The sequence below is a fragment of the Mesorhizobium sp. P2_B5 genome (genome assembly GCF_056404775.1).
In genome coordinates this window covers 57,672-113,876 of record NZ_JBFUDJ010000011.1, presented here as the reverse complement: position 1 = coordinate 113,876, position 56,205 = coordinate 57,672, and the positions used below count along the sequence as shown (strand labels likewise).

The window sequence follows — 56,205 nt, the reverse complement described above, 5'->3', positions numbered from 1 at the left end:
AGCCGCCTTCTTCATTGCCTGCAAAGATCGGATCAGAACGCCTTCTTGACCTTTTCCTTCACGTCGCCATAGGCCTTCTGCACCTTGCCGGCGATCTTGTCGGCCGTGCCTTCGGCCTCGGTCTGCCTGTTGCCAGTCGCCTTGCCGGCAGCCTGCTTGACGGAGCCTTTGACCTGTTTGACCACGCCGGCAACCTGATCCTTGTTCACCATCTTTGCATCTCCTGGGATTTCATTTGCAGGAGGCAAACGGGCAGGCGTGGCTTAGGTTCCCCGGACAGCAAATCATCGTCGCATTGGTTGCCTATCTGGTCGCCTGGATGCTTGCCGCCATCGTATGAGCGGCTAGTGTGACGAAAATCTTGGGGGAAGACCGTCTTGGCCGAATTCACGCTCATCATCGCCAACAAATGCTTTTCATCCTGGTCGCTGAGGCCATGGGTGGCGATGAAGCATCTGGAGATACCGTTCGAGGAAGGCTTCGTGCGCCTGCGTACGCCCGAGACCTTTGCCAACCTGGCGAAAGTGTCGCCGACCGGCCTCGTGCCGATCCTGAATCACAATGGCAGGATCGTCTGGGAAACCCTTGCCATCCTTGAATATCTGGCCGATCTGTTTCCGGAGAAAAAACTCTGGCCGCAGGATATCGGCGCTCGTGCCTTGGCCCGTTCGGTGGCGACCGAGATGCATTCCGGCTTTCGCGAGGTGCGCTATGGCTGGCCGATGAATTTGCGCCGGCGAAAGGGGCACAAGCCGCTCGACGCCGAAGGCGAACTGCAGCGGGCGCGCATCGAGACGATCTGGCGCCAGTGCCGGAAACAATACGGCAAGGGCGGTCCGTTCCTGTTTGGCCATTTCACCGCGGCCGATGCCATGTACGCGCCGGTCGTCACTCGCTTCGACACCTATGGCGGGGAACTGGCGCCGGACACACGCGCCTATGTCGACGCGGTGCTGGCAACGCCGGCGATGCGGCACTGGTATGCGGAAGCGGCGAACGAGACGTGGCCGGAACCCGGCCCGGACGAATAGGCCGACAGATGGTCGACTGACGACATCCCTGGGGAGGGACCGATGGCCAGCAATGACGGACCGCGCGAAACCAAGGCTCCATCAATCTTCCACTGCCGGCTGATCCCGCCTCGGCCGGACTTCGCCTTCACCATGACGGAGGAGGAGAGGGAACTGATGGGCCGGCACGCCGACTATCTGCGTGGCAAGCTGCGCGAGGGCACCATGATTTTGGCCGGCCCGGTCGCCGACCTGGCCGGCCCTTGGGGTCTGCTGATCCTGCGTGTCGAGAACGAAGCCGAGGCGAGGGCGGTGACCGACGGCGATCCGGTGTCGAGCTCGGGCCGTGGTTTCCACTACGAGATCCTGCCGCTGATCAGCGCGATCCTGTAGGCCGCTAGAGCAATTCCAGGAAAAGTGTGAGCGGTTTTCCGTCCGGAAATTGCGAAAAAACAGAGAGATAGAGTGAGCTAACGCTTCGGCTCCGGCCACAATATGTCCAGCATCTGCGGCAAAAGCTCGTCGAGCAGGTGCTGGGACTTCGCCTCCGGTGTGAGCTTCGAAAACTTGCCGCTGAGCGCCAGATGGGCAAATCCGTGCACGGTTGACCAGGCGGCCAGCATCGTGGCGCTCGTTGGCGCGTCAGCTCGGCATCCTCGGGCAGTCCGCGCAAGGCAAGGATCGTACGGGCGATTGGTACCTTGGCCAGTTCGGACGCCGCCGCCAGCCGCGCATCATCGGGCAGCAGAAGGTCATACCGGAACATCAGCTGGAAGCGGCCGGTGCCGCTGCTTGCGAGCCCCGCCCGGCCGCCGGCGATCACGATGATCCGGGAGAGAGTGTAAGGGCAGTCGGTCGAAGGCAGCCGAAAAAGCCCGGCACATACAAGAACGCCTCTCGCACCGTTTAATGTGCGGGAGGCGTCCTGTTGCCAGCATTCTGAGATTGCTCTCTGTACTGCTGACACCATAAAAATGCGCCGGCTTGGGATTGGTTCCGCGCCCGGCGCATTTTTTTTACGCTTGCCTTACCCTGCGCCGGCTCGCCAGTTGAGGCGTCGCGGCCCGGCATCCCCAGGTTGAATTCTGGCCGCGGGAAAACCAGAAATTGACTCGGCGCCAAAAGAAGTCTACAAGACATATGTCGATATTTGTTTGACTGACTTTTGTTATCCGCGCACGCATGCGCGCCTTTGACGAACTTCCCCATCAAAAATCGAGACAAACGCTGTTGTGCAGTCGCACAATGGTGAACGAATATTTGCCAGGGAAAGGGTTCTTCATGGCCACCGGCACAGTGAAATGGTTCAACGCCACCAAAGGTTTTGGTTTTATTCAGCCTGACGACGGCTCCGCCGACGTTTTCGTCCACATCTCGGCCGTAGAGCGCGCCGGCATGCGTGACATCGTCGAGGGTCAGAAGCTCGGCTACGAGATGACCCGCGACAACAAGTCGGGCAAGATGTCCGCCGACCAGTTGAAGGCGGCCTGATACGAAATTCGGCCTTCCGGTGACCACGGATGTACTGGCACCGGTGAAAGGCTGAAAGGAGTGCCTTGCGCATCCAATTGGGATGCGCGGCGCTTCCATGGAAGGTCAGGCGGTGCCTGGCCTTTTTCATTTTGCGTGTCATGCCGCGAAAAGTGCGCTGCACGCCGGCCGGAACGTGCTAAGGGACGCTCCAGCAATCTGAACCGCCCGTATTGCCCCGATGCCGTACTGCTTTGGTCGTGACCGAAGACCGGTCTCGCTCTATCGGCATCAGGCTCCCGACAGGAGAAAGTTTTGACCACTCAATCGAAGACCGCCGACCAGGCCGGCTCGCTGTTCAGCAAGACGCAAACCCAGTCGATGTCGCTCAACCGCATCCTGTCCGAGCGTGATGCCGTCAGCGAGGCGCGCGAAGCCAAGACCGCGCGCCTGCGCGAACTGCGCAAGGAAAAGGAAGCCGACGAAATGGCAGCGGCCGCCGCCCTTGCGGCGCTGCCGAAGCGGGCAGGCAAACGTTGATGGCCACCAAGCGCGTACCGCCTACACCGATCGATGCCGATTCGACCATTGCGTCCATGGTCGAAGGCCTGGACAAGCCGGTCGAATACGTCCGCCGCGTGCTGGAAAAACTCGAGCGCTGCAAGCGCGCGCATGGCGATGCCCAGGTGCGTGTCGGCGTGCGCGGCCGCGCCGAAGCCCCGAACTACCTGATCGAATATGTCCGCGAGGACAAAAAGACCCTGGAGCGGGTGACCTATCAGGATGCCGCCTACAGCGGCAGCACGCATCGCGAACTGGCGGCGCACCACATCGCCGAGGCGAGGAACTGGTCGCCGGAGGAAATGAACATCACAGCGGTCTCGGCCCTGATCGGCCGCTTGCGCAATCCGCGCGCACCATCATCGCGTTTTTCCGACGAGGACTGACATGGCCATAAAATTCTCTGCCAAGGACCAGCCGGCAGCACCGGCTGCAGCTGCAAAGCCGGCCAAGCCCGCTGCCGCGCCGAAGGCCGCTGAGGCCACGGAGGCCGCGACCGACCTGTTCAAGTCGCCGGCGGACGCGCCGAAGGGCAAGGCAGGCAAGAAGAAATAGCGCCTTGCCGCAAGCTGCCGGTCATCCCGCCATCGCGCCCGCCGACCTGGCTGACGCACCAGACTTTTTGTCTGGCGATGAGGGCGCGGTCGTAATCTTCGACTGTCAGAGCTGCGGCGCCTGCTGTTCCTACTCCGCCGAATGGCCACGCTTCTCGATGGAAGACGATGCGCAGCTCGACCGGATCCCGGAAAAATTCGTGGCGGCTGACCTGTCCGGCATGCGCTGCGAGGGCGTGCGCTGTACGGCGCTGACCGGCGAGGTTGGCAAGCACACGGCCTGCGGCATTTACGAGATCCGCCCTGATGTCTGCCGCGCCTGCATGCCCGGCGGCGACGATTGCCTGATGGCGCGCAAGGCGCACGGAATGCCGACAATCTAGCCAATCGCCCAGCTTGCCCTGTCTTACGTCACCCGATAGCTTCCGATGCGGGCAGGGCGTTGGAGGATCCATGAGCATCGAATTCCTGTTGACGTCGCTGATCGTCGTGGCTTCGCCCGGCACCGGCGTTCTCTACACGCTGAGCGCCGGGCTTTCGCGCGGCGTGCGCGCCTCGATCATTGCCGCGTTTGGCTGCACGCTCGGCATCATCCCGCACATGGCCGCCGCCATCACCGGCCTGGCGGCGCTGCTGCACACGAGCGCTGTCGCCTTCGAGACGCTGAAATATCTCGGCGTCGCCTATCTCCTCTACATGGCCTGGAACACGTTGAAGGAGAAGGGCGGCTTGAGCGTCGATGAAAACGCAGCACCCCGCTCCGCAGCCAAGGTCATCACCTCAGGCATTCTGATCAACATTCTCAACCCGAAACTGTCGATCTTCTTCTTTGCCTTCCTGCCGCAATTCGTCAGTACGACCGAACCAAACGCATTCTCGAAGATGCTGGAACTGAGCAGCGTCTTCATGTTTTTAACCTTCGTCGTGTTTGTCGCTTACGGCATCTTCGCCGCCTCGATCCGCAGCCACGTCGTGTCGCGGCCGAAGGTGCTGACCTGGATGCGCCGCACCTTCGCCGGCGCCTTCGTCATGCTCGGCGCCAAGCTGGCGCTGGCCGATCGGTAGGAAAGACGGGCGCAGCGCTACCCCTTCACATAGCCCATCGCCTCGACGATCTGCCCATCTGCGACGCGCATCAGGTTGACGCCGCGGATGGAGTTGCCGTCGGCCATGAAATAGCGCCAGCGGATCGTTTGCCCGTTCACCGGAGACAAACGTTTCCTCGAGGTCGAAGCGCGTGCCGGGTTGGGTGGCGATTGCCGACCATAGGGCGACGCATGCCTCTTTGCCGGCATGCCGGGCGCCGTCCGGCGCCGGCACCGTGTTTTCGATGACGCAGTCCTCGGCGACCAGTTCGCCGAGCGCCGATGGATCGTGCAACTGGAACACATCGTTGAAGCGCTGCATGATTTCGGCTGTCTGCCTGGACTGGTCGTCCGGATGAATGCTGGTGATGCTCTTCTGGCTCATCTCATATCTCCTGGTTTCATTGTTCCGTGGCAGCGGTGTCGACCAGCTCGGCCTTGAGCGTGATGGTTGCTACGCCAGCCAAAGCGCGAGAGACGAGGCAGGTCGTCTTCGCCGTCTCCGCCATGCGCTGGAATTCGGCAGGCTCGAGGCCCGGGATATCGGCTTGCGTTTCGAGCTCGATGCGGGTGATCGTCGGCCCCGCGGCGGTCGCGCCGAGATGCACCTTGGCGGTGGTGCGAATGCTCCGGGCAACATGGCTGTTCTGGCCGAGGATGAAGGTCAGCGCCATTGAGAAGCAGCCGGCATGGGCTGCCGCGATCAGTTCTTCCGGGTTGGTGCCTGGACCGTTTTCAAAGCGCGACGGAAAGGAATAAGCGCCTTCGAAGACGCCGCTGCCAAGCCGCAGGCGGCCGCCGCCTTCCTTCAGCGTGCCTTGCCATTCTGCGAAAGCTTCACGGATTGTCATGGTCGTTCTCCTTCGTTGGGGTTCAAAATGAAGAGCTGGCAAACGGGTCAGGGCCGTCGATAACAACCTTCCCGAACACGTCGCCCTGCTGGAAATAGCGGTAAGCATCGCCGGCTTCGGGGAACGGGAAGACCTTGTCGATGACGGGCTTCAGGCGATGCTGCGAGACGGCGCGCAGCATTGCTTCGAGGTTCGTCCGGCTGCCGACGAACAGGCGGCTGATGGTGACGAGGCTGCGCTGATAAAGCGCTGCCGGCATCTCGATCGATCTGCCTTTGGCGTCCTGCAGCGTCAGCTGCACGATGTGCCCGTAAAGCGTGCTGGCAATCAGCGACTGCGCGAAGGTGGCCGGACCGCCGGTTTCAACGACAAGGTCGATGCCGCCTGTCTGTTCGCGCACCCAGCCGCCCCATTCCGGCGTGTCGGTGCTGGAGACAACGAGGTCAGCGCCCAGCGCTCGCAGCCTGTCGGCCTTCTCGGCGCGCGATGTGACAGCCACGACGCGGCAACCGGCGAGCTTGGCGAACTGCAGCGCAAACAGCGCGACGCCACCCGAACCGATGACCAGAACCCATTGACCTGGTTTGAGAATTCCGGGACCCGTCACCGCATTCCAGGCCGTTACGCCGGCGCAGGTCAGCGTCGCCGCCTCATGCCAGCTTAGATGGTCGGGCAACCGCACCGCCCATTGCTCATCGAGCACGGCATATTCGGACAGCATGCCGTCCAGCGTGCAGCCGAGCTGGTCGATCAGCCCGGCATTGATGCGCCCGTCAATCCAGCGGGCGAAGTAACTGCCGGTGACGCGATCGCCGACGGCAAAGCGGCTGACCTGATCGCCAATAGCGACGACCTCACCGGCGCCGTCGCTGAGCGGCACGACTCCCTGGCGCGGCGTCAGCGGATAGGTTCCGCCCAGGATCATCGTGTCGCGACGGTTGAGCGAGGTGGCACGAACGCGGATCACAATCTCATGCGGTTTCGGTTCTGGCCGAGCCTCGTCGCGCATCGCCAAGGAATCGGCCCCCCCGGAACCTTCGAGACGGTAGCTGCGCATATCGCTCTCCAAAAGTATGTAGACTGATCTACATATTATGTAGACCGGTTGTCATATTTTGCGCAAGGCCTATAATGGCCGCTCCTGACAGAGGCTGACATGGCAAACGACACCCGCACCCGCATACTCGAGACGACGGCGCTGCTGCTCAGGCAGCGCGGCTATCACGGCACTTCGCTCAACGATATCTTGAGCGCCAGTGCTGCACCGCGCGGTTCGCTCTACTTCCATTTTCCTGGCGGCAAGGACCAGCTGGTCATCGAGGTGACGCGCGACAGCGTCGCGGACGTGACGAAAAGGCTGGGCGAGGCGCTTGCCGCCGAGAGCGACCCGGCGGTGGCCGTCCACCACATCTATCAGTCGGTAGGACGCATGCTGGAGGAAAACGAGTTTTCACTGGGCTGTCCGATCGCGCCGGTGGTGCTGGATTCGCCGACCGACGTGCCGGAACTGGCGGAACTTTGCCGATCGGCTTTCGAGCAATGGATAGGTCTTCTGCAACAGGCCTTTGTCAGGGCAGGGGTGACCGAGCGCCGCGCGCATGCCCTGGCGCTGCTGGTCGAATCCTCGCTGGAAGGGCTGATGGTGATTGCGCGGGCCACCCGCGACCGCTCGGCGCTGGCTGTCGTCGCCGACGAGGTCGCGGCTCTCGTCAAAGGCGCTGTGCTGACTGGAGGAGAGACGCAGCGACGTGCGGATGCCGCCGTCTGAACCTCGGTAGCCAACCTAAACGCAGAAAGGGCGCCTTTCGGCGCCCTTTCCGTGTGCATAAGCCAGGTTGGCTGGATCAGAAATCCATGCCGCCACTCAAGCCCGCTTGCGRGCTTGAGCAACTTTAGYTCATGGGCGTGCTTTATGGACTTCTTAGAAGTCCATGCCGCCACTCAAGCCCGCTTGCGRGCTTGAGCAACTTTAGTTCATGGGCGTGCTTTATGGACTTCTTAGAAGTCCATGCCGCCCATGCCGCCCATGCCGCCGCCGCCCATGCCGCCGGGCATGCCGCCGCCAGCCGACTCCTTCTTCGGAGCCTCCGCGATCATGGCTTCGGTGGTGACGAGCAGGCCGGCGACCGAAGCCGCGTCCTGGAGAGCCGTGCGAACGACCTTGACCGGGTCGACGATGCCCATGGCGATCATGTCGCCATACTCGCCGGTCTGGGCGTTGTAGCCGTAGGTCGCGCCCTTGTTGTCCAGGATCTTGCCGGCAACGATCGAAGCTTCCGCACCGGCGTTCGAGGCGATCTGGCGGGCCGGAGCCTGCAGCGCACGACGAACGATGTTGATGCCGGCAGCCTGGTCGGCATTGGCGCCGGCAGCCTTGATGTTGGCCGAAGCGCGCAGCAGGGCGACGCCACCACCAGCAACGATGCCTTCTTCCACGGCCGCGCGGGTCGCGTTGAGGGCGTCATCGACGCGGTCCTTCTTTTCCTTGACTTCGACTTCCGTCGCGCCGCCGACGCGGATCACCGCAACGCCGCCCGCAAGCTTCGCGAGACGTTCCTGCAGCTTCTCCTTGTCGTAGTCCGACGTGGTCTCTTCGATCTGCTGCTTGATCTGGGCAACGCGGCCCTGGATCTCGGCCTTCTTGCCGGCGCCGTCAACGATGGTGGTGTTCTCCTTGGAGATCGACACCTTCTTGGCGCGGCCGAGCATGTTGAGGCCGACGTTCTCGAGCTTGATGCCGAGGTCTTCCGAGATGACCTGGCCACCGGTGAGGATGGCGATGTCTTCCAGCATGGCCTTGCGGCGATCACCGAAGCCCGGTGCCTTGACGGCGGCGATCTTCAGGCCACCGCGCAGCTTGTTGACGACCAGCGTGGCCAGAGCCTCGCCTTCGACGTCTTCCGAGATGATGAGCAGCGGCTTGGAGGTCTGCACGACGGCTTCGAGAACCGGCAGCATGGCCTGGAGGTTGGAGAGCTTCTTCTCGTGCAGCAGGATGTAGACGTCCTCGAGCTCGGCAACCATCTTGTCGGCGTTGGTGACGAAGTAGGGCGAGAGATAGCCGCGGTCGAACTGCATGCCTTCGACGACTTCCAGCTCGGTCTCGGCGGTCTTGGCTTCTTCAACCGTGATGACGCCTTCGTTGCCGACCTTCTGCATCGCTTCGGCGATCATGGCGCCGACCGACTCGTCGCCATTGGCCGAGATCGTGCCGACCTGGGCAACTTCCTCGGAGGTCTTGATCTTCTTGGCAGCCTTGCCGAGAGCCGCGACGACTTCGGTCACGGCCAGATCGATGCCGCGCTTCAGGTCCATCGGGTTCATGCCGGCGGCAACCGCCTTGTGGCCTTCCTGGACGATCGACTGCGCCAGAACGGTCGCGGTCGTGGTGCCGTCGCCGGCGATGTCGTTGGTCTTCGAAGCAACTTCGCGGACCATCTGCGCGCCCATGTTCTCGAACTTGTCTTCAAGCTCGATTTCCTTGGCAACGGTGACGCCGTCCTTGGTGATGCGCGGTGCGCCGAACGACTTGTCGATGACGACGTTGCGGCCCTTGGGGCCGAGCGTGACCTTCACCGCGTCGGCGAGGATGTTGACGCCGCGCAGCATGCGCTCACGGGCATCGCGGGAGAATTTTACGTCTTTAGCAGCCATGTTTTAGCTCCTGGCAGGGGCTTGCGATCAAGCCCGAAATTCAGTTGACGGTGAGGCCGATAATCAGCCGATGATGCCCATAATGTCGGATTCCTTCATGATCAGAAGGTCTTCGCCATTGAGCTTGACTTCGGTGCCCGACCACTTGCCGAACAGGATGCGGTCGCCAGCCTTGACGTCCAGGGGAACCAACTTGCCAGCTTCGTCACGAGCGCCGGAGCCGACGGCGATGATCTCGCCTTCCTGCGGCTTTTCCTTTGCCGTATCCGGGATGATGATCCCGCCGGCGGTCTTGGATTCGGATTCGACCCGGCGAACGACCACGCGGTCATGAAGCGGGCGGAACTTCGACTTTGCCATTTTTTCTTCCTCGAATGAGAACGGTGAGAACAGTTCCTCCATCCGGCGATGCCGGACATGCGTTAGCACTCACCAAGGGAGAGTGCTAACGTGGCGCTGAAATAGGCGCGTGGCTTTCGAGAGTCAAGGCGAGCGGTGGGCTCAATTTGCTCTAATTTGAGCCCACCGTGGTCTGACGGGAAGCCTAGCGACGCCTCGGCGATCCAAGCACCAGCAGAGGGCATCGTTCCGCCAGCGGATAGGAGCCGCTCGACACGACGCGCACTTCGCCGAACCACGCACTCGCCTCATCGACCAGCACGGCCAGCGTCGCGAAGCTGTAGCTTACGTCGGAGCCGGCATAGACGTCGATCGTGTTTATCGCGGCGATGCTCCATCCCGTCCGCGCGGCAAGGGCCTCGCGGTCGGGGAACAGGCCGTCGAATGTGTCGCGGATCATTCGCACCTGGATCGCGAAATCCGGGCCGCCCGTGGTGCACGCCATGGCGATCCGCCATTTGAGCGCATGGAAATTCTCGATCGCACCGGCCAGCACCTGGGCTTCAATGCTGGCCAGATCCTCGGTCGTTTCCGGAGCCGCGAAAACGCGGATCGCGGCACGCCCGCCGGGTCTCAGGACCCTGGCGATTTCGCCGTGCAGGCGATTGCGCGCCGCCTTCGAGGCGACGGCGGACAGGCATCCGTCGCCAATGACTGCCTCGGTGCTGGCCCCGGCAACCGGCAGATCCAGCCAGTTTCCAGCCATCGCGCTGCGCGAGGCATTGTCGCCAGCCCATACGCCCGAGATCATGGCCGCCGACTGGTCGACCGCCAGCATCGATCTGCCAAGCACGGCAAGTTCCGGCGTTACCCCAAGGAGCAGGACATCGGCATTTGCCAGGCTGACTTCACGCTCGAATATACCAACGGTTTCCGGCGTCGGCCGAAGCGGCGCGTCCAGCAGCCTCCAGTGACGGTGATAATTGTCCCAATGATTTCTCATGCTGCCTTGCAGAGTCCGAGACGTCTGGCTTTTGGTGTTCACAGTCGCCTATTAGAAAATTGCAGGAAATCAAAAGGCTGTCTGTGGCACGAATTGTCGTCGTAACGCATGAGCACGATCGGTTCCAGAGCGGCCGCAACCTCTTACTGCGCAGGTCGAGCCCCTATATGCTTTTCGATGTTCTCGAAGAACTGAAAAGGCGCGGCCATTCGGTCCGGATCCAGCAAGGCCCGGCCATGACGCACAGTGCCGACATCGCAATTCTACATGTCGATGCAACCGTCACACCGGCGGATTATCTCGACTATGCGCGGGGTTTTCCATTCTGCCTCAATCTCGCAACGGCCGACATCTCCAAGCGACGGGTCAGCGGCGCGTTGCTAACGTATGGCGACGCCTGGCAAGGCCCGGTCATCGTCAAAACCAATCTCAACAATCAGGGCATTCCGGAGACGTTCCTCAACCGGCGATCCAGACGCGCGGGCAAGCAGCCACCTTTTCCCGATGTGCAGGGGCTGCAGCCCTACGAGGTCTACGGGTCTGTTGGCGACGTCCCGGACGGCGTCTTCGGCGACGACGATCTGGTCGTGGAAAAGTTCATTGCCGAACGGGAACCCGATGGCTTCGCTATGCGGTTCTGGGTGTTTTGCGGAGAGAGCGAGCGTTGTACCCGCTACGTGTCACCAAACGGCCTCGTCAAGGCATCTGAAACGATCCGACGTGAGCCTGTCCCTGTTCCTGACGAGATCCGCGAGCGGCGACGAGAACTCGGCTTCGACTACGGCAAATTCGATTTCGTCATGCATGAGGGCAGGGCGATCCTGCTCGATGCCAACAAGACGCCGGGCCGTCCCAAAAACCTGGTGAAAATGTTTGCGGCCGGCGCCGCCCATCTGGCCGACGGCTTCGAGGGCCTCATGCACCGGGCGCGATAGGCAGTGCTTCTCGCCTAAAGGAACTGGCGCAGCTGCGTATGGATGATCGACCGGTAGTCCTCGATAGTATGGCGGCTTTCCGTTTCGTCCTGGGTCAGCGCCATGCGCACGACGCCTCCGGCAAGCTGGAAGATCAGGAAGACCATGCGCCCGAACTCTTCGCGCCGTTCGGCCGCGAGAAACGGACCGACATGATCGCAGAACATCGCCGCCTGGCGCCGGGTTTCGGCGATATCGAGATTTTGCAGCGCCTTGTCGGCCTGGATGGCGTTCTGCAGGTCCTGGATGGCCGGGTCACCGGCGACACGTTCATAGTAATCGTCGAGTAGTCGGTCGGCGGCGGCGATGACGTCGCTCAGTCCGCCAATGTCGGCAACGATCACGGCAAGCCGGGCGCGGCTCACTTCCGAGAAACGCTCGTAGAGCATCGCCAGGATCGCCGACTTGTTTGGGAAGTAATGATAGACGGTGGCGATCGGCCCGCCGGCCAGCGCGCCGACTTCCTTCATGGTGACGGCGTCGATGCCCTTTTCGCCGATCAGCCGCATGGTGGTCGACAGGATGGCGTCGATGCGCTCGCGGCTGCGCTCCTGCTTCGGCCTGCGCCTCGGTTCGGTCGCCGTTCTCACTGCTTCGTTCATGCCGCCACCCTCTCGATCGTCAAAACCATTCGATCCCCAGCCTTGCTGATGCCGCGCCTCACCAATGATTGACAAACGAATATGATCGAGTATCAGTTTCTAAATACTGACAGATTGTCAGTTTTTGTGCCGTCAGGCAAGGACGTTTGGGAGACGCCCGTGACTTCTGTTCGTAACGCCGATGCCGGAAACGGCGACTGGCTGGTCGGCAATCCGACCGCCGCGCAACTGGCCTCGGCGCTGTGGATCGGTTCGGTCGGCCTGCTCATCCTCGGCCTGCAGCCGGTGTTACTCGGCGCGCTCTACACCGAGGGCCATGTCAGCGGCGACGAACTCGCGCTGGTCGCCACGGCGGAGATGATCGCCATCGGCATTGGGTCAGCCGTTGTCGCGATGCTGCTGTCCGCCCGCAATATGCGTTGGAAGAGTGCGATCCTGCTGGTCCTGCTGGCGCTGGCGAACTGGGCAACCGCCTATGCGGTCAACCCGAATTCGCTGATTGGCGCCCGCACTGTCGCCGGTCTCGCCGAAGGTGGCCTGGTGGCGGTCGCCACCGAACTGATCGCCCGATCGCGCCGGGCCGAGCGCATCGGCGGCTATTTCGTCACCATCCAGACCCTGGCGCAATGCGCGCTGGCGCTTTTGCTGGCGCTTTACGTCATCCCGGCTGCCGGATCGGCGGGCGGCTTCATCGTTCTTGCCGTCGTCTGCATCGCCTCGCTGGCGGTCGCCTTCATCGTCCCGGACAACTATGCCGACCTGCCGAAGGAGGAGAATTTCGGCAATGTGCTGACTGTGCCTTCGATCACCGCTCTGCTGTGCGTCTTCTGCTACTTCATGTTCTTCGGCTCGGTCTGGGCGTTTCTCGAGCCGCTCGGCGCGCAATACGGCATTGACGGGCGCACCGTCGGCCTGATCGTCTCCGCCAGCCTTGCGATCCAGGTGCTGGGCGCGATGACGGCGACCGTCTTCGAAGCGCGCATCGACTACCGCTTCGCCATAGTGGCGATCGGCGTGGTCGCTGTCGCCTGTTCCGCCGTGCTCGCCGGCAGCCCCAGCCTGGCGATATTCTGGGCCGCCGCGCTGGTCATGGGCTTCATCCTTCTGTTCATCGTGCCCTATCAGATCCGGCTGGCGATCACCGCCGACGAGACGCGCACTGCCGTGCTCCTGGTGCCGGCTGCTCAACTCTTCGGTCTGGCCATCGGGCCGATCGCGGCATCGCTGCTGATCGACGGCAAGGATTTTCGGCCGGTACCGGAATTCGCCGCCGCGAGTGCCGCGGCCAGCGTCGTAATGCTCGGCCTGTTCATACTGGTCGCGCGCCGCCGCCGCGCCATCGCCTGACCGAAACCATTCGTTCCCGAAGACACGATGGCGTGAGCGTTCAGTCACGATACTTGACTAAGTCAAATAAATGATCGATCGTTCTGGGGCAGGAGGCTGACCATGACGATCCATCATCAACCCGGCAAGGAACGCATCGACGCGGTGCGGGCTTTCAACCGCTTCTACACCCGCCAGATTGGTCTGCTCGACGAAGGCCTGCTGAAAAGTGCCTTCTCGTTGACCGAAGCGCGGGTGCTTTACGAACTGGCGCATCGCGACGGCCTGACGGCCACTGATCTCATTCGCGATCTCGGCCTCGACGCCGGCTATGTCAGCCGACTCCTGAAGAAGTTCGAGCACTTGCAGCTGATTTCGCGCACGGCACTGGCGTCGGATGCGCGGCAATCGTCGATCACGCTGACGCCGGCGGGGCGGCAGGCTTTCGCGCCGCTGAACCGGGGTTCGCACGACCAGGTCGCGGCCTTGCTTGAGCGGCTTCCGGCTGCCGAACAGGACCGGCTGGTCAAGGCCATGCAGACGGTGCAGCAGCTCCTGGGCGAGAGCCCGGAGCCCAAAGTCCCCTATATGCTGCGGCCGCTGCAGGTCGGCGACATCGGCTGGATCGTGCGTCGCCAGGGGCAGATCTACGCGCAGGACTATGGCTGGGACGAAACCTATGAGGCGCTGGTCGCCGAAATCCTAGGTGCCTTCGTAAAATCCTTCGATCCAAAATGGGAGCGCAGCTGGATCGCCGAGCGGCAAGGCGAGGTGGTCGGCTCGGTCTTCGTCGTGCGCAAGTCGGACGAGGTGGCAAAACTGCGCCTGCTCTATGTCGAGCCTTCGGCGCGTGGCCTCGGTATCGGCAAGCGGCTGGTCGAAGAGTGCATCGGCTTTGCCCGCGCCAAGGGCTACAAGACGTTGACCCTGTGGACCAACGACATCCTCACCGCCGCCCGTCACATCTATGAAAATGCCGGCTTCAAGCTGGCGGATGAGGAACGTCACCACGCCTTCGGCAAGGATCTGGTCGGCCAGAACTGGAACCTGGAGCTTTAGCGCCTCACGCGCGAACCGGGATCCAGATCTCCAGCCCGCCATTGCCGCTGCGCGGATCGAACTCCGGCCCATAGCGCTCGAATTCGGGGCCGTCCGCTATCTCGTGCCCGGAGGCCGGCAGCCATTTGTTCCAGATCGTGTTGACGGTGCGGCGGATTGTCGAGATGTGCTCGGCATGGGTGAAGACGGCGTATTTCTGTGCCGGCACCCGTACGCGGGAAAGCTCTTTCGGCAGGTCGGAGAAATCCAGCACTTCGATGCCGGCGATATAGTCGAAATTGCCGGCGTCGTCGCCGTTGACGCAGACGCCATAGGCGACATCGCCGGTCTCGCCCGGAATGTTGCCGATATAGGGACCGAAGCGCTGCCACTGCATCGGAATGGCGGCGCTGGATTCGCAGCTGTAGCGCTCGCCGAGGCCGGCGATGAGGAACGGCCGGCCGGCCTCGAAGCGCGGCGGCGGCAGTGAGGCGAGGAAGGATTGGTCCATCAGGATCGGCTCCACGAGGTCGAGATTTTTGAGGCTCCCCTGCGCGCGCACCAGTTCCGGCGTGGTGCCGAACTGGTCGCGGAAGGCACGGGTGAAGGCCTCATGCGAGGCGTAGCCGGCATCGAGCGCGACCGCGAGAATGTCGGGCGCGCCGGAGGCCAGCTTGCGCGCCGCTTCGGTCAGCCGGCGCGCACGCATATAGCCCATCACTGAACGTCCGGTGGCTGCGCAAAAGGCGCGCGTCACATGAAAGCGCGACACCCCGCTGCTTCGCGCGACATCGTCGAGCGAGATCGCTTCCGGCAGATGGCTTTCGACAAACCACAGCGCTTTCTCGGTCGGGTTCATGGCTCTCCTTCTCGCTTTGGCTTGATCATCTTGCCGTCTTCCTTCGCTGCCAGTTTGATCGAAATTGCGCATCCGGCGCAATCAAACCGTGTGGACTGATGCCGGCACGGCTCTGGCGCAATGCAGCGACTTGAATAGTAAGCACGCTTATTATATATACCGCTCATGGTTTCCGACGGCATAGATAGACTGGGCTTTTTGATCCACGACGTGCAGCGCCTGCTGCGCAAGCGCTTCGAGACGCGCGCCAGCGGGCTTGGCCTGTCCTCGGCGCAATGGCGGCTGATGGTCCGCGTCGCCAAGGAAGAGGGCATCAGTCAGGCGCGCCTTGCCGACCTGCTTGAAATCGAGCCGATCAGCGTTTCGCGTCTGGTCGATCGTATGGAAGAGGGCGGCTGGATCGAACGCCGCTCCGATGCCACCGATCGCCGCGTGCGCATGATCTTCCCGACCGCCAAGGCGAGCGCCGCCTATGCCGAGGTCAAGAGCCTGGCTGGCGAGGTCTATGAGGAATCGCTGGTCGGCGTTTCGCCGGACGATCGCCGCGTCCTGATCCGGGCGCTGGACACCATCGTGCAGAACCTTGCGGACGGCGAGACGTCGTCTCTGAAGAGTACAGGAGGGGCAGCGGCATGAACGCGGCAGCCAAGATGGACGAGAATGTGACGAAGCTCGAGGCGCCGGCACAGGCTGAAGCGCCGGCACAGCCGGCCGCCGCTCCTGTCGCGGTGGCGCCGCCAGTGCAGCCCGCGCCGGCCCCGAAAAAGCCGCGCCGCCTCGGCCGCTTGCTTCTAATGGTCGTCCTGCCGGCGGCACTGGCCATTGGCGGCGGCTATGTCTGGGTGACCGGCGGCCGCTATCAGGAGACCGAGAACGCCAATCTGCAGCAGGCCAAGGTGTCGATCGCCTCGGATACGGCCGGGCGCATCGTTCAGGTCGACATTTCAGACAACCAGCTGGTCAAGCAGGGTGATGTGCTGTTTGCCATTGATCCCGAGCCCTACCGGATCGCGTTGGCCCAGGCCGATGCGGCGGTTGCGGTCGCACGCGTGGGCATCGAACAGTTGCGCGCTGCCTACAGCCAGGCGATGGCGCAGGAGAAGTCCGACGCCAGCGAAGTCGACTACGCGCAGTCGCAGTATGACCGCGCGGCCGACCTGGCCCAGAAGGGCATCAACGCCAAATCCTCGCTGGATCAGGCCAAGAACGATCTCGACAAGGCAAGGCAGCAACTGGCGGTGGCCGAGCAGGGCATCATCAGCGCCAAGGCCGCTCTCGCCGGCAATCCCGATATCGAGACCGACAAGCACCCGACGGTGATGGCCGCACTCGCCGCGCGCGACAAGGCCGGCTACGATCTGGCGCAGACCATGGTCAAGGCGCCGGCTGATGGTGTCATCAGCCAGGCCTCGTCTTTCAAGGTCGGTCAGTATGTCGGTTCCGGGACGCCATTGTTTGCGCTGGTCGAGACCGGCGACACCTGGATCGATGCCAATTTCAAGGAAACCCAGCTTACCCACATGAAAACCGGCCAGAAGGCCGAGATCGTGGTCGACACCTATCCGGGCCGCACGTTCGAAGCCACCGTCAAGGCAATCGGCGCCGGCACTGGCGCGGAGTTTTCGCTGTTGCCGGCCCAGAATGCCACCGGCAACTGGGTCAAGGTCACCCAGCGCATTCCCGTGCGCCTGGAACTCACCGATGCCGATGCCAAGATGGCGTTGCGCACCGGCATGAGCGCCTCGGTTACGGTGGACACCGGCGTTGCCCGCGGGTTGCCGGCCATCTTCGGCCACGCCACGGCGGGCGAGGCACAATAGACTGTGAATGGACCGTGATCCTGAAAAGCAGGATCACGGCCGGGCAGGAATGCTCGCTCAGGCGAGATGAGATGACAGGATTGGTCCGATGGTAGGTTGCGCGACGGGTGGGGTTGGACCGGGCCGCATCGCGGCCTGACCAACGCCTGGCCATCTCGACGCCGATCCCTCGGTCCTTGGATTTCCGGGCGGCAAGCGCCTGATGTGTTGAGACGTTCGGTCGATGTAACCCCCACATCGATAGATCGCGTCCCACCGCGATGAGGGTCTCTTCACCCAGAGAAGGCCTCGCCGCCCGGAAACCTAGTGTACACGTTTTTGTTACCTGTCGGAAGTTCCGTATCATGAGCACGCCAGAGCCGTTCAAGGAAGTGCCGCATCGCGGCCTGATCACCGTGGCGTTGATGCTGGCCACGATCATGCAGGCGCTCGACACGACCATCGCCAATGTCGCGCTGCCGACCATGACCGGTGATCTCGGCGCCTCGCCCGACAACATCAACTGGGTGCTGACCTCCTACATCGTTGCCGCCGCCATCATGACGCCGGTCACCGGCTGGCTGGCCGACCGCTTCGGCCGCAAGGAACTGTTCCTGGCGGCGGTGGTCGGCTTCACCGTGTTCTCGATGCTATGCGGCATCGCCTGGAGCCTGGAGAGCATAGTGTTCTTCCGGCTGATGCAGGGCGTGTTCGGCGCTGCCATCGTGCCGCTGTCGCAGACCTTCCTGCTCGATATCAATCCCAGGGAACGCCACGGCCAAGCGATGGCCATCTGGGGCGCCGGCATCATGCTGGGGCCGATCCTGGGCCCGACGCTGGGCGGCTGGCTGACCGAGAATTTCAACTGGCGCTGGGTGTTCTTCATTAACTTGCCGGTCGGCATCATCGCCTTTCTCGGCATGGCCGCCTATCTGCCGGTCGTTGCCCGGCGGGTGCGCAGCTTCGATTTCTTCGGTTTCGCCATGATCTCGCTCGGCGTCGGCGCGCTGCAACTGCTGCTCGACCGCGGCGGCGAGGTCGACTGGTTTTCCTCAGTCGAAATCTGGATCGAGCTTGCTCTTTCGATCACCGGATTCTGGGTGTTCATCATTCACACGGTGACGGCGGAACGTCCTTTCATCGACCCCAAGATTTTCCTCGACCAAAATTTCGTCACCGGGCTGGCGTTCATCTTCGTCATGGGCGTGCTGATCCTGGCTTCGATGTCGCTGTTGCCGCCGATGCTGTCGACCATCTTCGGCTATCCGACCATCACCATCGGTATCGTCTTGGGGCCGCGCGGTGTCGGCACGATGATTTCGATGCTTGTCGTCGGGCGGCTCATGAGCAAGATCGACGCCAGGATTCTCGTCGTCATCGGCTTTCTGCTCACGGCCCAGTCGCTCTACACCATGGCCGGCTTTACACCGCAGATGGACAATTGGCTGATCCTCAGCTCCGGCGTCATCCAGGGGCTGGGCATGGGCATGGTGTTCGTGCCGTTGTCGACGGTGGCCTTCGCCACGCTCGACGTGCGCTTCCGCACCGACGCCACGGCGCTGTTCAGCCTGGTGCGCAATCTGGGTTCCTCGATCGGCGTGTCGGTGGTGACGGTTCTCCTGGTGCGCAACACGCAGGTCAATCACACCGAGCTGTCGGCCTTCATCAACCCGTTCAACCCCAATCTGTGGGCGCTTTCGCCGGCGGCAGCTGGTGGCGACCCGATGGCGCTTTCGCAGATGGATCGCATGGTCAACATCCAGTCGATGATGATCTCCTACGTCAACGACTTCAAAATACTGATGATGATGACGCTGATCGCCATCCCGTTTGTGTTTCTGCTGCGCAAGCCGAAGACGGCCCCGGTTGCTGGCGCGGCGCCGGCAGCACATATGGATTGAGACGCGCGTCGATATTTGTCGATATCAGATGACGTTGTCGCGGACGCGCCCGCGAATGCGCAAGGTCGGGCGAATGCCGAGATGATCGCAAAACTCTCTAGACATTGGAGAATGTCGATTTTGTAGCGCCGATGGCGATTTGAAAATGGCGTTTAAGTTTCAGGTAACCAGAAACCTTCGCGTCTGATTTCGGTTCGGTTTATATGCTGCTAGTACATATCCAACGCGATCAACAGACTGTCGCATGGCACATAAATGATTTTTGCGTTCTTTCAGACCCAGCTGGGAGAAGGTCTGTTTGGTTACGAAATCATCCAGGAAATCCGCCGAAACGACTGAGCCTGCCGGCTTGGCCGCGTTGGCAAAACTGGCCGACGTTTCCTACGGGTCGGTGGAGCACGAGCTGCGGGCGACGATCACGGCACTTGAAGGGCAGGCACTGCGCTTCGAGACGGTGATCGAAAACGTTTCGCAAGGCATCTGCTTTTTCGACCGCGATGAGCGGCTGATCCTGAGCAATCGCCGTTATGCGGAAATCTACCGGCTCGCACCCGAGCAGTTGCGGCCAGGTCTGACGCTGAGCGAGATCGTCGAGCGCCGCGCCGCTGCCGGTACGGCGGCGCTGGCTACCGACGCCTATCTGGCGATGGCGAGGTCGGTCAATTCAGGCAAGGGTCCAAGGACCTGGACCGCCAAACTCCCCGACGGCCGGACCATCCAGATTTATAACCAGTCAATGCCCGACGGCAGCTGGCTAGCCACGCATGAGGACATTACCGATCTCACCGCCAATCGACAGATCGTCGACGAGCGCATCTCGCTGCAGGCACTGATCGACTGGGTGCCCAATTATCTCTGGGTCAAGGATACGCAAAGCCGCTTCATCGTCGTCAACAGCGCACTTGCGACTGACAGCGGCCGCGACAAGACCGCCGACATGATCGGCTTGACCGATTTCGATATCCATCCCCCGGAGGTTGCGCAGAAGTTTCGGCAAGTCGAACAGTCGGTGCTCGAAAGCGGACAACCCTTGATCGACGCGGAGGAGTTCGTCGTCAACGCGTCGGGCGCCGTAAAATGGCTCTCGTCGACCAAAGTGCCGTTGCGCAATGCTCAAAACGAAATTTTTGGTCTGGTCGGCATCGCCCGCGACATCACGGCCCGCAAGCAGGCCGATGTCCTGCGCAGCGGACAGGCAAACATCCTGGAGATGATTGCGACGAGCGCTCCGCTCGAGAACGTGCTCGACAGCCTCATGCGGCTGGTCGAGTCGCAACTGAAGGGGATTTTCGGTTCCGTCCTGCTGCTCGACAAGGATGGCATCCATTTGCGGCACGGTGCGGCGCCGAGCCTGGCCAAAGCCTATATGAGCGCCATCGATGGATCTGCCATCGGCCCCAAGACAGGGTCGTGCGGAACCGCCGCCTACCGGCGCGAACCGGTCATCGTCGCCGATATCCTGCAGGATCCGCTCTGGGAGGATTACCGCGACCTCGCGGCGCTGTATGGCTACCGTTCGTGCTGGTCGACCCCGATCCTGTCACATCAGGGCGTCGTGCTGGGCGTCTTTGCCATGTATTCGATGAGCGTGCGCGAACCGACCGAGGCCGAGACTCGCCTGATCGAATTCACCACCCACATTGCCGGTATCGCGATCGAGCGCAAACGGGCTGAAGACCAGATCCACTTCATGGCCAACCATGACGCGCTGACCGGGCTGCCCAATCGCGCTTTGCTGGAGGATCGGCTTTCCCAGGCGGTCCTCTACGCGCAGCGATACAATCGCTGGGTGGCGGTGGTGTTCATCGATCTCGACAATTTCAAACTGGTGAACGATACGTTGGGCCACAATGCCGGGGACGAACTGCTCAAGACTGTCGCGAGCCGTTTGGTTGGATGCGTGAAGGCGACCGACACCGTCGTGCGGGTAGGCGGCGACGAATTTGTCATCGTCCTGTTCGATCAACCCACCAATGTCGATGTCATTTCGGAAACCCTGCAGACGATCAGGGATGCGATTGCCGAGCCGGTTCCTGTCGCCGAGCACCGCCTGCGATTAACGGCCAGCATCGGCATCGCAAATTACCCGAAGGACGGGACGAGCCCGGACAAGCTGTTGGCCAATGCCGATGCCGCCAAGTCTCGCGCCAAGGAATTCGGCCGCGACAATTTCCAGTTCTATGCGCCCGAGTTCAACTCAAGCGCACACGAAAAATTCCTGCTTCAGGGGGAATTGCGAAACGCGCTCGCCCGTTCGGAATTCGCGCTGCTCTACCAGCCACAGGTCGATCTGCGGTCGGGTCAGATCCTGGCCGTCGAAGCGTTGGTACGCTGGAACCACCCGGCGCGAGGCCTGGTGTCGCCGATGATGTTCATCCCGACCGCCGAGGAGACGGGGCTGATCGTGCCGATCGGCGACTGGATCCTGCACGAAGCCTGCCGGCAAAACGAAGCCTGGCAGCGCGCCGGTCTGCCGCCCGTCACCGTCTGCGTCAACGTGTCGGCGCGGCAGTTCAGGGAGAAGAACCTGATAGACCGCGTCGTCAACGCATTGAAGGAAAGCGGCCTGGAGGCCAGGTATCTCGAGCTCGAGGTGACCGAAAGCCTGATCATGCAGGATTTCGAGCTGGCGGTCGCAACGATGAACGGGCTGCAAGGGCTCGGCGTGCAGATATCGATCGACGATTTCGGAACCGGCTATTCCAGCCTCAGCGCGCTCAAGACCTTTCCTGTGCAGCGGCTGAAGATCGACAAGTCCTTTATCGACGACCTCGCGACCGACGAGAACGATCAGGCGGTTACCAGTGCCGTCATCTCATTGGGTCAAAAGCTGAACCTGAGGGTGCTTGCCGAAGGCGTCGAGACGGATGACCAGGTTGCCTTCCTGCGCAAGAACAATTGCGACGAAATGCAGGGCAATTATTTCAGCAAACCGCTGTCGGCCGGGGATATCGGCAAGCTCATCGCGAAAGGCTGACGGTGGTTTGGCGTCGCTAACCGCAGGCGCTTACCTTCCCAGCACCAGGCTCCAGTAACGGACAGCGCTGTCGCGTCCGTCGCGCACATAGGCAAGGCCGAAGCGGCTGAAATCCGGATCAAGCATGTTGTGGCGGTGGCCAGCCGAATGCATCCAGATGTCGAACAATTTCTGCTGGTCGAACCGGCCCTCCGCGATGTTCTCGGCAGCGGCGCCCCGCACGCCATTGTCCTTCATCCGCGACGCGAAATCCTACCCCAGCCTGTCGTGTGGCTCATGCGTTCGCGGGTGGCCATATAGCCGGCCTGCTGGAGTGCGGCTTGCTCGAGTTGCGCGTCCGGCACCAGCGCCGGCAGCCCGGCCGAGGTGCGGATGCCGGCCAGCGTCGCGGTGGCGGAGGACGAGACACCGGCGCCTTCACCGGTCGGCACCGAAACGGTGCTGCAAGCGGCGAGCCCGGCCATGGCCGCGAGGCCGATCAGCAGCATGCGCCGATTTGGTTTTGGGCTGATCTCGCCGGAACGGGATTGCGAGAGCGCATGATTGGCGGTGTCGATTGATGTCATGCCTGCCTGACTTAGCGGCGATCATGGCTTTTGCCGGGCAGGGCGAGCAAAAACCGGGGTGCTTGGCGAATCCGCCGGTTGCGCTAAGGTTGAGTGAAAGCATGCTCCGGATCGTCCGGACCGCTGAAGGTCCCGCGTGAGCTGCGGCAGAAGGGTTAGTTCAAGGGCAGCTACCACGATTTCCGCATGTTTGGTCGGCTGGCCGACGATCGGCCCCGCGAAAATTCGCGTCTGCCGGCCGAGCGATGAAAATCGCGTGAAGACGAAGGAAATGCCGTCGGCACGGCGACTTTTCCTCAGATATCGGCTATGATGCGGGCGTTCTTGAAGTGGCAGCTGCGGGCGGCCGTCCAGGTGAATGACCGCCCCCCGACACACGGGAGGAAGGTATGGCCGGCTTTCATGTCATGGCGGGCGCGCAAGGACTGCACGTGCAGCCGACGGTGCGCCGTATCACCACCGCAGACCTCTGGGATGCGTTCAAGCTCGGTCTCGACGACTTCTGGGCCAAGCCGTCGCACTACGTGTTCCTCTGCGTGATCTATCCCGTCGTCGGCCTGATCCTGACACGGTGGACCTCCGGCTCCAACGCCATCCAGCTCATCTATCCGCTGATGTCGGGCTTCGCCCTGGTCGGCCCGTTCGCGGCGATCGGCCTCTACGAGATCAGCCGCCGGCGCGAACTCGGCATGAACACCTCTTGGCGGCATGCGCTTGACGTGCGCCGCTCGCCGGCGCTGCCGTCGATCGCGGTCATCGGCTTCATGCTGCTGGTGCTGTTCCTGTTGTGGATGTTCACCGCACAGTCGATCTACACCAGCCTGTTCGGCGATCAGCCGCCGGCTTCGATCGCTGGATTTCTGAGCGAGGTGCTGACGACCAGCAAGGGCTGGACGCTGATCGTGTTCGGCAATGCCGCCGGTTTCATCTTTGCCGTGATCGTGCTGGCGACGACGGTGGTTGCCTTTCCGTTGCTGCTCGACCGCGACGTCGGCGCCGTAGCGGCGATCGAGACCTCGGCGCGCGCGGTGATGGCAAATCCGCTGCAGATGCTGCTGTGGGGGCTGCTCGTCGCAGTGTTGCTGGTGATCGGCTCGATCCCGCTGTTTGCCGGGCTCGCCGTGGTCATGCCGGTGCTTGGCCATGCCACTTGGCACCTCTACCGCAAGGTGGTGGAGCCGGAGCGCGCGCAGCAGACACGGCGGCCGATGTAGCAGTCACCCAGCCATAGCGTGCTTTGATATCCAGATCAGGCCGGCATCACCTGGATGGCAACGCACCCTAGCGTTGTGCGTCGGTTGCCATTTTCAGCGCCAGCGCGGCAAGCACCGTGCCCATCATCCAGCGCTGGATAACCATCCATAGCGGCCGTCCGGCGAGGAAGGTGGCGATTGAACCGGCCGTCACCGCGATGATCGCATTGACGGTCAGGCTGATCGAGATCTGCGTGGCGCCGAGCACCAGAAGCTGCGACAGCACATGGCCCTTGCCCAGCGAGATGAACTGCGGCAGCAGCGACAGATAGAGCACCGCCACCTTGGGGTTGAGGAGATTGGTCATCAGGCCCATGGCGAACAGCTTGCGCGGCCTGTCCTTCGGCAGTTCGCGCACCTGGAACGGCGAGCGCCCACCGGGCCGCACCGCTTGCCAGGCGAGCCATAGCAGATAGAGCGCGCCGGCAATACGCAGCGCGTCATAGGCGAACGGCACGGCAAGCAGCAGTGCGGTGATGCCCAGCGCAGCCGATACGACATAGAACAAAAAGCCGACCGCCACGCCGCCGAGCGAGATCAGCCCGGCCTTCGGGCCCTGCGACAGTGAGCGCGAGATCAGGTAGATCATGTTCGGCCCGGGCGTCAGCACCATGCCAAGGCAGACCAGCGCGAAGGCGAGATGGTTGGCGGTTTCGGGCATGTGTGTCTCCGGGAAGCGGTGACGATACTCACCATGCGCTCTGACTCACCGCAAGAGCATGATGGCGGGAGCCTTTGCGCCAGCGTCGAAAATTGGCGAGGGCGATGAGGCGCTAATCTCCCCCCTTGCGGGGGAGATGCCCGGCAGGGCAGAGGGGGGTGTGAAGGAACGCTACCTTGATGCGATCCATCTCCGACCGGAAATTGAGGTATGCGTGCCGATTGGCTGACAGGCCGGCGGGACAGCACCCCCTTCTGGCCTGCCGGCCATCTCCCCCGCAAGAGGGGAGATTGGCAGTTCGAGCGCCTCAGCTCACCACGCGCAGGTTCGACAGTTCGTTGGCGATTTCCTTGAAATTGTCCGACAGCGTAGCGCCCGTGGCATTCCAGAACAGTTTTGCAGGCTTGCTCGGGTCGGTCGGATCCTTGCGGAAGCGCGAGTCGGACGAACACGTCTTCAGCGCGTCCATCGCGCTCTTGTCGCCGGCGTCGGTCGTCGACATGTCGAGCGCCACCGTCATCACCATGATGTTGGCAGCCTTGGCGTTGTTGCACAACGTCGCCATCTGCTCGTTGAGCGCGGCGGTGTAGTTGCTCGACGAATAGTTGAACTGTCCGATGGCGCTCGACGTGCCGCCGAACAGGCGGGTGAGCGAGGTGCCGTTGTAGCCGACGCCGGTATAGCCATAGCCGGCATAGGTCGACTTGTTGCCGGCCGGGTCGGAGCCCACCGTCGAATAGGTGTTCTCGCCGTCGGTAAGCACGATGACCACCTTGTCGTTGCCGCGCTCGGTTTCCGGCCGTCCTTCGGTGAAGGGCTCGGTGCTGGAGACGGTGCGCCAACCCCAGGCCATGCCTTCCGGCACATTGGTGTTGCCGCTGGGCGCCATCAGGTCGATCGCAGCCTTGATCTTGGCCAGACCGTCGGCGTTGGTGACATCGGTCAGCGGCGTGATCGGTGTCGTGGTGCAGCTGTAGTTCGGCCCGGCGCCTGTCGACAGCACCGGAGCATTGATCGGCCGTGGCTGGAAATACTTGGCCATGTTGGACTGTCTGGTCTTGCCGGTGGTGCTCGACGGATCGTCGTTCCACCAGCTGTTGACCGCGCCATAGGTCACCGGCTTCGGCTCATCCGGATCCTGCGTCAGATACCAGTGGTTGCCTGGCTCGTCCGGCGCAAACATCGGCACGAACATGGTCGCGGGGTCGCCGACGCTGGTGCCGGTGTTGTTTGGACCGCCGGAGGCCGGCGTGTCGTCGACATTGTAAGGGTAGGGTCGCACCTCGACACAGCCTTGCCAGCTGGCGAACGGGCCGTAGGTGTCATTGTAGTCGTATTCGTCGTGGCTGCGCCTGCAGGTGTGGTTGGACCGGTATTCGTCGCACACGACACGCTTGCTGCCGACGATGCGCTCGTGGCTGGTGACCACCTTCATGTCACGGTAGAGCGAGAAGCGGGTCAGCATCTGGCCTTCCTGCTCGCCCCAGCCGGTGCCTTTCTTGTACCAGATGCCACCGATCTTCTGGGCATATTTGTCGGCGGCATTCAGCGTCGACCAGTCGAAGTTCTCATTGTGGATGGGCGACAGCCCATAGGCGTCGATCCATGACGCATTGTCGTTGCTGGCGCCAACATTGACCGATGCGGCGAACGGCACCAGGCTGAACTGGACAGGCTTGTCGATCTGCTTGATCATCGCTGCCTGCGAGGCAAGCGTGTCGACCAACTGCTTGGCCGCCTGTTTGAGAAGGTCGATGCGCTTTTGACCGGAGCCGGTACCGGGTGTCGACATCGAGCCCGAATTGTCGAGCACCATGGCCACTTCCAGCGTGTTCTTCAACCGCACCTGCGAGCACACGGAGTAGTCGATGTCGCCTGACGTCTTGCCGATCAACATCGAAGCTGCCGGCAGGAAATAGGGCTGGTAGACCAGACTTGCGCAAAGCTTGACGATGCCGCCGCCGGCTGTGCTGCTGGGCAGCGTAACGTCGAGCGTCGTGTTGGCGGGATCGACGTCGTTGAGGTTTGCCTTGAAGAAGTCGAGCGCATAGGCGCGCAACTGGTCGTCGGTGGCGCCTTCCACCAGCCGGCGCGCTGTGGCGAAGTTGGCGGCGTCGAGCGCGTTGACCACTCTCTGCTTCTCGCTGACCAGGCCGCTGAAGTCGACCGCCATCGCCACGCCGCCCATCAGCGGCACCATGGCCAGAACGGTCATGAGAGCATAATTGCCGCGCCGGTCGCGCCAGAAGTCACGCCAGAATTTGCGCATGTGATGTAAGCGGCCCCGCCTGCGGATTCTTCAATGCCGCCACACTTTCATAAAACGCTGAAGGACGAGTTTGGGAAACCGCTCGATTGTGCGCTGAGCGCTTCACCAAGCGCTAACCAAATGGGGGGCGGCTGCTTTACGCAAAACGCCCCGATGGAGACGGGGCGCCTTGTTTCCAAAGGATTGCACCGGTCAGCCGACGATGCGCAGATTGGACAATTCGTTGGCGATTTCCTTGAAATCGTCGGCCAGCGTGGCGCCCGTGGCGTTCCAGTAGAGCTTCGCCGCCTTGCCCGTAGCCTCATCCTTGCGGAAGCGCGAATCCGAGGAACATTCCTTCAGCGCGTCCATGGCCTTCTTTTCGTCCGACTTGGTGTCGACGAGGTCGAGCGAGACGGTCATGACCAGGATATTGTTCGCCTTGGCATTGGCGCAAAGCGTCTTCATCTGCTCATCGAGAGCAGCCGTGTAGTTGGTTGAGGTATAGGTGGTGCTAGGCACGCCCGTGTTCATGAACAGGCGGGTGACACTTCCCGATGCGGAATTGACCAGACCGGTGTAGCCATAGGCAGCATAGGTCGACCTGTTGTTGGAGCTGCTGGCATCACTGACAACGCCGTAAGTGTTGGCGCCGTCGGTCAGCACGATCACCACTTTGTCGTTGCCCTTTTCGGAGTTCGGCCGGCCCTCGGTGAAGGGGACGTTGCTCGAGACCGTGCGCCAGCCCCAGGCCAAGCCTTCGGGAACGTTGGTGTTGCCGGTCGGCGCCATGTCGTCGATGGCATCGTCCAGTTCCTGTTTTTCACCTGCGTTGGTCACGTCCTTGAGTGGCGTGATCGGATTGGTCGTGCATGCGGCATTCGGACCGTCGCCTGCTTGCGGCATAGTCGAATTATAGGGTTTGACCAGGAAATACTTCCGCATGTCCGACTGCCGCTGGTTGGCGCCCGAAGCAGTCGGCCAGTCTGCCCACCAGTTGTTGTCGGACTTGGGAATGTTGGCCCAAGCAGTAACATCGTTGGTGTTGTCATGGTTGAAATCGAGCCACAAGGTGCCCGACTCGTCCGGTGCGAACATCGGCACGAACAGCGTGGCCGGGTTGGCAGTATCCGGCGTGGTGTCGTCGTCATTGTAGGGATACGGCCTCGCCTCCACACAGCCTTGCCAGCTCGCATAGCGGCTCGTGGTGTAGACATATGTCGGCGGCGGGTAGAACCAATGGCCTTTGTCACAAGTGCCGTTCTTCTTGTAGGTGTCACAGACATATTGCCTGGGGGTGGTAACCGTTTCGCGGCCGGATTCGACGGTCATGTCGGAATAGAGGCTGAAGCGGGTCAGCGCCTCACCCTCCGTATCGCCCCAACCAGCCCCTTTCTTGTACCAGACGTCGCCCACCTTCAGGGCATACTTGTTGGGGTCGTTGGCCGCAGTCATCTTCGTCCAGTCGAAATTCTCGTGCTGGACCGGGGAGATGCCTTTCTGGTCCATCCAGTCGTCTCTGTCGTGGTCGGGGCCGACATTGACCGACGCCGAAAACGGAACCAGGGAAAACTGCACCGGCTTGGAGATCTGCTTCATCTGTTGCGCCTGAAGCGCCAGCGTGTCGACCAGTTGCTTGGCGGCTTCCTTTAGCAGATCGATGCGCTTCTGGCCGGTGCCAGAACCGAGATAATTCATCGAGCCGGAATTATCGAGCACCAAGGCAACTTCAAGCGTGTTCTTGAGACGAACTTCCGAGGTGGCGGTCATATGGACATCGGTGTCGCTCGACGATTTGCCAAGCATCCAGGCCGCGACTGGCAGAAAGTATGGCTTGAACGTCAGCGTCGCCTGAAGTTTCAGCGTGCCGCCGCCGGCGTTGTTGTTGGGCAATGTCACGGTCAACGCCGTATTGGCCGCTTGGACGTGGCCGAGATTGGCCTCGAAGAAGTCCTTGGCATAGGCCTTGACCGCATCGTCGGTCGCGCCGGAGACGATCTGCTGGGCCGTGGCGATGCCTGCGGCGTCGAGCGCGTTCAGCGTGTCCTGGCGCTGGCGGATCAGTTGGGTGTAGTCGATGGCGAGCGCCAGCGCGCCCATCAAGGGCACCATGGTGATCACCGTCATCAAGGCATAATTGCCGCGTCTGTCGCGTAGAAATCTGCGGATCATGCCTTCAGCACCCCTGCCAGGATCCAAATATCGAATATCGGCGCGAAGATGCCCACAAATCGTTAAATTTCAGGTTGCTGAAATACGTCCAAGATCGGCCCATCATTTCAAGGCTCGTTAACCACTCGGCCCTGGTGATCGGCGAAGCACATTTTTCGATCGACCGAAGCTTGGGGGAGGGGCGCTTGCATCGAGATGCAATCGCCATCAGCCCGTGGCGCGACGGCGTCGAAAACGCCGAAAGCTGGTGACAGGATGAAACGCTTCGGTTAATGCGGTGCCGGTTGCGGCGGACCGTCGGCTGCAGCTCTCGCAACGATCGTTACATCAGGAAAACGGCATGGCGGATTCGCCTGACATCATCGGCTCGCTCGCGGATTTGTCGGGAGCGTACTCGGCCATCCTGTGCGATGTCTGGGGCGTGATCCACAATGGCGAATGGCATTTCCCGGCGGCCGCAGAGGCGCTTGCCGCTGCGCGTTCTGCGAAGGTTCCGGTTGTCCTGATCACCAATTCACCACGCCGCAATGCCGATGTGGTGGCGCAGATGAATGCGATCGGCGTCCCCACCGCTGCCTACGACCGTGTCGTCACATCAGGCGATGTGACCCGCGACCTCATCGCCGAGGGCCCGCGAAAAATCTTCCATATCGGCGCCGACCGCGACTTCACCCTCTATGACGGTCTCGACGTCGATCTCGTCGAGGAGTTCGAGGCCTCCGGCGTCGTCTGCACCGGCCTGTTCGACGACGAGGTGGAAACACCTGAGGATTACGCCGAACTGCTGCGCCGGCTGCGGGCCAGGAACCTGCCTTTCATCTGCGCCAATCCCGACATCGTGGTCGAACGCGGCGAGCGCATGATCTGGTGCGCCGGGGCCTTGGCCCGCGACTATGCCCAGCTCGGCGGACGCACGCTGATCGCCGGAAAACCCTATGCGCCGGTCTATGACGCAGCAATGCGGGAGATCGCCTTGCTTCTTGGCCGTAACGTCGAGCGCTCCGAGGTGCTGGCCATCGGCGACGGCATGATGACCGACGTCAAGGGCGCCGCCGACAATGGCATCGACGTGCTTTACGTGTCGGGCGGCATTCACGCGCGCGACTATGGCGATCCCATTCAGCCGGACCCCGACAGGCTTGCAGCCTTTCTGCAGAAGCACGGCTACCGGCCGGTCGCCGTCATTTCGAGACTGCGGTAGGGTCGCTTCCATGAGCGCAGCCTTCGACCATATTTCCGCGACCGCGCCGCTGCCGGCGCATTTGCGTGGCGGGGTGGTGGCGATCGGCAATTTCGACGGCGTTCACCGCGGCCACCAGGCCGTGCTCGAGCGCGCGCTCGCCGAAGCCGGGCGGCGAGCCGTACCGGCGCTGGTGCTGACCTTCGAGCCGCATCCGCGCAAGGTGTTCAGGCCCGATATGCCGCTGTTCGTGCTGACGCCGCCGCCGATGAAGGCGCGGCTGTTGTCGCATCTGGGCTTTGCAGCACTCGTCGAACAGCCATTCACACGCGCCTTTGCCGGCCTGTCGGCCGAGGCTTTCGTGACCGATGTGCTGGAAAGGAACCTCGGCATCACCCATGCCGTCACCGGTTTCGATTTCCACTTCGGCAAGGACCGGCAAGGCGGCCCGGCCTTTCTGATGGCGGCAGGCGAGCGCCACGGTTTCGGCGTCACTTTGGTCGACGCTTTTCGCGACGAAGGCGCCGAGGTGGTGTCGTCGAGCCGCATCCGCGCATTGTTGTGCGAGGGCGAAGTCGCCGAGGCCGCCGGCCTGCTCGGCTACCGCTTCACCGTCGAAAGCGAAGTCATCGGCGGCCAGCGGCTCGGCCGCACGCTAGGCTTCCCGACAGCCAACATGAGGCTTTCTCCGGAAGCTGAACTGAAGGAAGGGATTTATGCCGTCCGCTTCCGCCGCGCCGACGGCACGCTTTACAACGGTGTGGCCAGCTTCGGCCGCCGCCCGACCGTCGACGACAATGGCGCGCCGCTGCTCGAAACCTTTGTCTTCGACTTTTCCGGCGATCTCTATGGCGAGATCTGCGAAGTCTCGTTCTTCGGCTTCCTCCGCCCCGAGGTGAAGTTCGACGGGCTCGATGCGCTGGTGGCGCAGATCAAGCGCGACGAGGCGGAGGCACGCGCGCTGCTGGCCGGCGTCAGGCCGCTGTCGCAACTGGACAGCGCGATCGCTTTTTGAGCGTCCGGCCGCCTACCTCTTCAAGGCCAGTCCGAGAGCGATGAAGCTCCAGCCCTGGAAGATCAGGTCGATGGCCAGGAACAGCCCGAGCACCCACAGGCTGTTGACGGGCCAGCCCATGGCGATGGTCAGGCCCGCCAGCACGCTGATCAGGCCCGCCGCGACGACCCAGCCCCAGCCATTTTCGGGCCGGTGGCTGTAGCCGACCCAGGCCCTGAGCGCGCCTGAGGCGACCAACGCCACCGCAAGCAGCAAGGTCAGCACCGTCGATGCCAGCAGCGGATTGTCGAAGGCAAAAAAGCCGGCAACCGCATAGAGCAGGCCGCTGAGCAGCCAATAGAAGAAGCGGCTCCAGCTCTTCACCCCGAAGGCATGCACGATCTCGATGATGCCGGCCATCAGCATCAGCCAGCCAACGACATAGACCGAGGCGACGGTGGCGATAAACAGATTGCCGAAGGCAATGCCGCCGAAAATGAGCAACAGCACGCCGAGCGCGACGAACCATCCCCATTTGTCTCGTGTCCGGCCGATCGCGTCTTTCAGGGTGTCACCGTGCAGGGTCATAGCCGCATCTCCTCGGAATTCGACGAGTGTCAAACCGCATTGCGGAGGTTAACGCCAACGATCTTGGCCGTCCAGCGAGTGGCCGACTACCTGACCTTGAGTGTCTCCAGCCATCCGGCGACACGCTCGATGGTCTGGCGTTCTTGCGGAGCCTGCATCGAAAACCCTTCCATCAGGCGCGCTCGAGGGGCGTGGCTGGCCAGAACGGCCTGGCTGTTGCCGAGGCCGAACCCGCCATGCGTGATGAACGGAATGATAGTCTTGCCCGCCAAGTCGTGGACCGTGAGGAAAGTGCGGATCAAGGGCGGCGCGGTTTCACCCCAGATTGGGAAGCCCAGAAACACCGTCGCATAGGATGCGGTGCTCGGAAGCAGCGCTTTGAGCGGCGGCCGGTCGTTTCGATCGCGTTCCTGCCGCGCTTGCTCGACGGTTTGGAAATAGTCGGCCGGGTAAGGTGTCGCTGGCGTGATCTCGAAGAGATCGGCCGGCAGCGCCCGGCTAAGCTGTCCGGCGATGACGCGGGTGTTGCCGCTCCTCGAAAAGAACGCCACCAGCGACTTGCCGTCCGAGCGGGGTGCTGCGGCTTCGGTCTGCGCGGCCGATGCACTCCCGGCCGCGAGCGGCAGCAACAGGGATGACATGAGAATCTTCCGCCTGGTTGGCTTTTGGTCATCGGTCACGGTGCAGATCCCGATCAGAGCCCGGTCATCTTGAGCGCGGCTTCTGGCAGACGTTCGCCCTGGACTTCGATCTTCGCCAGCGCGTCGGCGAGTTCCTGCAGATCTTGCAGGGTCAGCCTCACGTCGACCGCCCCAAGGTTCTCCTCAAGACGGTGACGTTTGGTGGTGCCCGGGATCGGCACGATCCAGGGCTTCTGGGCGAGCAGCCAGGCGAGCGCGACCTGGGCTGGCGATGCGCCTTTGCGCTCGGCCACGCTCCTCACGACATCGACCAGAGCCGTGTTGGCCTTGCGCGCCTCCGGCGAGAAGCGAGGCACATTGTTGCGGAAGTCGGTCGGGTCGAACTTGGTATTCTCGTCGATCTTTCCGGTCAGGAACCCCGCGCCCAATGGGCTGAACGGCACGAAACCGATGCCGAGCTCGTCGCAGACCGGCAACAATTCCGCTTCGACGCCCCGATAGAACAGCGAGTACTCGTTCTGCACCGCGGTGACCGGCTGGACTGCGTGCGCGCGGCGGATGGTCTGGACGCCCGCCTCCGAAAGCCCCCAATGGCTGACCTTACCCTGGGCGATCAGGTCCTTGATGGCGCCGGCGACGTCCTCGATCGGAACGTTCGGATCGACCCTGTGCTGGTAGAACAGGTCGATGCGGTCGGTTTTCAGGCGCTTGAGGCTCGCGTCCGCGACACGCTTGATGTGCTCGGGCCGGCTGTTGGTGCCGCCGCTGCGGGCACCGGTCTCAAGATCGATATCAAAGCCGAATTTGGTGGCTATGACGACCTGATCGCGGATCGGCGCGAGGGCCTCGCCGAGGAGCTCCTCGTTGGCGAAAGGCCCATAGGCCTCGGCGGTGTCGAAGAGCGTCACGCCCAGCTCGTGCGCGAGGCGGATCAGCCCGACCATTTCCGACTTGTTGGCTGGCGGCCCGTAAGCGGAGGTCATGCTCATGCAACCCAGGCCGAGGGCAGAGACCCGAAGGGTGCCAAGTGTTCTGCTTTTCATAACGAACTCCTGTGCGACTGTTGTGTGGAACTACCGGCTCAGCTCTTTTCCGGCGCTTCGACGCCGGAGTAGGCGAGCACGGCGTCGGGCAGGCGCGCGCCCTGCACCTTGATTGTGCCGACCGCGGCATTGAGTTCCGCAAGTTCCTCCGGCGTGAACCGGACTGAATCCGCGCCGATGTTTTCAAGCAGATGCGGCATCTGCGTCGTCCCTGGTATGGGAACGATCCACGGCTTCTGCGCCATCAGCCACGCGAGCGCCATCTGCGCGGGGGTCGCTTGCTTGTGCTTGGCCCAGCTCTTGATCAGCTCGACGAGCGCCAGATTGTGCGGCAGGTTCTCCGCCGAGAACCGGCCCTCGATCTTGCGGATGTCGCCGTCGGCGAACCGCGTTCTGGCGTCGATGGCGCCGGTCAGGAAGCTCACGCCGAGCGGGCTCCACGGGACGAAGCCAATGCCGAGTTCCCCGCAAAGCGGAAGCACTTCGCTTTCAGGCCCGCGCCATAGCATGGAGTATTCACTCTGGACGGCGGTGACCGGCAGCGCGGAGTGAGCGCGGCGGAGGGTGCTCAGTCCCATCTCGGACAGTCCCCAATGCAGAACCTTGCCCTGGTCCATAAGACTCTTCACGGCGCCGGCAACATCCTCGATCGGCACGTCCGGATCGACCCGATGCTGGTAGAGCAGATCAACGCGATCAGTGCGCAGGCGCTTGAGCATGCCCTCGACCGCCAGCTTGATGTGGTCCGGGCGGCTGTTCAGCCCCGGATGCCGCTCGCCTGTCTCCAGGTCGATGTTCCAGCCAAACTTCGAGGTGATCACCACGCGGTCTCGGAACGGCGCGACACCCTCGCCAAGGATCCGCTCGACTTCATGCGGGCCGTAGGCCTCGGCGGCGTCGTAGAACGTGACACCGCGATCGAACGCGGTCCGGATAATGTTGATCATCTCGGGGCGGGTCGGGATTGTCGTCTGATAGGTCCGGCTCATGTTCTGGACGCCAAGGCCGAGGCTGGAGACTTCCAGCGAGGCCAGCTTCCGCCGCCCGCTGAGTGCAGCAGTGCTGTTGACGGCTGTCGGTTGAGCCGTCTCCTGGGCTGGCGCCTGGGAACCGGCAGCCAAAAGAAGCGGCGTCGCTGCGAGACTTCCTGCCGCGCTCAAAAACCCGCGGCGTCCCATCCTGAACATTCGCTCGTTTTCCATGCCTGATCTCCTTCTCCGTTGCTGCTGCCAAGAAGATAGGGTCTGTGGCATCATGCGAAAACCTGCTATAATGCGCATGAGCCTGTTAGTTGGACTAACAAATACATCATGCAGAATTTCAACGACCTTGCCGCATTCGCGATGGTCGCACGGGAACGGAGTTTCACCCGCGCGGCAGCCAAACTAGGGGTATCGCCTTCGGCGCTCAGTCAGACCGTCCGCAACCTTGAGGAGCGGATCGGGCTCAGGCTACTGACGCGGACCACACGGAGTGTGGCACCCACCGAAGCCGGTGGCCGCCTTTTGCGCACGTTGAGCCCAAGGTTCGAGGAGATCGAGGCAGAACTGGCCACCTTGAACGAGCTGCGTGAGAAACCGGCCGGAACGGTCCGCATCACCACTGGTGAGCACCCGGCGATCTCCGTGCTGCAGCCAGCGCTCAAGCGGTTCCTGCCGGACTATCCCGATGTCCAGGTTGAGATCATCATCGACTACGGCCTGACGGACATCGTCGCCGAGGGTTATGACGCCGGCGTCCGCATGGGCGAGCAGGTGGCGAAGGATATGGTGGCTGTCCGTATCGGGCCGGACATCCGCATGGCCGTGGTCGGTTCGCCGAAATATTTTGAGCGCTTTCCGGTCCCGCAAACCCCGCAGGACCTGACCACGCACAAATGCATCAACATGCGGCTGCCGACATATGGCGGGCTGTTTCCGTGGGGGCTCGAGAAGGACGGGCGCGAGGTGAAGGTGCGTGGCGACGGCCAATTGGTCTTTAACAATCTTGGCATGCGGCTGAGTTCAGCACTGGACGGGTTGGGGGTCGCCTATATGCCTGAGGATCAAGTGATTCCGCACATTGCCGAAGGACGGCTTATCCGGGTGCTGGAGGAATGGTGCCCGTACTTTCCAGGTTATCATCTGTACTACCCAAGCAGGCGTCACACTTCGCCGGCTCTTTCCCTGCTGATAGACGTTCTGCGTCAACGGGGCAGTTGAGCAAGCGGGCCGGATGGTGGCTTGTCCGCCTACTGCGATTACCGCACATCGTTCGCTGCATATCAAAGCAGTCCGGTAGCAATGTTACAGATTTTAAGTCAAATTTTACCGAACACGGGCCATGGCTTTTGGCGCTGCCCGGTGTTCTCTCTGTTTTGTTTCGCGTATGGGTGATGATGCGTATTGTCAGGACGATTCCGCTGCTTCTCGTCTCCGGGCTGCTCACCGTGTCCACAGCCAACGCAGGTGAGGGGACCTTCGGTTGGCTGTCGGGCGACTGGTATCTGACGCTTGGTGCCACCGGCATGGTCGCGCCGAAATTCGAGGGCGCCAACAGTCTTCTGCTCAGCGCCACGCCGATCATCTCACTGGGCAAGGTCGGCCCCGCCGCCCGCTTCACCTCGCGCAATGACAACATTTCGCTGGCATTGGTCGACGATGGCGGCGTCCGCGCCGGCCTGACCGGAAAGTTCCTGTTTTCGCGCAGCAGCAAGGATGAGCTGAAAGGGCTCGACCCGGTGCGCTGGGGCGGCGAGGTCGGCGGTTTCTTCGAATTCTACCCGACGGACTGGCTGCGCGCCCGCGCCGAACTGCGCCACGGCATCCGTGCCCATGACGGCTTTGTCGCCGACATCGCCGCCGATGCGTTTTACGATGTGACGCCGACGGTCAGGATTTCGGGCGGCCCGCGCGTGTCGTTCGCCTCGTCGGGCTATTTCGACTCCTATTACGGCGTCAACGCCAAGGAGGCTGCAGCCTCGGGCCTCAGGGAATACCATCCCGGCGGCGGCCTGAAATCGACCGGCCTCGGCGGCGCCATCACTTGGAAGGTGACGGAGCCGATGACCGCCAGCCTGTTCGGCGAATATGCGCGCCTGATGGGCCCGGCCGCCGATTCCAGCCTGGTCAAGGAGCGCGGCCAGCGCGACCAGTTCACGGTCGGCGTCTCGACCACCTACCGTTTCAACTTTTCAATGTAGGCGATTTCCGCGCTTTATTCCTGCCGTGGCTTCGGCTAAAAGCCCAGCCATGACCAGCTTTTCGCGCCTTTTCGCGATCGCGATACGAATTACAGGCCCGGTGTTCCGGGTGGCCTGAGCGCCGCCGGAGCCGCCGGGAGTTTCTGCGCGCCCCCTCGCGCTTTTTCCAGAACATCAACGCATATCGCCCAAAAGTGGGTCCGGTTTTGGGAAAATGATATGCGTCAACCGAAGACTTCACGCCCGAGCTTCGATGCCGCCGGGCAATGCACATGGCAGACCAAATGACCGACACTGTTGAAACGATCGACTATTCCAAGACGCTTTATCTGCCGCAGACGGATTTCCCGATGCGCGCCGGCTTGCCGGAGAAAGAGCCGCTGCTGGTCAAGCGTTGGCAGGACATGGATCTTTATCGCAAGCTGCGCGAGACGGCCGCCGGCCGCGAAAAATACGTGCTGCATGACGGCCCGCCCTACGCCAACGGCAACATCCATATCGGCCATGCGCTGAACAAGATCCTGAAGGACGTCATCACCCGCTCGTTCCAGATGCGCGGCTACGACGCCAATTATGTGCCGGGCTGGGACTGCCATGGCCTGCCGATCGAATGGAAGATCGAGGAACAATACCGCGCCAAGGGCAAGAACAAGGACGAGGTGCCGGTCAACGAATTCCGCAAGGAATGCCGCGACTTCGCCGCGCACTGGATCTCGGTCCAGGGCGGCGAGTTCCAGCGCCTTGGCGTCGTCGGCGACTTCAAGAATCCCTATACGACGATGGCTTTCCACGCGGAGTCGCGCATCGCCGGCGAGCTGTTGAAATTCGCCATGTCGGGCCAGCTCTATCGCGGCTCAAAGCCGGTGATGTGGAGCGTGGTCGAGCGCACCGCTCTGGCCGAGGCCGAGGTCGAATACCAGGACTATGAGAGCGATACGATCTGGGTGAAATTCCCGGTCGCCAGCCTTGCTCGCCCGGTCATCGGCGCCGAGGACGCGCAGGCGGCGGCGCTGTCGGAATCCTCGCTTGACCTGCTCGAGGCCCATGTCGTCATCTGGACAACGACGCCCTGGACGCTGCCCGGCAACCGCGCCGTCAGCTATTCGCCGCGCGTCGCCTATGGCCTCTACACGGTGACGGCGGCCGAGAATGCCTTCGGCCCGCAGCCCGGCGAGAAGCTGATCTTCGCCGATGCGCTGGCCGAGGACGCGGCGGCAAAAGCCAAGGTCACGTTGACTCGGCTTCACAGCGTCTTAAGCGAACAGTTTGGAAGCCTTACGCTTTCGCATCCTTTCAGGGGGCTGGGCGGCGGCTATGAATTCCCCGTGCCAATGATCGCCGGCGACCATGTCACCGACGACGCCGGCACGGGTTTCGTCCACACCGCGCCCAGCCACGGCCGAGAGGACTTCGACGCCTGGACGGATGCGGTGGCCGAGCTGCTCAAGCGCGGTATCGACACCGCGATCCCGTTTCCCGTCGACGATGGCGGCTTCTTCACCAAGGACGCGCCGGGTTTCGGCCCGGACCGCGAGGGCGGCGCCGCGCGCGTCCTCGACGACAACGGCAAGAAGGGCAATGCCAACCAGGCGGTGATCGACGAGCTGATCAAGCGTAACGCGCTGTTCGCGCGAGGCCGGCTCAAGCACTCCTATCCGCATTCCTGGCGTTCGAAGAAGCCGATCATCTTCCGCAACACGCCGCAATGGTTCGTCTACATGGACAAGGACCTCGGCGACGGCACGACGCTGCGCAGCCGGGCGCTGAAGGCCATCGACGACACGCGCTTCGTGCCGGCGGCCGGCCAGAACCGCATCCGCGCCATGATCGAGGAGCGCCCCGACTGGGTGCTGTCGCGCCAGCGCGCCTGGGGCGTGCCCATCGCCGTCTTTGCCGACGAGGATGGCAACGTGCTGAAGGACGAAGCGGTCAACCAGCGCATCATGGACGCCTTCGAACAGGAAGGCGCCGACGCCTGGTTCGCGGCCGGCGCCAAGGAGCGCTTCCTCGGCAATAACGATGCCTCCAAATGGAAGCAGGTGATGGACATCCTCGACGTCTGGTTCGATTCGGGCTCGACGCATGTCTTCACGCTGGAAGACCGTCCGGACCTGAAATGGCCGGCCGACGTCTATCTCGAAGGCTCCGACCAGCATCGCGGCTGGTTCCACTCCTCGCTGCTCGAAAGCTGCGGCACCAGGGGCAGGGCGCCCTACGACACCGTCGTCACCCATGGCTTCACCATGGATGAGGAGGGCCGCAAGATGTCGAAGTCGCTCGGCAACACCGTCGTGCCGCAGGACGTCATCAAACAGTCCGGCGCCGATATCCTGCGGCTGTGGGTGGTGACGACAGACTATTGGGAAGACCAGCGGCTCGGCAAGAACGTGCTGCAGACCAACATCGACGCCTACCGCAAGCTCCGCAACACCATCCGCTGGATGCTGGGCACGCTCGCCCATGACGATGGTGAGGAGGTGCCGCTGGAAAAGATGCCGGAACTGGAGCGGCTGATGCTGCACCGGTTGGCCGAGCTGGATGAGGTCGTGCGCTCGGGCTACGACGCGTTCGAGTTCAAGCGCATCACCCGCACTTTGCTCGACTTCATGGTGGTCGAGCTGTCGGCCTTCTATTTCGACATCAGGAAGGACGCACTCTATTGCGACGGACCTGCCAGCGTGAAGCGCAAGGCCTCGGTGCAGGTGGTGCGCCACCTCTTCGACTGCCTGGTGAAATGGCTGGCGCCGATGCTGCCTTTCACCATGGAAGAAGCCTGGCTCGACCGTCATCCCGATGCCGTTTCGCTGCATCTCGACCAGTTCCCTGAGATTCCGGCCAACTGGAAGAATGAGGCGCTGGCGGAGAAATGGCGCAAGGTGCGGCAGGTCCGCCGTGTCGTCACCGGCGCCCTCGAGATCGCGCGTGCACAGAAGGTTATTGGCGCATCGCTGGAAGCCGTGCCCGTCGTGACCCTCGACGATGCCGCGCTTGAAGCCGCAATCGCCGATGTCGACATGGCCGAAATGGCGATCACCAGCGATCTCATCATCGCCCATGGCAAGGCGCCGGAAGGCGCCTTTGCACTCGACGATGTCAAAGGTGTCGCCGTCGTGGTCGAAAAGGCCGAGGACCGCGGCTTGGTCAAATGCGCGCGCTCGTGGCGCTATACGGCCGATGTCGGGCAGGATGCGGAATTCCCCGACGTTTCGGCCCGCGATGCCGCGGTGCTGCATGAGCTGCAGGCTTTGGGACGTTTGTGAGTCCATAAGCCGGTGCATAGAAGCCACGCCGGGTGGGCGAAAACCGCCCGCGCGTTGCCCTTAACGAGTGGTTGAGGTAAACACGCGAAACTCCGGAAGACAAATTGTCGCCGGATTTCCGTCGCAAGAGCGTGGACGATGGGGACCGGACCTTTGGCCGGTGACGATCGAGAGGCTGTCTAGAGTGGGACTTTTTGGCATGACCGACAGAACTTCCGTGCGCGTTGCGCTGCTGGCGCCGCTTGTCGCGTCCGGCCTCGCTCTGTCCGGCTGCATGAGTTCGCCCACCTACGGCACCGACAAGACGGCTGGCGAGCAGCTTGCTGGCGACCTGTCCGGCGCCTTTTCAATCTCGCCGAAGCGTAAGCAACAGATCGACTACAAGCCCCGTCCGGAGCTGGTGAAGCCCGCGCCAGGGCAAAAGGAAGTGCTGCCGGCGCCGCAGGAAAGCATCGAGACGGCGAGCACTGATTGGCCCGAATCGCCCGAGCAGCGCCGCGCCCGTCTGCGTGCCGACGCCACCGCCCACCAGGATGATCCGTCCTATCAGTCACAGATTGTCGATGATGTGCAGACCGATCCGGCCTCGGTGAAGAAGGCGTTGGCGGATTCGGCCTCGAGCCACCCGCCACGCTGGTCGCCGGCGGATTCGGACAAGGGCCGCGCCGCCGAAATCCAGCGCCGTACGGCAGAAGGCAAGCAGGGCGATCCCACCACCCGCAAATATCTGAGCGAGCCGCCTCTGGCCTATCGCGCCGCCGCCGACACCGCGCCGCAGGGCGAACTCGGCGAGGACGAATACAAGAAGGAACGCCGCCTCAAGAAAGAGGCAGCCGCCAAGAGCAAGAGCGGCGGGCTCTTCGACTGGCTGCCTTCCTGGTAGGGATTCCGCCCGCCATCATTGGCGGGGCCTACGTCTCGCGCCTTTCCCGAAAGAATTCCTTGAGCAGCAAGGCCGCATCGGCTTCGGCCATGCCCGGATAGATATCGGGCATATGGTGGCAGGTCGGTGAGGCGAAGAAGCGCACGCCGTTGACCACCGCGCCGCCCTTCTCGTCGGCCGCGCCGAAATAGAGCCGGCGCAGCCTGGCGAAGGAAATGGCGCCGGCGCACATGGCGCAGGGCTCCAGCGTCACATAGAGGTCGTGGCCTATCAGCCGCTCGCTGGAGAGCTTCTGGCAGGCCGCGCGGATCGCCAGCATTTCGGCATGCGCCGTCGGATCGGCAAGTTCACGGGTACGGTTGCCGGCGGATGCCACCACGGTGTCGCCGCTGACGATGACGGCGCCGACGGGAACTTCGCCGCGCAAGGCGGCGGCTTGCGCCTCTTTCAGCGCCAGCGCCATGAAATCCGGCCGCTTCACGCGGTTTGCATCCTGATTATCTCCTCGCCACTTAGCTGTGATCCTGTTATGGAGCGCGTCAACCCGAACATCGGAACAGATTTTCGGAAATGATCATGCGCCACATCAAAGTGCTATAGCGTTCGTTGCGCGCCCCAAAGGATGCGCCACGCTGTAGCAGCGCAAACGGACAAAGGCCACATGGACGACAACGACAAGAAATCCCCGCGCCACAAAGGCCCGGGCAAAAGCGGTCCGAGAGCCGCGGGGCCGCGCCGTGATGGCGCCGCCAGCAAAGGCGGCAAGCCTTCCTTCGGGGCCAAGAAACCTTATGCGCCACGCGGTGCCCGGCCGGCAGCGGCTGAAGGCGAGCGGCCGAAGCGCGACTTCAAGAGCGGCGACCGGCCATTCAGCAAGGGGCCGCGTCCCGAAGGCAAGCCTTTCGAAAAGCGCGAAGGTCCGCGCAAACCTTACGCACCGCGCGGCGACCGGCCGATGGCGGCCGATGGCGAGCGGCCGAAGCGGGATTTCAAGAGCGGCGACCGGCCGTTCAGCAAGGGTCCGCGCCCGGAAGGCAAGTCGTTCGAAAAGCGCGAAGGGCCGCGCAAGCCCTATGCGCCGCGTGGCGACCGGCCGATGGCGGCCGATGGCGAACGACCGAAGCGGGATTTCAAGAGCGGCGATCGGCCGTTTAGCAAAGGGCCGCGTCCCGAAGGCAAGCCTTATGAAAAGCGCGAAGGTCCGCGCAAGCCCTACGCACCGCGCGGTGATCGGCCTGCGGCCGCCGAAGGCGAAAAGCGTTTCGACCGGCCAAAGCGCGATTTCGGCGATCGTCCGCAGCGCGACGCCGGAGATCGGCCCAAGCGTGACTTCGCGGATCGCCCCAAGCGCGATTTCGGTGGTGACCGGCCGCAAGGCGCATCCGGCAGCGGCTTCAAGCCGAGACCGCGCGCCGTGGAGACGGAAGAAGCCGGCGAGCGTATCGCCAAGCGGCTGGCCCGCGCCGGCCTGGCTTCGCGACGCGATGCCGAGGATCTGATCGCGGCCGGCCGCGTCAAGGTCAACAACCGGGCTTTGACCTCGCCGGCCTTCAACGTCATGCCCGGCGACATCATCCATCTCGACGGCATGGAAATTCCGCCGATCGAGCGCACAAGGCTGTTCCTGTTCCACAAGCCGGCCGGGGTCGTCACCACCAACCGCGACCCCGAGGGCCGCAAGACCGTGTTCGACGTGCTGCCCGCCGAATTGCCGCGGCTGATGACGATCGGCCGGCTCGACATCAACACTGAAGGCCTGCTGCTGCTCACCAATGATGGCGGTCTGTCGCGTGTGCTCGAACTGCCTGCCACCGGCTGGCTGCGCCGTTACCGCGTGCGCGTTCATGGCAAGGTCGAGGAAAGCATGCTCGCGGGCCTGCGTGAAGGCATTGCCGTCGACGGCGTCTTCTATGGCGCCATCGAGGCGACGCTCGACCGTGAGCAAGGCACCAACGCCTGGCTGACGATCGGCCTGCGCGAAGGCAAGAATCGGGAAGTGAAGAACATCCTTGGTTCGCTCGGCCTCGACGTGACGCGGCTGATCCGCATCTCCTACGGGCCGTTCCAGCTCGACGACCTCGCCGAAGGCCATGTGCTGGAGATCAAGGGCCGCGTCTTGCGCGACCAGCTCGGCGAACGCCTGATCGAGGATTCCGGCGCCAATTTCGACGCCGAGATCACCAAGCCGTTCTCCAACCAGCCGGTGAGGCGTGAGCGCGAAGTGGAGCCCGAACGGCCGAAATTCACTCGCGAGGGCGACCGCCGGCCGATCGGCGAGGGCGGTCTGATCAAGAACCGCAAGCGCCGCGAGGGCAGTCGCGACGAGGCGCTGGGCAAGCTGTCGACCAGCCCCGAAAGAGGCGCTGCGCCGGCAAAGAGCTTTGGCGAACGTGGCCCGAGGCCCGAGCGTAGCGAGTTTCGCGACAAGCCACGTGGCGATTTCGGCGACAAACCGCGCAGTGGCTTTGGCGATAAACCCCGTGGCGCCTTTGGCGACAAACCGCGTGGCGGCAAAAAACCCGAGCGCGAGCAGCGGCCGATCGAGCCGCCGGGCCAGCGCAAGGCTAATGTCTGGATGGCGCCGGGCGCGCGTCCGATCGGCAAGGGCAGGGCGGAAGCCGATGCCGCCAAGGCGGCCGACGCCAAGGCGCGCAAGGCTTCGTTCAAGCCATCCTATGGCAAACCGGGCGGCGCAAAACCGTTTGGCAAGCCGCGCGGCGAGCGTCCGGATGGCGGTCGCGGCGGTGAGCGGCCGCGCAATGGTCCCAAGGGTCCCCGGACCAGATGAGAGCCGGACCAGAATGAGACGCGTATTTGAATGAGATCCGGGCTTAAATGAGAATCGTCGGCGGCCAGTTTCGCGGGCGTCCGTTGGCGACGCCGCGCGACCATGCCATCCGCCCGACCACCGACCGCGCCCGCGAGGCCGTGTTCAACGTATTGGCGCACCGCTTCGCCGACAAGCTCAAGGGCGCGCGAGTGCTCGACCTGTTCGCCGGGACGGGCGCGCTCGGCCTCGAAGCGCTGTCGCGCGGCGCCTCCTATGGCGTCTTCATCGAAGAATCGGCGGAAGGGCGCGGCCTGATTCGCACCAATGTCGAAGCCTTTGGCCTCACCGGCCGCACCAAGATCTTTCGCCGCGACGCGACTGCCTTGGGCGAGGCCGGCACGCTTGCCGCCTTTGGCCTGATCTTCGCCGATCCGCCCTATGGCAAAGGTCTCGGCGAACGCGCACTGCGTTCGGCCAAGGCAGGCGGCTGGCTGCTGCCCGGCGCGCTTTGCGTGGTCGAAGAAGCCGCCTCGGCGCCCTTCGAGGTTGGGCCCGAATTCTCGGTGGTTGATGAGCGCAACTACGGCGAGACGGTGATCCGGTTCATCGAGGCTGGGTAATTAGGCTCCCCCTTCTCCCCTTGTGGGAGAAGGTGGCCGAGCGAAGCTCGGTCGGATGAGGGGTGTTGGAAGGATCGCTGCTTTGGAGGTTAAGTGTTGAAAATCGCTTACATTTTCCTTCGTTGAGTTTCTTCCGGCACCCCTCATCCGTCTCGGCGCTACGCGCCGATCCACCTTCTCCCACAAGGGGAGAAGGAAGAAACAGCGCCTTCAAAATGACGCACAATTCACTTTGCCTCGGTGGCTAACCTTGCCTATCGTCGCGCGATAACAAACCGGAGCCATTGATGACACTTCATACTGAATGGCTGCGGAGAGCGTTGCTCGCCACCGCGCTGACCGTGGCCGGCCCGGCGCTGGCCGCGGACGACGGCAAGGTAGCGAACTTCCTGCTCGACAACGGCATGGAGGTGGTGGTCATCCCCGATCATCGTGCCCCGATCGTCACCCATATGGTGTGGTACAAGATCGGCAGCGCTGACGAACCGCCAGGCAAGTCCGGCATCGCGCATTTCTTCGAACACCTGATGTTCAAGGCCACGACCAACCACGCCGCGGGCGAGTTCGACCGCGCCATCTCGGACATAGGCGGCTCCAACAACGCATTCACGTCCTATGACTACACCGCCTTTCACGAGACGGTGACGCCCCCGGCGCTCGAACAGATGATGAGTTTCGAGGCCGACCGCATGCGCAACCTGATCTTGACCGACGAGGTCATCAAGACCGAACGCGACGTGATCCTGGAGGAGCGCCGCTCGCGCATCGACAGCAACCCCGAGGCCGTGCTCGACGAGGAGGTCGACGCGACACTCTGGCAGAACCAGCCCTACCGCATTCCTGTCATCGGCTGGATGCAGGAGATGGAACAGCTGAACCGCACCGATGCGGTTGCCTTCTATGACAAGTATTACCGCCCCAACAATGCCGTGCTGATCGTTGCCGGCGATGTCGAGCCGGATGCGGTGAAGGCGCTGGCCGAAAAGACCTACGGCAAGGTCGCACGCGGCCCGGATCTGCCGCCGCGCATCCGCCCGGTCGAGCCCGAGCAGAACACCAGGCGCACGGTGACGCTCACCGATGCGCGCGTTTCGGTGCCGAGCTTTTCGACGCAATGGGTGGTTCCGTCCTACCACACCGCAAAACCCGGCGAGGCCGAGGCGCTCGACCTGTTGGGAGAGATCCTTGGCGGCGGCAGCCGCAGCCGGCTCTACCAGCAGCTGGTGGTCAAGCAGGGCATCGCATCGGGGACCGGCGCCTTCTTCCAGGGAACCATGCTCGACGCCACCAATTTCACCGTCTATGGCGCGCCGCGCGGCGACGCCAAGCTGAGCGACGTCGAGGCGGCCGTCGACGCCGAGATCGCCCGCATCATCAAGGACGGCGTCACCGCCGACGAGTTGGAGAAGGCCAAGGCCCGCTACATCAGGGCCCTGATCTTCGCCCGCGACAAGCAGGACGAGATGGCCAATCTCTACGGCGCCGAGCTCGCCACCGGCGGTAATGTGAAGGACATCGAGGAATGGCCGGACCGCATTCGCAAGGTCACCGCCGATGATATCAAGGCGGTCGCCGCACGCTATTTGCTGCTCGACCGTTCGACCACCGGCTATCTCTTGCCGCAGCAACAGGCGGGGAATTGATGATGAGCCTGGTTTCGACAAGCATGCGCGAGATTCCTTCTGCCCGCCAGGCTCCCCCTTCTCCCCTTGTGGGAGAAGGTGGCCGAGCGAAGCTCGGTCGGATGAGGGGTGCTCCAGCTTGGCAAAGACGGCGATCCGTCACTCACCCCTCATCCGTCTCGGCGCTGCGCGCCGATCCACCTTCTCCCACAAGGGGAGAAGGTAAGGCCCTCCGCGCCTTCACCACCCTGTTCCTCGCCATCCTCTTCCTCATCCTGCCGGCGCTTGCCGCGCGCGCGATGGACATCCAGCAGATGACCTCGTCAAAGGGCATCAACGCTTGGCTGGTGGAGGATCACTCCATTCCGATCATCGCCATTCGCTTCGTCTTCGATGGTGGCTCGACGCAGGATCCGGCCGGCAAGGAAGGGCTGGTCAATCTGATGACCGGCCTGTTCGACGAGGGCGCCGGCGACCTAGACAGCGAGACCTTTCAGACCAGGCTTGACGATGCCGGCGCCGAAATGGGCTTCGACGCGGCGCGCGACGGCACCTATGGCTCGATGCGCATGCTGGCCGAGCAGAAGGATGCGGCCTTCGACCTGCTCAGGCTGGCGGTTACCAGCCCGCGCTTCGACCAGGCGCCGATCGACCGCATCCGCTCCCAGATCTTGTCCGGCATCATCGCCAGCGAGCGCGACCCCAACACCGTCGCCCAGACCAAATGGCTGCGCGCCATCTATGGCGAACATCCCTACTCCCGGCCGGACCAGGGCACCAAAGACAGCATCGCCACCATCACTGCGGCGGATCTGGCTGCCTTCCACAAGGCCAATTTCGCCCGCAACGGCCTGCATGTTGCGGTGGTCGGCGATATCGACGCCGCGACGCTGAAACGAAAGCTCGACGACGTGTTCGGCGATCTGCCGGAAAAGCAGCTGCTGCGGCCGGTCGCCGATACCGAACTGAAGCTTGGCCAGCAGCTGGAGGTCGATTACGACCTGCCGCAGACCTCGCTGCAGTTCGCCTATCCCGGCGTGAAGCGCGATGCGCCGGATTTCTTCCCGGCGGTACTGATGAACCAGATTCTCGGTGGCGGCACCTTCACCTCGCGCCTCTATGACGAGGTACGCGAAAAGCGTGGCCTTGCCTATAGCGTCGATTCCAACCTGGTCGATCACCAGCATTCCAATGCGTTGATCATCACCACGGCGACGCGTTCGGACCGCGCGGCAGAGACGCTTGGCATCGTCAAGGACGTGGTCAAGAAGATGGCCGAGGAGGGGCCGACAGAGGCCGAACTGGACGCAACCAAGAAATACATGGTCGGCTCCTATGCCATCAGCAATCTGGATTCTTCCAGCGCCATTGCCGCGACCCTGGTGGAATTGCAGCTCGACCATCTCGGCATCGACTACGTGCAGCGCCGTGAGGCGCTCATCAACAGCGTAACGCTCGATCAGGTCAAGGCAGCGGCGAAGAAGCTGCTGACGCCGCCCCCCGCGATCATGAGCATCGGCCCGAAGCTGGAGGCCAAATGACAGGTCCCACTTTCGGCATCGCCTTTGGCGGCGGCGGCGCTCGCGGCCTGGCTCACATCCACATCGTCGAGGCGCTGGACGAGCTCGGCATCAAGCCGGTGGCCATCGCCGGCTCCTCGATCGGCGCCATCATGGGCGCCGGCATGGCCTCTGGCATGAGCGGCAAGGACATCGAGGACTATGCCCGTTCGATCCTGAGCCGTCGTGCCGAGGTCGCAGCGCGCATGTGGCGCTCCCGGCCGGGTACCATCGCCGAGGCCATGCAGGGCGGCATCCGCGTCAGCCAGTTCAACATCGAGCGCATCCTGAAGGCCTTCCTGCCCGAAGCCATTCCCGAAACCTTCGCCGACCTTCAGATCCCGCTCAAGGTGACGGCGACCGACTATTTCGGCCACAAACTGGCCGTCTTCGAAGATGGCGACCTGCATTCGGCACTCGCCGCCTCGGCTGCCATACCCGCGGTGTTCCGCCCGGTGACGCGCGACGACCGCGTGCTGATCGACGGCGGCATCTACAATCCGGTGCCGTTCGACCTGATCGAAAACGCTGCCGACATCATTATCGCCATCGATGTCGTCGGCGCGCCGAGCGAAGCCGAGCGCAAGCATCCGACCACCGTCGACCTGATGTACGGCGCCACGCAGTTGATGATGCAGTCGATCATCGCCCACAAATTGAAGCAGAATCCTCCCGACATACTGATCCGCCCCAACGTGTCGAAGTACCGCGTGCTCGATTTCATGAAGATCGACACGCTGATGGCCGAGACGAAGGAGATCAAGGACGAGCTGAAGCGCGAGGTGGAGAGGGTGGTGGAAGCTAGGGAACGCGCCAGCACCAAGGGGAAGCGGGGAAAGAAGGCTGGGTGAGGCTGCAATCTCCCCCCTTGAGGGGGAGATGGCCGGCAGGCCAGAGGGGGTCGGTTCGACTGGATACGACCTCCTTGCGACAGATGAGGTGGGCGCTTTACGCGCAGCGACCCCCTCTGTCGCCTTCGGCGACATCTCCCCCTCAAGGGGGGAGATCAGCCTTCACGTCCCCGCCGCATATTCCAGCGCCACCACGCCATTGCTGAACGTCATGGCTGAGATCGGCTCCAGCGCCACAGGCATATCGGTCGGAAACAGCTTCTTGCCCTCACCGACAGTGCCGGGGTAGCTCAGCAGCCTGACGCGGTCGACCAGGCCGTGGCGCAGCAATTCCTGCGCGACGCTGAGGCTGCCATGCACATAGATGTTGCCGCCGCTGCCTTGCTTCAGCTTGCTCACCGCTTCCGGCAAGGAACCCGTAAGCAATTCCGCCGGCCCCCAGTCCAGCGCCTTCAGGCTGGTCGAGGCGACAAATTTCGGCAGCCCGTTGAAGCGGTCTGCAAAGTCACCGGTCTCGCTCGGCCAGGAGCCGGCGAAAATCTCATAGGTCGTGCGCCCCAACAGCATGGCGCCGCTGTCGGCAAGCTCGTCCTCCTTGAACCTCTGCATTTCATCGTTCCAGGTCACTTTGGGCAGCTTCTCGACCTCGGCAATGCCGTCGACGCTGATGAATTCGGTGACGATCAATTTTCGCATGGCGTTCTCCTTCTTTGCTCAGAGGACGGATGGCGCTGAGCCGATGCTACACGCTTCGAAAAAAGTTACGCGGCGCGTTGTCGATAACGAATCCGCTGTTCGCCGAACGCGATCATCGCCTAGCCTTTCCCACTTGCCATACCTAAATCCTTCCCCTAATCTCCTTTGAGAAAACCTTTTCCCAAATCGCCCCGCAGCCGCTGACTTCACCCGTCATCACTCTACTGGGCAACAAGAGAAAACCTTTTCTCAGCTAAGGGTCCGCCGCGTACCATGTCTTCTGACGCCCCGCCCGCCAAGACACCGGTCACCCTGCGTGAGGTGGCGTCCGCCGCCGGCGTCAGTGTGGCGACGGCGTCGAAGGCGCTGAACGGGCAGGGGCGCATGACGGCACAGACGCGCGAGCGCATTCGTGAGACGGCGCAGCGGCTCGGGTTCCGGCCGAACAGCCTGGCACAGAGCCTGTTGCGCAAGCGCTCCTTCACCGTCGGGCTGCTCACCAACGATACTTACGGTCGCTTCTCGCTGCCGCTGATGGCCGGCGTCTCCGATGCGCTGGTCGATGCCGGCGTCTCGGTGTTCCTGTGCAATGTCGAGGACGACCAGCGGCTCGGCCAGCTGCATGTCGAGGCCATGCTCGACAAGCGCGTCGACGGCATCATCGCCACCGGCAAGCGCATCGATCGCCACCTGCCGGTCGACCTCGCCAATTTGCGCATCCCGGTGATCTACGCCTTTACCCAGCCCGATCCCGACGCCATCGGCTTCGTCTCCGACGATGCCGGCGGCGCGCGGCTGGCGGTCGAGCAGTTTTGCGCGCTCGGGCGCCGGCGCATCGCCCATGTCAGCGGTCCTGCGAGCTTCGCCGTGGTGCATGAGCGCGCCCGGGCCTACCGCGAGGTGCTGACCGAGCATGGCCTGCCGGTTGCCGAGCCGCTGCTCGGGCATTGGTCGGAGGCCTGGGGGCACGAGGCGGTCGCAAGACTGTTCGACGGCAAGTCGGGCAGGGGGGAGAAACCCGACGCCGTCTTCTGCGGCAACGACCAGATCGCGCGCGGCGTCATCGATGCGCTGCGCGAGCGCGGCATCGGCGTGCCCGGCGATGTCGGCGTCATCGGTTTCGACAATTGGGAGATCGTGGCGGAAGCGACGCGGCCGCCGCTGACCTCGGTCGACATGAACCTTTCAGCGCTTGGCCGCGAGGCCGGGCTTGCGCTGCTTTCGCTCGTCGGCGGCCAACCGGCCGCGCCGGGCATCCGAAAACTGCCGTGCCGGCTGGTGGTGCGTCAGTCATGCGGCAGTCCACCAGGCGGCTAGGAGAACGCGCGGCGCGATCTGGGAGAGCGCCGCAATAGGGAGGAGAACAGAACCATGAGGAGGAGAACCATGAAGACCATGATTGCCGGGCTTGCCCTTGCCGCGAGTATTTTCGCTATGCCCGCCATGGCCGCCGACACGGCCAATATCTGGGTGCGTGCCGACGGCTCGAATTTCATGCCGCGCATCGTCGATGCCTTCAACAAGGCGCATGAGAACCAGATCAAGCTCGACATCATCCCCAATGCCGAGATCATTCCGAAGTATGGCGCCGCGGCCGCCGGCGGCACTGCGCCCGACGCGCTGTCACTCGACCTGATCTACACGCCGGCCTTTTCCGCCGCCGGCCAGCTGGAGGACATCACCGACTGGGCGAAGTCGCTGCCCTATTTCGCCAGCCTGTCGCCGGCGCACGTCAAGACCGGCACCTACAAGGGCCACATCTACGGCCTGCCGTTCTCGGCTGATAGCTCGGTGCTGATCTGGAACAAGAAGCTGTTCAAGCAGGCCGGGCTCGACCCCGAGAAAGGCCCGACCAACTGGGCCGAAATCGAAGCCGACGCCGAGAAGGTCAACGCGCTCGGGGGCGACATCAAGGGCTTCTATTTCTCCGGCAATTGCGGCGGCTGCAACATCTTCACCTTCACACCGCTGGTCTGGGCTTCGGGCGGCGACATCCTCTCCGAGGACGGCTCCAAGGCGACGCTGGACAGTCCGCAATTGCGCGGCGCCATCGACCTCTACCGCTCGATGGTCAAGAAGGATCTGGTGCCGGCCGGCGCGCAGACCGACACTGGCTCCAACTTCTTTGCCGCCTTTGCCGCCGGCAATATCGGCATCTCGCCCTCCGGCGCCTTCGCCATCGGCGCGCTCAACACGCAGTATCCTAATGTCGACTACGGCGTCACCTTCCTGCCGGGCAAGGATGGCGCCTGGTCGTCCTTCGCCGGCGGCGACAATTTCGTCGTCACCAAGGGCACCACAAAGCTCGCCGTGGTGAAGGAGTTTCTCGACTTCGCCTATTCGCTGGAGGGCCAGACCATCCTCGCCAAATACGGCAGCCTGCCGGTGCGCGGCGACATCGCCAAGGAGGCGCTGAAGGATCTCGACCCGCGCTACCAGATCGCCGCCGAAGCCATGGCCAAGGGCCGCACGCCCTATTCGGTGGTGTTCAACGATTTGATCAACTCCGCCAACGGCCCGTGGACGCAGATGGTCAACGAGGTCTTCTTCGGCGACGATGTCGACGGCGCCATAGCAAACGCGCAGGAGACCATGCAGTCGATCATCGACCAGGCGCCGCAGAAATAGCGCCGCCCTCAACCTCCCCCTTGAGGGGAGGTCGGACCCGAAGGGTCCGGGTGGGGTCGCCTGCGAAGTGCTCGGCCTTTCTGTCGGCGCACTGCGCAGAGGACCCCACCCCCGGCCTTCGGCCGGACCCTCCCCTCGAGGGGGGAGGGGGACGCCGCAACTGGAGCATCGCATGACCACCATCGCAGCAACCTCCGCCGCGGCGCGCCCGCGAAAACTGGTCGGCGCCGGGCGCCGGCAGTGGATCGGCTTGCTCTATGTCGCGCCGGCCGTGGCGCTGGTCGTCGTGTTCTTCATCATCCCGCTCGGCATGACGGCGTGGATGTCGTTGCACAACTGGCCGCTGATGGGCGAGCACAGCTACATCGGCCTCGATAATTATTGGGCGATCCTGCGCGACACCAGGTTCTGGAATGCTCTGCGCTTCACCGGCCTCTACACGGTGGTGGTGACGATCGCGATCTTCGCCGTCGCCTTTCCGCTGGCGCTGTTCATCGAGCGTCCCCGGCGGCTCACCGGCTTCTACCGCACGTCCTTCTTCATGCCGGCTGTCATTGGCTTTGCTTCGGCGAGCCTGCTCTGGTCGTGGCTTTTGAATGTCGATTCCGGCCTGTTCAGCCCGGCCGCCTTCGACCTCGGCCTGACCGGGAAGAAATTCAACCTTCTGGCCACCTTCCAGCCGGCCTTCTGGTCGATCATTGCCATGGTCGTGTGGAAGGTGGCGGGCTTCACCATGATCATCCTGATGACTGGCCTGCAGTCGATCCCGACCGATCTGCAGGAAGCCGCGATGATCGATGGGGCAGGGCCGTTCGCGCGCTTTCGCGCCATCACGTTGCCGCTGATGCGCCGCACCCTGGCGCTGGCGCTGATCCTGTCGGTGGCGGGCTCCATCCTCGCCTTCGACCAGTTCTACATCATTCTGCGCGGCGGCCCGCGCAATCAGACGCTGACCGCCGTCTACTGGATATTCAACCAGTCCTTCGTGTCGTTCAAGCTGGGCTATGGCGCAGCTCTGTCGATGATCCTGCTCGCCATCCTGGTCGCGCTCAGCACGTTCCAGCTCTGGCTGCTGCGTAAGCCCGAGGGGGTCGACTGATGGCGCAGGCAAGAAGCCGCAAAAGCCGCTTGCGCCTCGGCATCGCCGAGCACGCGACCGGCGTGATCGCCTCGGTGCTGTTCCTGGCGCCGATCGTCTGGACGGTGCTGTCGGCCTTCAAGCCGTCGCAGGAGGCGCGCCTGCCGCCGCTGCCGCCCTGGCCGACCACCGGTTTTTCGGTCGAAAATTACGGCACGCTCAACACCTTCGGCGACGGGCTGTGGCTGCCGGCGCAAAACAGCCTCTATGTGTCCGTCATGACGGTGGTGTTTTCCGTCATCGTCAGCGTGCTGGCCGGCTACGGCTTCTCGCGCTTCCGCTTTCCGTTCAAGGACCTGCTCTTTGTCGTCATCCTGTCGACGATCATGATCCCGTTCCAGTCGATCCTGACGCCGATCTTCCTGGTGCTGACCAAGGTCGGCCTGCACAACACGCTGACCGGGCTGGTCTTCGTCTATGTCACGCTGCAGCTGCCGTTCTCGATCTTCATGATGCGCAACGCCTTCGACGCGGTGCCGCGCGAGATCGAGGAGGCCGCCCGCATGGACGGCGCCAACAATCTCACCATGCTGCTGAAGGTGATGCTGCCTTTGGTCTGGCCCGGCATCGTCACCATCGCGCTGTTCGCCTTCCTCGGCGCCTGGAACGAGTTCCTGGCCGCCCTGGTGCTGATGACCGACCAGTCAAAATTCACGCTGCCGATCATGATGACAGCACTTCAGTCCGGCCGCTTCGGCGCCATCGACTGGGGCGCCGTGCAGGCCGGCGTCACCGTGATGATGGTGCCTTGCCTGATCCTCTTCCTGTTGCTGCAGCGCTTCTACATACGCGGCCTGATGGCCGGCGCCGTGAAGTGACCCGCAGTGAAATGACAATGACGAAATCGAACGGAGCCAGCCGATGACCGCACACAGATCCGCCGCCCGGAAGTCCGGCAAACTGAGCCTCGCCTTCCGCCCGCTGCCGGTGCCGCAGGTCGACGTACGCGGCTTCTGGGGCGACCGCGTCGATGCGGTGGCGTCGCGCACCGCCGACATCCTCTACGAGCGCTGCGTCGAAGCCCGCATGCTGGAGCAGATCGATCCGGACCGGCCGTCGCCCGGGCTCGTCATCCCCTTCCATTCGCCGTCGCCCGACGAGGCGGCCACGCCTGGCTTCACCGGCTCGACGGTGACAACGCAGATGTTCTGGGATTCCGACTGGGGCAAGACCATCGAGACCGCCGCCTATTCGCTCTACCGCCGCCGCAACGAGCGGCTGGAGAAAAACATCGACGCCGTCATCGACATGTACGAAAAGCTGCAGCAGCCAGACGGCTATCTGTCCTCCTGGTACCAGCGCATCCAGCCCGGCCTGCGGTGGACCAATCTGCGCGACTGCCACGAGCTCTACTGCGCCGGTCATCTGATCGAGGGCGCGGTCGCCTATTTCCAGGCCACCGGCAAGCGCAAGCTGCTCGACATCCTATGCCGCTATGCCGACCATATCGCCGACACGTTCGGGCCAGAGCCGGGCAAGCAGAAAGGTTATTGCGGTCATGAGGAGATAGAGCTGGCGCTGGTCAAGCTGTCGCGGGCGACCGGCGAGCGGAAATACATGGAGCTGGCGAAATATTTCATCGACCAGCGCGGGCAGCAGCCCCATTATTTCGACGAGGAGGCGCGTGCGCGCGGCGCCGACCCGAAAGCCTATCATTTCAAGACCTACGAATACAATCAGTCGCACAGGCCGGTGCGCGAGCAGGACAAGGTCGTCGGTCATGCGGTCAGGGCGATGTACCTCTATTCCGGCATGGCCGACATCGCCACCGAATGTGGCGACGATACGCTGCGGGTAGCACTCGACCGGCTCTGGGACGATCTCGCCACCAAGAGCCTCTACGTCACCGGCGGCCTAGGGCCGTCGGCGCACAATGAAGGCTTCACCAGCGACTACGACCTGCCCAACGAAACCGCCTATGCCGAGACCTGCGCCTCGGTAGGGCTGGTGTTCTGGGCCAGCCGCATGCTCGGCATGGGCCCCAACGCCCGCTACGCCGACATGATGGAGCGGGCGCTCTACAACGGCTCGATCTCCGGCCTGTCGCTCGACGGCTCGCTGTTCTTCTACGAAAACCCGCTGGAAAGCCGGGGCAAGCACAATCGCTGGAAATGGCACCGCTGCCCCTGCTGCCCGCCCAATATCGGCCGCATGGTGGCGTCGATCGGCAGCTATTTCTACAGCCTGGCCGACGATGCGCTGGCTGTCCACCTCTATGGCGACTCGACGGCGCGTTTCGACATCGCGGGCACGCCGGTCAGCCTCGTCCAGACCAGCAACTATCCCTGGGACGGTGCGGTCTCGATCCGGGTCGAACCGGATGCTCCCGTTGAGTTCACGATGCATCTGCGCGTGCCGTCCTGGTGTCGCAAGGCGACGCTGAAGGTCAACGGCGCGTCTGTCGACCTCGATGCCGCGTCGAAGGATGGCTACGCGGCGATCCGGCGCGAGTGGCAAAAGGGCGACCGCATCGAACTCGACCTCGACATGACGATCTCGCGCCTGTTCGCCAACCCGCAGGTGCGGCAGGACATCGGCCGCGTAGCACTTGCGCGCGGGCCGTTGATCTACTGCGTTGAAGAGACCGACAATGCCGGCCAACTGCACCGCATCACCTTGCCCCGCACGGCTGAGATCGAGGCGCATCCCGAGCCGAACCTTCTCGGCGGCGTCGTCACCCTCTCGGCCACCGTCGATCGCGAAGCGGCGGAAAACTGGGACAACGGCCTCTACCGCACCGAGGCGCCAGCCGTCGAGCAGGCGAAGCTCAAGGCTGTGCCTTATTATGCCTGGGACAATCGTGACCCCGGCGAGATGGTGGTGTGGTTGCGGGACGGGTGAGTTACAAGCTCACAAAAGCCGTCAGCGGCAGGTGATCCGACGCCACCCGCGACAGCGGCGTGTCATGGGCTTCCACCGACGAAACCATGCCATGCCGGTTGGCCATGATGCGGTCGAGCGCCAGCACCGGCAGGCCTGAGGGAAAAGTCGGAACCGCCGGCGGCGGGGCAAAGGTGGTGTGCAGCGTGTTCAGCGCTGAGCGGTTGCCCAGACGCCATTCGTTGAGGTCGCCGAGTAACAGGGTCGGCCTTTCATCCTGGCTGCTCATAATGTCGAGCACGACGCGGGCCTGTTCGGAGCGCGAGCGGCGCAGCAGGCCGAGATGGGCGGCAATGACGCGCAGCGTGCGCGTTTCGTCGAGGTCGATCTCGGCCACCAGCGCGCCGCGCGGCTCCAGCCCCGGCAGCTTGATCTGATGCACGTCGCGCACCGTGCCGCGCTTGAACAGAAGCACATTGCCGCGCCAGCCATGGCCCTTGCCGTTTCCCGAAACCGGCACCGGCACCAGCCCGGTTTCATGTTCGATCCGGGCGAGATCGAGCAGCCCGGCGCGGTCGCCGAAGCGGTTGTCGGCCTCCTGCAGCGCGATGACGTCGGGGCCGATCTCGCGGATGACGCGCGCCGTCCGCTCGGGGTCGAACCGGCGGTCGGTGCCAATGCATTTGTGGACATTGTAGGAAGCGACCACCATCTGGGCGCCGTCGACGCGCTTGCGCGGCGTCGCGTTCGCCTTGCGCGCTTTCCTGCCGCGGATCGACAGGAGCACGGTTTCAGGAAGGCTGCGTCCGTTTATGTCCATGGGCCTGC

At 63.1% G+C, this 56,205-nt stretch carries 51 protein-coding genes and 3 pseudogenes; 33 read left to right on the top strand and 21 right to left on the bottom strand.

Annotated features, from left to right (window positions below; genetic code table 11):
- Positions 1–32 precede the first annotated feature (32 nt).
- Positions 33–212 (bottom strand): CsbD family protein, encoded by a 180-nt coding sequence (locus AC1D1N_RS26755; protein ID WP_352590276.1) that lies wholly within the window; start codon positions 210–212, stop codon positions 33–35.
- Between the two features lie 165 nt (positions 213–377).
- Between AC1D1N_RS26755 and AC1D1N_RS26750 the strand changes: the two genes are divergently transcribed.
- Together AC1D1N_RS26750 and AC1D1N_RS26745 are read left to right on the top strand one after the other, a co-directional pair.
- Positions 378–1,031, top strand: a complete 654-nt coding sequence (locus AC1D1N_RS26750) for a glutathione S-transferase family protein (protein ID WP_477352056.1) — start codon at positions 378–380, stop codon at positions 1,029–1,031.
- Positions 1,032–1,073: 42 nt separating this feature from the next.
- On the top strand, positions 1,074–1,403 hold the full coding sequence (locus AC1D1N_RS26745; RefSeq protein WP_477352054.1) for a YciI family protein: 330 nt from the start codon (positions 1,074–1,076) through the stop codon (positions 1,401–1,403).
- A 77-nt stretch (positions 1,404–1,480) separates the two neighbouring features.
- Here the strand turns inward: AC1D1N_RS26745 and AC1D1N_RS26740 are convergent.
- Positions 1,481–1,669, bottom strand: a pseudogene (locus AC1D1N_RS26740) (TetR-like C-terminal domain-containing protein); the annotation flags it as partial.
- Between the two features lie 622 nt (positions 1,670–2,291).
- Between AC1D1N_RS26740 and AC1D1N_RS26735 the strand changes: the two are divergent.
- From AC1D1N_RS26735 to AC1D1N_RS26710, 6 genes are all read left to right on the top strand, one after another.
- Positions 2,292–2,501, top strand: a complete 210-nt coding sequence (locus AC1D1N_RS26735; protein ID WP_023671502.1) for a cold-shock protein — start codon at positions 2,292–2,294, stop codon at positions 2,499–2,501.
- Positions 2,502–2,795: 294 nt separating this feature from the next.
- Positions 2,796–3,020 (top strand): hypothetical protein, encoded by a 225-nt coding sequence (locus tag AC1D1N_RS26730; protein ID WP_112562407.1) that lies wholly within the window; start codon positions 2,796–2,798, stop codon positions 3,018–3,020.
- Positions 3,020–3,427 (top strand): hypothetical protein, encoded by a 408-nt coding sequence (locus AC1D1N_RS26725; RefSeq protein WP_192252739.1) that lies wholly within the window; start codon positions 3,020–3,022, stop codon positions 3,425–3,427. The genes AC1D1N_RS26730 and AC1D1N_RS26725 overlap by 1 nt, the downstream gene beginning before the upstream one ends.
- A 1-nt stretch (position 3,428) precedes the next feature.
- Complete coding sequence (locus AC1D1N_RS26720) at positions 3,429–3,596, top strand: hypothetical protein (protein WP_112562409.1); 168 nt, start codon at positions 3,429–3,431, stop codon at positions 3,594–3,596.
- Between the two features lie 4 nt (positions 3,597–3,600).
- Positions 3,601–3,978, top strand: a complete 378-nt coding sequence (locus tag AC1D1N_RS26715) for a YkgJ family cysteine cluster protein (RefSeq protein ID WP_477352052.1) — start codon at positions 3,601–3,603, stop codon at positions 3,976–3,978.
- A 70-nt stretch (positions 3,979–4,048) separates the two neighbouring features.
- Complete coding sequence (locus AC1D1N_RS26710) at positions 4,049–4,660, top strand: LysE family translocator (protein WP_112562411.1); 612 nt, start codon at positions 4,049–4,051, stop codon at positions 4,658–4,660.
- A gap of 17 nt (positions 4,661–4,677) precedes the next feature.
- On the opposite strand, the pseudogene AC1D1N_RS26705 reads toward AC1D1N_RS26710, so the two are convergent.
- The 3 genes and pseudogenes from AC1D1N_RS26705 to AC1D1N_RS26695 form a co-directional block, all read right to left on the bottom strand.
- Positions 4,678–5,065 (bottom strand): annotated as a pseudogene (locus tag AC1D1N_RS26705) (nuclear transport factor 2 family protein).
- A gap of 16 nt (positions 5,066–5,081) precedes the next feature.
- The gene (locus tag AC1D1N_RS26700; protein WP_477352049.1) at positions 5,082–5,531 is read right to left on the bottom strand and encodes an OsmC family peroxiredoxin; all 450 of its coding nucleotides are present in this window, start codon (positions 5,529–5,531) and stop codon (positions 5,082–5,084) included.
- Between the two features lie 22 nt (positions 5,532–5,553).
- Positions 5,554–6,588, bottom strand: coding sequence for a zinc-dependent alcohol dehydrogenase family protein (locus AC1D1N_RS26695; RefSeq protein ID WP_477352047.1), 1,035 nt, complete (start codon positions 6,586–6,588; stop codon positions 5,554–5,556).
- A gap of 99 nt (positions 6,589–6,687) precedes the next feature.
- Here AC1D1N_RS26695 and AC1D1N_RS26690 point away from each other — a divergent pair, with 99 nt between their 5' ends.
- Entirely contained in the window at positions 6,688–7,299 is a 612-nt protein-coding gene (locus tag AC1D1N_RS26690) for a TetR/AcrR family transcriptional regulator (RefSeq protein WP_477352045.1), read from the top strand.
- 230 nt (positions 7,300–7,529) lie between these two features.
- Here the strand turns inward: AC1D1N_RS26690 and groL are convergent, their stop codons facing one another.
- The 3 genes from groL to AC1D1N_RS26675 form a co-directional block, all read right to left on the bottom strand.
- On the bottom strand, positions 7,530–9,185 hold the full coding sequence (groL, locus tag AC1D1N_RS26685) for a chaperonin GroEL (RefSeq protein ID WP_112564873.1): 1,656 nt from the start codon (positions 9,183–9,185) through the stop codon (positions 7,530–7,532).
- Between the two features lie 63 nt (positions 9,186–9,248).
- On the bottom strand, positions 9,249–9,545 hold the full coding sequence (gene groES, locus AC1D1N_RS26680) for a co-chaperone GroES (RefSeq protein ID WP_006203049.1): 297 nt from the start codon (positions 9,543–9,545) through the stop codon (positions 9,249–9,251).
- A gap of 184 nt (positions 9,546–9,729) precedes the next feature.
- Positions 9,730–10,527 carry a class I SAM-dependent methyltransferase gene (locus tag AC1D1N_RS26675; protein ID WP_477352043.1) on the bottom strand — a complete coding sequence of 266 codons (798 nt, stop codon included), beginning with the start codon at positions 10,525–10,527 and terminating at the stop codon, positions 9,730–9,732.
- 167 nt (positions 10,528–10,694) lie between these two features.
- On the opposite strand from AC1D1N_RS26675, the gene AC1D1N_RS26670 reads away from it, so the two are divergent.
- Positions 10,695–11,462: a hypothetical protein gene (locus AC1D1N_RS26670; protein WP_477352041.1), complete on the top strand. Its 768-nt coding sequence runs from the start codon at positions 10,695–10,697 to the stop codon at positions 11,460–11,462.
- A 14-nt stretch (positions 11,463–11,476) separates the two neighbouring features.
- On the opposite strand, the gene AC1D1N_RS26665 is transcribed toward AC1D1N_RS26670, so the two are convergent.
- Positions 11,477–12,103 (bottom strand): TetR/AcrR family transcriptional regulator, encoded by a 627-nt coding sequence (locus tag AC1D1N_RS26665; protein WP_112564877.1) that lies wholly within the window; start codon positions 12,101–12,103, stop codon positions 11,477–11,479.
- Between the two features lie 159 nt (positions 12,104–12,262).
- Here AC1D1N_RS26665 and AC1D1N_RS26660 point away from each other — a divergent pair, with 159 nt between their 5' ends.
- Entirely contained in the window at positions 12,263–13,450 is a 1,188-nt protein-coding gene (locus AC1D1N_RS26660; RefSeq protein ID WP_436259466.1) for an MFS transporter, read from the top strand.
- A 102-nt stretch (positions 13,451–13,552) separates the two neighbouring features.
- Positions 13,553–14,488, top strand: coding sequence for a bifunctional helix-turn-helix transcriptional regulator/GNAT family N-acetyltransferase (locus AC1D1N_RS26655; RefSeq protein WP_477352038.1), 936 nt, complete (start codon positions 13,553–13,555; stop codon positions 14,486–14,488).
- A 4-nt stretch (positions 14,489–14,492) separates the two neighbouring features.
- Here the strand turns inward: AC1D1N_RS26655 and AC1D1N_RS26650 are convergent, their stop codons facing one another.
- Positions 14,493–15,326, bottom strand: a complete 834-nt coding sequence (locus AC1D1N_RS26650; protein WP_477352036.1) for a GyrI-like domain-containing protein — start codon at positions 15,324–15,326, stop codon at positions 14,493–14,495.
- Between the two features lie 165 nt (positions 15,327–15,491).
- Between AC1D1N_RS26650 and AC1D1N_RS26645 the strand changes: the two genes are divergently transcribed.
- The 4 genes from AC1D1N_RS26645 (at position 15,492) to AC1D1N_RS26630 (ending at position 22,003) form a co-directional block, all read left to right on the top strand.
- Positions 15,492–15,962, top strand: a complete 471-nt coding sequence (locus tag AC1D1N_RS26645; protein ID WP_477352034.1) for a MarR family winged helix-turn-helix transcriptional regulator — start codon at positions 15,492–15,494, stop codon at positions 15,960–15,962.
- Positions 15,959–17,146, top strand: coding sequence for an HlyD family secretion protein (locus AC1D1N_RS26640; protein ID WP_477352032.1), 1,188 nt, complete (start codon positions 15,959–15,961; stop codon positions 17,144–17,146). The genes AC1D1N_RS26645 and AC1D1N_RS26640 overlap by 4 nt, the downstream gene beginning before the upstream one ends.
- Positions 17,147–17,490: 344 nt before the next feature.
- Positions 17,491–19,026, top strand: a complete 1,536-nt coding sequence (locus AC1D1N_RS26635; RefSeq protein WP_477352030.1) for a DHA2 family efflux MFS transporter permease subunit — start codon at positions 17,491–17,493, stop codon at positions 19,024–19,026.
- A gap of 298 nt (positions 19,027–19,324) precedes the next feature.
- Complete coding sequence (locus AC1D1N_RS26630; RefSeq protein WP_477352028.1) at positions 19,325–22,003, top strand: EAL domain-containing protein; 2,679 nt, start codon at positions 19,325–19,327, stop codon at positions 22,001–22,003.
- Positions 22,004–22,033: 30 nt separating this feature from the next.
- Here the strand turns inward: AC1D1N_RS26630 and AC1D1N_RS26625 are convergent.
- Positions 22,034–22,569: pseudogene (locus AC1D1N_RS26625) on the bottom strand (CAP domain-containing protein).
- A 389-nt stretch (positions 22,570–22,958) separates the two neighbouring features.
- Between AC1D1N_RS26625 and AC1D1N_RS26620 the strand changes: the two are divergent.
- Positions 22,959–23,783 carry a DUF2189 domain-containing protein gene (locus AC1D1N_RS26620; RefSeq protein WP_352590411.1) on the top strand — a complete coding sequence of 275 codons (825 nt, stop codon included), beginning with the start codon at positions 22,959–22,961 and terminating at the stop codon, positions 23,781–23,783.
- A gap of 67 nt (positions 23,784–23,850) precedes the next feature.
- On the opposite strand, the gene AC1D1N_RS26615 is transcribed toward AC1D1N_RS26620, so the two are convergent.
- From AC1D1N_RS26615 to AC1D1N_RS26605, 3 genes are all read right to left on the bottom strand, one after another.
- Entirely contained in the window at positions 23,851–24,483 is a 633-nt protein-coding gene (locus AC1D1N_RS26615; protein ID WP_023742986.1) for a LysE family translocator, read from the bottom strand.
- A 307-nt stretch (positions 24,484–24,790) separates the two neighbouring features.
- Entirely contained in the window at positions 24,791–26,752 is a 1,962-nt protein-coding gene (locus AC1D1N_RS26610) for a TadE/TadG family type IV pilus assembly protein (RefSeq protein WP_477352026.1), read from the bottom strand.
- A 192-nt stretch (positions 26,753–26,944) separates the two neighbouring features.
- A complete protein-coding gene (locus AC1D1N_RS26605; protein ID WP_477352024.1) occupies positions 26,945–28,903 on the bottom strand; it encodes a pilus assembly protein TadG-related protein in 1,959 nt (652 codons plus the stop codon).
- Between the two features lie 340 nt (positions 28,904–29,243).
- Between AC1D1N_RS26605 and AC1D1N_RS26600 the strand changes: the two genes are divergently transcribed.
- Together AC1D1N_RS26600 and AC1D1N_RS26595 are read left to right on the top strand one after the other, a co-directional pair.
- On the top strand, positions 29,244–30,104 hold the full coding sequence (locus AC1D1N_RS26600) for a TIGR01459 family HAD-type hydrolase (RefSeq protein ID WP_436259481.1): 861 nt from the start codon (positions 29,244–29,246) through the stop codon (positions 30,102–30,104).
- 10 nt (positions 30,105–30,114) lie between these two features.
- Positions 30,115–31,098, top strand: a complete 984-nt coding sequence (locus tag AC1D1N_RS26595) for a bifunctional riboflavin kinase/FAD synthetase (RefSeq protein ID WP_436259482.1) — start codon at positions 30,115–30,117, stop codon at positions 31,096–31,098.
- A 12-nt stretch (positions 31,099–31,110) separates the two neighbouring features.
- Here AC1D1N_RS26595 and AC1D1N_RS26590 read toward each other — a convergent pair whose 3' ends face one another.
- The 4 genes from AC1D1N_RS26590 to AC1D1N_RS26575 all read right to left on the bottom strand — a co-directional run bounded on the left by AC1D1N_RS26590 (position 31,111) and on the right by AC1D1N_RS26575 (position 34,551).
- Positions 31,111–31,665, bottom strand: a complete 555-nt coding sequence (locus AC1D1N_RS26590) for an HdeD family acid-resistance protein (RefSeq protein ID WP_112564910.1) — start codon at positions 31,663–31,665, stop codon at positions 31,111–31,113.
- A gap of 86 nt (positions 31,666–31,751) precedes the next feature.
- Complete coding sequence (locus AC1D1N_RS26585; protein ID WP_436259483.1) at positions 31,752–32,306, bottom strand: flavodoxin; 555 nt, start codon at positions 32,304–32,306, stop codon at positions 31,752–31,754.
- A 53-nt stretch (positions 32,307–32,359) separates the two neighbouring features.
- Positions 32,360–33,349, bottom strand: coding sequence for an aldo/keto reductase (locus AC1D1N_RS26580; RefSeq protein ID WP_477352021.1), 990 nt, complete (start codon positions 33,347–33,349; stop codon positions 32,360–32,362).
- A 38-nt stretch (positions 33,350–33,387) separates the two neighbouring features.
- Entirely contained in the window at positions 33,388–34,551 is a 1,164-nt protein-coding gene (locus AC1D1N_RS26575) for an aldo/keto reductase (RefSeq protein ID WP_436261964.1), read from the bottom strand.
- 108 nt (positions 34,552–34,659) lie between these two features.
- Between AC1D1N_RS26575 and AC1D1N_RS26570 the strand changes: the two genes are divergently transcribed.
- From AC1D1N_RS26570 to AC1D1N_RS26555, 4 genes are all read left to right on the top strand, one after another.
- Complete coding sequence (locus tag AC1D1N_RS26570; protein ID WP_477352018.1) at positions 34,660–35,550, top strand: LysR family transcriptional regulator; 891 nt, start codon at positions 34,660–34,662, stop codon at positions 35,548–35,550.
- Positions 35,551–35,726: 176 nt separating this feature from the next.
- Complete coding sequence (locus AC1D1N_RS26565; protein ID WP_477352168.1) at positions 35,727–36,530, top strand: MipA/OmpV family protein; 804 nt, start codon at positions 35,727–35,729, stop codon at positions 36,528–36,530.
- A gap of 284 nt (positions 36,531–36,814) precedes the next feature.
- A complete protein-coding gene (gene ileS / locus AC1D1N_RS26560) occupies positions 36,815–39,790 on the top strand; it encodes an isoleucine--tRNA ligase (protein WP_477352016.1) in 2,976 nt (991 codons plus the stop codon).
- Between the two features lie 199 nt (positions 39,791–39,989).
- Complete coding sequence (locus AC1D1N_RS26555) at positions 39,990–40,673, top strand: hypothetical protein (protein ID WP_112564914.1); 684 nt, start codon at positions 39,990–39,992, stop codon at positions 40,671–40,673.
- A gap of 28 nt (positions 40,674–40,701) precedes the next feature.
- Here AC1D1N_RS26555 and AC1D1N_RS26550 read toward each other — a convergent pair whose 3' ends face one another.
- On the bottom strand, positions 40,702–41,154 hold the full coding sequence (locus tag AC1D1N_RS26550; protein ID WP_477352014.1) for a nucleoside deaminase: 453 nt from the start codon (positions 41,152–41,154) through the stop codon (positions 40,702–40,704).
- 180 nt (positions 41,155–41,334) lie between these two features.
- Between AC1D1N_RS26550 and AC1D1N_RS26545 the strand changes: the two genes are divergently transcribed.
- From AC1D1N_RS26545 to AC1D1N_RS26525, 5 genes are all read left to right on the top strand, one after another.
- Positions 41,335–43,461: a pseudouridine synthase gene (locus AC1D1N_RS26545; RefSeq protein WP_477352011.1), complete on the top strand. Its 2,127-nt coding sequence runs from the start codon at positions 41,335–41,337 to the stop codon at positions 43,459–43,461.
- A 47-nt stretch (positions 43,462–43,508) separates the two neighbouring features.
- Positions 43,509–44,063 (top strand): 16S rRNA (guanine(966)-N(2))-methyltransferase RsmD, encoded by a 555-nt coding sequence (gene rsmD / locus AC1D1N_RS26540; RefSeq protein ID WP_477352009.1) that lies wholly within the window; start codon positions 43,509–43,511, stop codon positions 44,061–44,063.
- Positions 44,064–44,350: 287 nt separating this feature from the next.
- Complete coding sequence (locus tag AC1D1N_RS26535) at positions 44,351–45,706, top strand: M16 family metallopeptidase (RefSeq protein WP_477352007.1); 1,356 nt, start codon at positions 44,351–44,353, stop codon at positions 45,704–45,706.
- 101 nt (positions 45,707–45,807) lie between these two features.
- On the top strand, positions 45,808–47,226 hold the full coding sequence (locus AC1D1N_RS26530) for a M16 family metallopeptidase (RefSeq protein ID WP_477352005.1): 1,419 nt from the start codon (positions 45,808–45,810) through the stop codon (positions 47,224–47,226).
- On the top strand, positions 47,223–48,095 hold the full coding sequence (locus AC1D1N_RS26525; RefSeq protein ID WP_477352003.1) for a patatin-like phospholipase family protein: 873 nt from the start codon (positions 47,223–47,225) through the stop codon (positions 48,093–48,095). Before AC1D1N_RS26530 ends, AC1D1N_RS26525 begins: the two co-directional genes overlap by 4 nt.
- Before the next feature lie 162 nt (positions 48,096–48,257).
- On the opposite strand, the gene AC1D1N_RS26520 is transcribed toward AC1D1N_RS26525, so the two are convergent.
- Positions 48,258–48,791 (bottom strand): dihydrofolate reductase family protein, encoded by a 534-nt coding sequence (locus tag AC1D1N_RS26520; RefSeq protein ID WP_436259494.1) that lies wholly within the window; start codon positions 48,789–48,791, stop codon positions 48,258–48,260.
- A 273-nt stretch (positions 48,792–49,064) separates the two neighbouring features.
- Here AC1D1N_RS26520 and AC1D1N_RS26515 point away from each other — a divergent pair, with 273 nt between their 5' ends.
- The 5 genes from AC1D1N_RS26515 to AC1D1N_RS26495 all read left to right on the top strand — a co-directional run bounded on the left by AC1D1N_RS26515 (position 49,065) and on the right by AC1D1N_RS26495 (position 55,398).
- Entirely contained in the window at positions 49,065–50,108 is a 1,044-nt protein-coding gene (locus AC1D1N_RS26515; RefSeq protein WP_477352001.1) for a LacI family DNA-binding transcriptional regulator, read from the top strand.
- Between the two features lie 69 nt (positions 50,109–50,177).
- Positions 50,178–51,419 (top strand): ABC transporter substrate-binding protein, encoded by a 1,242-nt coding sequence (locus AC1D1N_RS26510; protein ID WP_477351999.1) that lies wholly within the window; start codon positions 50,178–50,180, stop codon positions 51,417–51,419.
- 172 nt (positions 51,420–51,591) lie between these two features.
- Positions 51,592–52,518, top strand: a complete 927-nt coding sequence (locus tag AC1D1N_RS26505; protein ID WP_477351997.1) for a carbohydrate ABC transporter permease — start codon at positions 51,592–51,594, stop codon at positions 52,516–52,518.
- Entirely contained in the window at positions 52,518–53,375 is an 858-nt protein-coding gene (locus tag AC1D1N_RS26500) for a carbohydrate ABC transporter permease (RefSeq protein WP_477351995.1), read from the top strand. The genes AC1D1N_RS26505 and AC1D1N_RS26500 overlap by 1 nt, the downstream gene beginning before the upstream one ends.
- Positions 53,376–53,418: 43 nt before the next feature.
- Positions 53,419–55,398, top strand: a complete 1,980-nt coding sequence (locus tag AC1D1N_RS26495; protein WP_477351993.1) for a glycoside hydrolase family 127 protein — start codon at positions 53,419–53,421, stop codon at positions 55,396–55,398.
- Between the two features lies 1 nt (position 55,399).
- Here AC1D1N_RS26495 and AC1D1N_RS26490 read toward each other — a convergent pair whose 3' ends face one another.
- On the bottom strand, positions 55,400–56,197 hold the full coding sequence (locus AC1D1N_RS26490; protein WP_477351991.1) for an endonuclease/exonuclease/phosphatase family protein: 798 nt from the start codon (positions 56,195–56,197) through the stop codon (positions 55,400–55,402).
- Positions 56,198–56,205 lie beyond the last annotated feature (8 nt).

Excerpts from the sequence above, each read along its gene's own strand:
- rsmD (WP_477352009.1), top strand. The coding sequence starts at position 43,509 with ATGAGAATCGTCGGCGGCCAGTTTCGCGGGCGTCCGTTGGCGACGCCG.
- AC1D1N_RS26755 (WP_352590276.1), bottom strand. The coding sequence starts at position 212 with ATGGTGAACAAGGATCAGGTTGCCGGCGTGGTCAAACAGGTCAAAGGC.
- AC1D1N_RS26720 (WP_112562409.1), top strand. The coding sequence starts at position 3,429 with ATGGCCATAAAATTCTCTGCCAAGGACCAGCCGGCAGCACCGGCTGCA.
- AC1D1N_RS26600 (WP_436259481.1), top strand. The coding sequence starts at position 29,244 with ATGGCGGATTCGCCTGACATCATCGGCTCGCTCGCGGATTTGTCGGGA.
- AC1D1N_RS26535 (WP_477352007.1), top strand. The coding sequence starts at position 44,351 with ATGACACTTCATACTGAATGGCTGCGGAGAGCGTTGCTCGCCACCGCG.
- AC1D1N_RS26585 (WP_436259483.1), bottom strand. The coding sequence starts at position 32,306 with ATGTCATCCCTGTTGCTGCCGCTCGCGGCCGGGAGTGCATCGGCCGCG.
- groL (WP_112564873.1), bottom strand. The coding sequence starts at position 9,185 with ATGGCTGCTAAAGACGTAAAATTCTCCCGCGATGCCCGTGAGCGCATG.
- AC1D1N_RS26700 (WP_477352049.1), bottom strand. The coding sequence starts at position 5,531 with ATGACAATCCGTGAAGCTTTCGCAGAATGGCAAGGCACGCTGAAGGAA.
- AC1D1N_RS26640 (WP_477352032.1), top strand. The coding sequence starts at position 15,959 with ATGAACGCGGCAGCCAAGATGGACGAGAATGTGACGAAGCTCGAGGCG.
- AC1D1N_RS26520 (WP_436259494.1), bottom strand. The coding sequence starts at position 48,791 with ATGCGAAAATTGATCGTCACCGAATTCATCAGCGTCGACGGCATTGCC.
- AC1D1N_RS26610 (WP_477352026.1), bottom strand. The coding sequence starts at position 26,752 with ATGCGCAAATTCTGGCGTGACTTCTGGCGCGACCGGCGCGGCAATTAT.
- AC1D1N_RS26580 (WP_477352021.1), bottom strand. The coding sequence starts at position 33,349 with ATGAAAAGCAGAACACTTGGCACCCTTCGGGTCTCTGCCCTCGGCCTG.
- AC1D1N_RS26505 (WP_477351997.1), top strand. The coding sequence starts at position 51,592 with ATGACCACCATCGCAGCAACCTCCGCCGCGGCGCGCCCGCGAAAACTG.
- AC1D1N_RS26725 (WP_192252739.1), top strand. The coding sequence starts at position 3,020 with ATGGCCACCAAGCGCGTACCGCCTACACCGATCGATGCCGATTCGACC.
- AC1D1N_RS26530 (WP_477352005.1), top strand. The coding sequence starts at position 45,808 with ATGAGGGGTGCTCCAGCTTGGCAAAGACGGCGATCCGTCACTCACCCC.
- AC1D1N_RS26565 (WP_477352168.1), top strand. The coding sequence starts at position 35,727 with ATGCGTATTGTCAGGACGATTCCGCTGCTTCTCGTCTCCGGGCTGCTC.
- AC1D1N_RS26500 (WP_477351995.1), top strand. The coding sequence starts at position 52,518 with ATGGCGCAGGCAAGAAGCCGCAAAAGCCGCTTGCGCCTCGGCATCGCC.
- AC1D1N_RS26495 (WP_477351993.1), top strand. The coding sequence starts at position 53,419 with ATGACCGCACACAGATCCGCCGCCCGGAAGTCCGGCAAACTGAGCCTC.
- AC1D1N_RS26635 (WP_477352030.1), top strand. The coding sequence starts at position 17,491 with ATGAGCACGCCAGAGCCGTTCAAGGAAGTGCCGCATCGCGGCCTGATC.
- AC1D1N_RS26655 (WP_477352038.1), top strand. The coding sequence starts at position 13,553 with ATGACGATCCATCATCAACCCGGCAAGGAACGCATCGACGCGGTGCGG.
- AC1D1N_RS26595 (WP_436259482.1), top strand. The coding sequence starts at position 30,115 with ATGAGCGCAGCCTTCGACCATATTTCCGCGACCGCGCCGCTGCCGGCG.
- AC1D1N_RS26570 (WP_477352018.1), top strand. The coding sequence starts at position 34,660 with ATGCAGAATTTCAACGACCTTGCCGCATTCGCGATGGTCGCACGGGAA.
- AC1D1N_RS26675 (WP_477352043.1), bottom strand. The coding sequence starts at position 10,527 with ATGAGAAATCATTGGGACAATTATCACCGTCACTGGAGGCTGCTGGAC.
- AC1D1N_RS26695 (WP_477352047.1), bottom strand. The coding sequence starts at position 6,588 with ATGCGCAGCTACCGTCTCGAAGGTTCCGGGGGGGCCGATTCCTTGGCG.
- ileS (WP_477352016.1), top strand. The coding sequence starts at position 36,815 with ATGACCGACACTGTTGAAACGATCGACTATTCCAAGACGCTTTATCTG.
- AC1D1N_RS26710 (WP_112562411.1), top strand. The coding sequence starts at position 4,049 with ATGAGCATCGAATTCCTGTTGACGTCGCTGATCGTCGTGGCTTCGCCC.
- AC1D1N_RS26510 (WP_477351999.1), top strand. The coding sequence starts at position 50,178 with ATGAAGACCATGATTGCCGGGCTTGCCCTTGCCGCGAGTATTTTCGCT.
- AC1D1N_RS26745 (WP_477352054.1), top strand. The coding sequence starts at position 1,074 with ATGGCCAGCAATGACGGACCGCGCGAAACCAAGGCTCCATCAATCTTC.
- AC1D1N_RS26665 (WP_112564877.1), bottom strand. The coding sequence starts at position 12,103 with ATGAACGAAGCAGTGAGAACGGCGACCGAACCGAGGCGCAGGCCGAAG.
- AC1D1N_RS26575 (WP_436261964.1), bottom strand. The coding sequence starts at position 34,551 with ATGGAAAACGAGCGAATGTTCAGGATGGGACGCCGCGGGTTTTTGAGC.
- AC1D1N_RS26735 (WP_023671502.1), top strand. The coding sequence starts at position 2,292 with ATGGCCACCGGCACAGTGAAATGGTTCAACGCCACCAAAGGTTTTGGT.
- AC1D1N_RS26555 (WP_112564914.1), top strand. The coding sequence starts at position 39,990 with ATGACCGACAGAACTTCCGTGCGCGTTGCGCTGCTGGCGCCGCTTGTC.
- groES (WP_006203049.1), bottom strand. The coding sequence starts at position 9,545 with ATGGCAAAGTCGAAGTTCCGCCCGCTTCATGACCGCGTGGTCGTTCGC.
- AC1D1N_RS26620 (WP_352590411.1), top strand. The coding sequence starts at position 22,959 with ATGGCCGGCTTTCATGTCATGGCGGGCGCGCAAGGACTGCACGTGCAG.
- AC1D1N_RS26525 (WP_477352003.1), top strand. The coding sequence starts at position 47,223 with ATGACAGGTCCCACTTTCGGCATCGCCTTTGGCGGCGGCGGCGCTCGC.
- AC1D1N_RS26645 (WP_477352034.1), top strand. The coding sequence starts at position 15,492 with ATGGTTTCCGACGGCATAGATAGACTGGGCTTTTTGATCCACGACGTG.
- AC1D1N_RS26545 (WP_477352011.1), top strand. The coding sequence starts at position 41,335 with ATGGACGACAACGACAAGAAATCCCCGCGCCACAAAGGCCCGGGCAAA.
- AC1D1N_RS26515 (WP_477352001.1), top strand. The coding sequence starts at position 49,065 with ATGTCTTCTGACGCCCCGCCCGCCAAGACACCGGTCACCCTGCGTGAG.
- AC1D1N_RS26490 (WP_477351991.1), bottom strand. The coding sequence starts at position 56,197 with ATGGACATAAACGGACGCAGCCTTCCTGAAACCGTGCTCCTGTCGATC.
- AC1D1N_RS26690 (WP_477352045.1), top strand. The coding sequence starts at position 6,688 with ATGGCAAACGACACCCGCACCCGCATACTCGAGACGACGGCGCTGCTG.
- AC1D1N_RS26590 (WP_112564910.1), bottom strand. The coding sequence starts at position 31,665 with ATGACCCTGCACGGTGACACCCTGAAAGACGCGATCGGCCGGACACGA.
- AC1D1N_RS26670 (WP_477352041.1), top strand. The coding sequence starts at position 10,695 with ATGCTTTTCGATGTTCTCGAAGAACTGAAAAGGCGCGGCCATTCGGTC.
- AC1D1N_RS26605 (WP_477352024.1), bottom strand. The coding sequence starts at position 28,903 with ATGATCCGCAGATTTCTACGCGACAGACGCGGCAATTATGCCTTGATG.
- AC1D1N_RS26615 (WP_023742986.1), bottom strand. The coding sequence starts at position 24,483 with ATGCCCGAAACCGCCAACCATCTCGCCTTCGCGCTGGTCTGCCTTGGC.
- AC1D1N_RS26650 (WP_477352036.1), bottom strand. The coding sequence starts at position 15,326 with ATGAACCCGACCGAGAAAGCGCTGTGGTTTGTCGAAAGCCATCTGCCG.